At 56.9% G+C, this 57,671-nt stretch carries 50 protein-coding genes and 1 other annotated feature (2 of these 51 only partly in view); of the genes, 4 read left to right on the top strand and 46 right to left on the bottom strand.

Annotated elements, in window-relative coordinates; genetic code table 11:
- The 11 genes from tgt to R2940_12000 all read right to left on the bottom strand — a co-directional run.
- Positions 1 to 561 carry the 5' portion of a tRNA guanosine(34) transglycosylase Tgt gene (gene tgt / locus R2940_12050; GenBank protein MEZ4600511.1) on the bottom strand. Its footprint begins 567 nt before the window's first position, so only the first 561 of its 1,128 coding nucleotides appear in the window; its start codon is at positions 559 to 561; its stop codon lies beyond the left edge, outside the window.
- A gap of 100 nt (positions 562 to 661) precedes the next feature.
- Positions 662 to 1,693: a tRNA preQ1(34) S-adenosylmethionine ribosyltransferase-isomerase QueA gene (gene queA / locus R2940_12045; GenBank protein ID MEZ4600510.1), complete on the bottom strand. Its 1,032-nt coding sequence runs from the start codon at positions 1,691 to 1,693 to the stop codon at positions 662 to 664.
- A gap of 76 nt (positions 1,694 to 1,769) precedes the next feature.
- Positions 1,770 to 1,958, bottom strand: a complete 189-nt coding sequence (locus tag R2940_12040) for a DUF2065 domain-containing protein (GenBank protein ID MEZ4600509.1) — start codon at positions 1,956 to 1,958, stop codon at positions 1,770 to 1,772.
- Positions 1,959 to 2,070: 112 nt separating this feature from the next.
- Positions 2,071 to 3,888 carry a YgiQ family radical SAM protein gene (locus R2940_12035; protein MEZ4600508.1) on the bottom strand — a complete coding sequence of 606 codons (1,818 nt, stop codon included), beginning with the start codon at positions 3,886 to 3,888 and terminating at the stop codon, positions 2,071 to 2,073.
- Between the two features lie 70 nt (positions 3,889 to 3,958).
- The gene (argC, locus tag R2940_12030) at positions 3,959 to 4,996 is read right to left on the bottom strand and encodes an N-acetyl-gamma-glutamyl-phosphate reductase (protein MEZ4600507.1); all 1,038 of its coding nucleotides are present in this window, start codon (positions 4,994 to 4,996) and stop codon (positions 3,959 to 3,961) included.
- A gap of 280 nt (positions 4,997 to 5,276) precedes the next feature.
- Positions 5,277 to 5,669, bottom strand: coding sequence for a 30S ribosomal protein S9 (rpsI, locus tag R2940_12025; GenBank protein MEZ4600506.1), 393 nt, complete (start codon positions 5,667 to 5,669; stop codon positions 5,277 to 5,279).
- A 38-nt stretch (positions 5,670 to 5,707) separates the two neighbouring features.
- Complete coding sequence (gene rplM, locus R2940_12020) at positions 5,708 to 6,136, bottom strand: 50S ribosomal protein L13 (protein ID MEZ4600505.1); 429 nt, start codon at positions 6,134 to 6,136, stop codon at positions 5,708 to 5,710.
- Positions 6,137 to 6,263: 127 nt separating this feature from the next.
- Positions 6,264 to 7,574 carry an HlyD family type I secretion periplasmic adaptor subunit gene (locus R2940_12015; protein ID MEZ4600504.1) on the bottom strand — a complete coding sequence of 437 codons (1,311 nt, stop codon included), beginning with the start codon at positions 7,572 to 7,574 and terminating at the stop codon, positions 6,264 to 6,266.
- Between the two features lie 5 nt (positions 7,575 to 7,579).
- Entirely contained in the window at positions 7,580 to 9,673 is a 2,094-nt protein-coding gene (locus R2940_12010) for a type I secretion system permease/ATPase (protein MEZ4600503.1), read from the bottom strand.
- A complete protein-coding gene (locus R2940_12005) occupies positions 9,670 to 10,887 on the bottom strand; it encodes a TolC family protein (protein MEZ4600502.1) in 1,218 nt (405 codons plus the stop codon). Before R2940_12005 ends, R2940_12010 begins: the two co-directional genes overlap by 4 nt.
- 194 nt (positions 10,888 to 11,081) lie before the next feature.
- A complete protein-coding gene (locus R2940_12000) occupies positions 11,082 to 14,144 on the bottom strand; it encodes a cadherin-like domain-containing protein (GenBank protein ID MEZ4600501.1) in 3,063 nt (1,020 codons plus the stop codon).
- Between the two features lie 35 nt (positions 14,145 to 14,179).
- Between R2940_12000 and R2940_11995 the strand changes: the two genes are divergently transcribed.
- A protein-coding gene (locus tag R2940_11995; GenBank protein MEZ4600500.1) for an IS3 family transposase occupies positions 14,180 to 15,345 on the top strand; the annotation gives its coding sequence in 2 pieces (ribosomal slippage) (positions 14,180 to 14,444 and positions 14,444 to 15,345; 1,167 coding nt in all).
- Between the two features lie 14 nt (positions 15,346 to 15,359).
- On the opposite strand, the gene R2940_11990 is transcribed toward R2940_11995, so the two are convergent.
- The 6 genes from R2940_11990 to R2940_11965 all read right to left on the bottom strand — a co-directional run bounded on the left by R2940_11990 (position 15,360) and on the right by R2940_11965 (position 24,396).
- On the bottom strand, positions 15,360 to 20,864 hold the full coding sequence (locus R2940_11990; GenBank protein MEZ4600499.1) for a cadherin-like domain-containing protein: 5,505 nt from the start codon (positions 20,862 to 20,864) through the stop codon (positions 15,360 to 15,362).
- Between the two features lie 3 nt (positions 20,865 to 20,867).
- On the bottom strand, positions 20,868 to 21,749 hold the full coding sequence (locus R2940_11985) for a hypothetical protein (GenBank protein MEZ4600498.1): 882 nt from the start codon (positions 21,747 to 21,749) through the stop codon (positions 20,868 to 20,870).
- Positions 21,750 to 21,864: 115 nt separating this feature from the next.
- Positions 21,865 to 22,353 carry a hypothetical protein gene (locus tag R2940_11980; GenBank protein MEZ4600497.1) on the bottom strand — a complete coding sequence of 163 codons (489 nt, stop codon included), beginning with the start codon at positions 22,351 to 22,353 and terminating at the stop codon, positions 21,865 to 21,867.
- A 3-nt stretch (positions 22,354 to 22,356) separates the two neighbouring features.
- On the bottom strand, positions 22,357 to 22,626 hold the full coding sequence (locus tag R2940_11975; GenBank protein MEZ4600496.1) for a hypothetical protein: 270 nt from the start codon (positions 22,624 to 22,626) through the stop codon (positions 22,357 to 22,359).
- Entirely contained in the window at positions 22,605 to 23,234 is a 630-nt protein-coding gene (locus tag R2940_11970) for a hypothetical protein (GenBank protein MEZ4600495.1), read from the bottom strand. Before R2940_11970 ends, R2940_11975 begins: the two co-directional genes overlap by 22 nt.
- Before the next feature lie 664 nt (positions 23,235 to 23,898).
- Positions 23,899 to 24,396 carry a hypothetical protein gene (locus R2940_11965; GenBank protein ID MEZ4600494.1) on the bottom strand — a complete coding sequence of 166 codons (498 nt, stop codon included), beginning with the start codon at positions 24,394 to 24,396 and terminating at the stop codon, positions 23,899 to 23,901.
- A gap of 117 nt (positions 24,397 to 24,513) precedes the next feature.
- On the opposite strand from R2940_11965, the gene R2940_11960 reads away from it, so the two are divergent.
- The gene (locus R2940_11960; protein ID MEZ4600493.1) at positions 24,514 to 24,846 is read left to right on the top strand and encodes a hypothetical protein; all 333 of its coding nucleotides are present in this window, start codon (positions 24,514 to 24,516) and stop codon (positions 24,844 to 24,846) included.
- Positions 24,847 to 25,275: 429 nt separating this feature from the next.
- On the opposite strand, the gene R2940_11955 is transcribed toward R2940_11960, so the two are convergent.
- The 24 genes from R2940_11955 to rpsB all read right to left on the bottom strand — a co-directional run bounded on the left by R2940_11955 (position 25,276) and on the right by rpsB (position 49,764).
- Positions 25,276 to 25,680, bottom strand: coding sequence for a PilZ domain-containing protein (locus tag R2940_11955; GenBank protein ID MEZ4600492.1), 405 nt, complete (start codon positions 25,678 to 25,680; stop codon positions 25,276 to 25,278).
- A 390-nt stretch (positions 25,681 to 26,070) separates the two neighbouring features.
- A complete protein-coding gene (locus R2940_11950; GenBank protein ID MEZ4600491.1) occupies positions 26,071 to 26,406 on the bottom strand; it encodes a hypothetical protein in 336 nt (111 codons plus the stop codon).
- Positions 26,407 to 26,517: 111 nt separating this feature from the next.
- Positions 26,518 to 27,483 carry an omptin family outer membrane protease gene (locus tag R2940_11945; protein MEZ4600490.1) on the bottom strand — a complete coding sequence of 322 codons (966 nt, stop codon included), beginning with the start codon at positions 27,481 to 27,483 and terminating at the stop codon, positions 26,518 to 26,520.
- A 57-nt stretch (positions 27,484 to 27,540) separates the two neighbouring features.
- Positions 27,541 to 28,275, bottom strand: coding sequence for a tRNA pseudouridine(38-40) synthase TruA (gene truA / locus R2940_11940; GenBank protein MEZ4600489.1), 735 nt, complete (start codon positions 28,273 to 28,275; stop codon positions 27,541 to 27,543).
- A 232-nt stretch (positions 28,276 to 28,507) separates the two neighbouring features.
- Positions 28,508 to 29,527 carry an aspartate-semialdehyde dehydrogenase gene (locus R2940_11935; GenBank protein ID MEZ4600488.1) on the bottom strand — a complete coding sequence of 340 codons (1,020 nt, stop codon included), beginning with the start codon at positions 29,525 to 29,527 and terminating at the stop codon, positions 28,508 to 28,510.
- A 146-nt stretch (positions 29,528 to 29,673) separates the two neighbouring features.
- Entirely contained in the window at positions 29,674 to 30,738 is a 1,065-nt protein-coding gene (locus R2940_11930) for a 3-isopropylmalate dehydrogenase (protein ID MEZ4600487.1), read from the bottom strand.
- Positions 30,739 to 30,916: 178 nt separating this feature from the next.
- Positions 30,917 to 31,447, bottom strand: a complete 531-nt coding sequence (locus R2940_11925) for a 3-isopropylmalate dehydratase small subunit (GenBank protein MEZ4600486.1) — start codon at positions 31,445 to 31,447, stop codon at positions 30,917 to 30,919.
- Between the two features lie 34 nt (positions 31,448 to 31,481).
- Positions 31,482 to 32,762, bottom strand: a complete 1,281-nt coding sequence (locus tag R2940_11920) for a 3-isopropylmalate dehydratase large subunit (protein MEZ4600485.1) — start codon at positions 32,760 to 32,762, stop codon at positions 31,482 to 31,484.
- A 142-nt stretch (positions 32,763 to 32,904) separates the two neighbouring features.
- The gene (locus R2940_11915; GenBank protein MEZ4600484.1) at positions 32,905 to 34,443 is read right to left on the bottom strand and encodes a 2-isopropylmalate synthase; all 1,539 of its coding nucleotides are present in this window, start codon (positions 34,441 to 34,443) and stop codon (positions 32,905 to 32,907) included.
- 205 nt (positions 34,444 to 34,648) lie between these two features.
- Positions 34,649 to 34,879: a binding site (T-box leader), on the bottom strand.
- A gap of 121 nt (positions 34,880 to 35,000) precedes the next feature.
- The gene (locus R2940_11910; protein MEZ4600483.1) at positions 35,001 to 35,654 is read right to left on the bottom strand and encodes a phosphatidylserine decarboxylase family protein; all 654 of its coding nucleotides are present in this window, start codon (positions 35,652 to 35,654) and stop codon (positions 35,001 to 35,003) included.
- A 169-nt stretch (positions 35,655 to 35,823) separates the two neighbouring features.
- The gene (ilvC, locus tag R2940_11905; GenBank protein ID MEZ4600482.1) at positions 35,824 to 36,840 is read right to left on the bottom strand and encodes a ketol-acid reductoisomerase; all 1,017 of its coding nucleotides are present in this window, start codon (positions 36,838 to 36,840) and stop codon (positions 35,824 to 35,826) included.
- Positions 36,841 to 36,925: 85 nt separating this feature from the next.
- A complete protein-coding gene (gene ilvN, locus R2940_11900) occupies positions 36,926 to 37,417 on the bottom strand; it encodes an acetolactate synthase small subunit (protein ID MEZ4600481.1) in 492 nt (163 codons plus the stop codon).
- 190 nt (positions 37,418 to 37,607) lie between these two features.
- Positions 37,608 to 39,305, bottom strand: coding sequence for a biosynthetic-type acetolactate synthase large subunit (gene ilvB / locus R2940_11895; GenBank protein MEZ4600480.1), 1,698 nt, complete (start codon positions 39,303 to 39,305; stop codon positions 37,608 to 37,610).
- A gap of 70 nt (positions 39,306 to 39,375) precedes the next feature.
- The gene (gene ilvD, locus R2940_11890) at positions 39,376 to 41,049 is read right to left on the bottom strand and encodes a dihydroxy-acid dehydratase (protein MEZ4600479.1); all 1,674 of its coding nucleotides are present in this window, start codon (positions 41,047 to 41,049) and stop codon (positions 39,376 to 39,378) included.
- Positions 41,050 to 41,287: 238 nt separating this feature from the next.
- On the bottom strand, positions 41,288 to 41,509 hold the full coding sequence (locus tag R2940_11885; protein ID MEZ4600478.1) for a YdcH family protein: 222 nt from the start codon (positions 41,507 to 41,509) through the stop codon (positions 41,288 to 41,290).
- Between the two features lie 84 nt (positions 41,510 to 41,593).
- A complete protein-coding gene (gene tsaB / locus R2940_11880) occupies positions 41,594 to 42,286 on the bottom strand; it encodes a tRNA (adenosine(37)-N6)-threonylcarbamoyltransferase complex dimerization subunit type 1 TsaB (protein MEZ4600477.1) in 693 nt (230 codons plus the stop codon).
- Positions 42,286 to 43,632 (bottom strand): RIP metalloprotease RseP, encoded by a 1,347-nt coding sequence (rseP, locus tag R2940_11875; GenBank protein ID MEZ4600476.1) that lies wholly within the window; start codon positions 43,630 to 43,632, stop codon positions 42,286 to 42,288. The genes tsaB and rseP overlap by 1 nt, the downstream gene beginning before the upstream one ends.
- Positions 43,622 to 44,797, bottom strand: a complete 1,176-nt coding sequence (locus R2940_11870; protein MEZ4600475.1) for a 1-deoxy-D-xylulose-5-phosphate reductoisomerase — start codon at positions 44,795 to 44,797, stop codon at positions 43,622 to 43,624. Before R2940_11870 ends, rseP begins: the two co-directional genes overlap by 11 nt.
- A 36-nt stretch (positions 44,798 to 44,833) precedes the next feature.
- Positions 44,834 to 45,649: a phosphatidate cytidylyltransferase gene (locus tag R2940_11865; protein MEZ4600474.1), complete on the bottom strand. Its 816-nt coding sequence runs from the start codon at positions 45,647 to 45,649 to the stop codon at positions 44,834 to 44,836.
- Positions 45,624 to 46,370: an isoprenyl transferase gene (locus R2940_11860; GenBank protein ID MEZ4600473.1), complete on the bottom strand. Its 747-nt coding sequence runs from the start codon at positions 46,368 to 46,370 to the stop codon at positions 45,624 to 45,626. The genes R2940_11865 and R2940_11860 overlap by 26 nt, the downstream gene beginning before the upstream one ends.
- A gap of 201 nt (positions 46,371 to 46,571) precedes the next feature.
- Positions 46,572 to 47,129 carry a ribosome recycling factor gene (gene frr, locus R2940_11855; GenBank protein MEZ4600472.1) on the bottom strand — a complete coding sequence of 186 codons (558 nt, stop codon included), beginning with the start codon at positions 47,127 to 47,129 and terminating at the stop codon, positions 46,572 to 46,574.
- A gap of 5 nt (positions 47,130 to 47,134) precedes the next feature.
- Complete coding sequence (gene pyrH / locus R2940_11850) at positions 47,135 to 47,860, bottom strand: UMP kinase (GenBank protein MEZ4600471.1); 726 nt, start codon at positions 47,858 to 47,860, stop codon at positions 47,135 to 47,137.
- Between the two features lie 14 nt (positions 47,861 to 47,874).
- Entirely contained in the window at positions 47,875 to 48,786 is a 912-nt protein-coding gene (gene tsf / locus R2940_11845; protein MEZ4600470.1) for a translation elongation factor Ts, read from the bottom strand.
- 189 nt (positions 48,787 to 48,975) lie between these two features.
- Positions 48,976 to 49,764: a 30S ribosomal protein S2 gene (gene rpsB / locus R2940_11840; protein MEZ4600469.1), complete on the bottom strand. Its 789-nt coding sequence runs from the start codon at positions 49,762 to 49,764 to the stop codon at positions 48,976 to 48,978.
- A 221-nt stretch (positions 49,765 to 49,985) separates the two neighbouring features.
- On the opposite strand from rpsB, the gene lptF reads away from it, so the two are divergent.
- Together lptF and lptG are read left to right on the top strand one after the other, a co-directional pair.
- Entirely contained in the window at positions 49,986 to 51,170 is a 1,185-nt protein-coding gene (lptF, locus tag R2940_11835) for an LPS export ABC transporter permease LptF (protein ID MEZ4600468.1), read from the top strand.
- On the top strand, positions 51,167 to 52,252 hold the full coding sequence (lptG, locus tag R2940_11830; protein MEZ4600467.1) for an LPS export ABC transporter permease LptG: 1,086 nt from the start codon (positions 51,167 to 51,169) through the stop codon (positions 52,250 to 52,252). Before lptF ends, lptG begins: the two co-directional genes overlap by 4 nt.
- 85 nt (positions 52,253 to 52,337) lie before the next feature.
- Here lptG and ahcY read toward each other — a convergent pair whose 3' ends face one another.
- From ahcY to metK, 5 genes are all read right to left on the bottom strand, one after another.
- Positions 52,338 to 53,768, bottom strand: coding sequence for an adenosylhomocysteinase (ahcY, locus tag R2940_11825; protein MEZ4600466.1), 1,431 nt, complete (start codon positions 53,766 to 53,768; stop codon positions 52,338 to 52,340).
- 92 nt (positions 53,769 to 53,860) lie between these two features.
- Positions 53,861 to 54,778 carry a metalloregulator ArsR/SmtB family transcription factor gene (locus tag R2940_11820; protein MEZ4600465.1) on the bottom strand — a complete coding sequence of 306 codons (918 nt, stop codon included), beginning with the start codon at positions 54,776 to 54,778 and terminating at the stop codon, positions 53,861 to 53,863.
- 120 nt (positions 54,779 to 54,898) lie between these two features.
- Positions 54,899 to 55,624, bottom strand: coding sequence for a hypothetical protein (locus R2940_11815; protein ID MEZ4600464.1), 726 nt, complete (start codon positions 55,622 to 55,624; stop codon positions 54,899 to 54,901).
- Positions 55,625 to 55,667: 43 nt separating this feature from the next.
- Positions 55,668 to 56,756 carry a TIGR04283 family arsenosugar biosynthesis glycosyltransferase gene (locus R2940_11810; protein MEZ4600463.1) on the bottom strand — a complete coding sequence of 363 codons (1,089 nt, stop codon included), beginning with the start codon at positions 56,754 to 56,756 and terminating at the stop codon, positions 55,668 to 55,670.
- Between the two features lie 68 nt (positions 56,757 to 56,824).
- Positions 56,825 to 57,671, bottom strand: partial view of a methionine adenosyltransferase gene (metK, locus tag R2940_11805; protein MEZ4600462.1) — the 3' portion only. 317 nt of this gene lie beyond the right edge of the window; only the last 847 of its 1,164 coding nucleotides appear in the window; its start codon lies off the right edge, out of view; the stop codon is at positions 56,825 to 56,827.

The raw sequence follows: 57,671 nt of genomic DNA, 5'->3' as shown, positions 1-57,671 counted from the left end.
GAACAGGGCCGCACCGTTTTCCCGGCGCAGGGCCTGTTTGCATCTGAGGGCCCAGCGACCGGAAAGGGCGGTGGATTCAGCCACGTATCCACGGGGAGAGGGATAAGGGATGCATTCATCGAAGGCCATGACGATGTCGGCCCCCAGCGCTTCCTGCACGGCGATGGACAGTTCGGGGGTCAGCAGATGCGTGGAACCGTCGAGATGGGATTGAAAACGAACCCCCTCTTCACTGATTTTCCTCAGCTTGCCGAGACTGAAGACCTGGAAACCGCCGCTGTCGGTCAGAATCGGGCGATTCCAGTTCATGAACCGGTGCAGACCGCCCAGATCCCGAATCCGCTCATGGCCGGGCCGCAGATAGAGATGGTAGGTATTGGCGAGAAGGATGTCCGCCCCTTCTTCCTGCAGGGTTTCGGGCAGGATGGCTTTGACCGTGCCTTGAGTTCCCACAGGCATGAATACCGGCGTCTCGATGACCCCTCGGCGGGTTCCAACCCGCCCTCTTCGCGCCCCCGTAGTCTTATCCTGCTGTAAAAGATCGAAACTGAAAGCTGTCAATGGAAAGACCTGGAGAATGAGGGCGTCGAAAAATTCACCAACTGAAATAGTTGATGCTTTTTCCTTGGCCATGGGCTCTTTTTGCTTTCTTGCGAAAGCATCAAATTATCAACATGCAATCGCCATAGCTGAAAAAACGAAATCCTTCAGCGACCGCCTGGCGATAGGCCTTCAGCACGAAGTCCCGGCCGGCAAAAGCCGAGACCAGCATCAGCAGGGTGGAACGGGGCAGATGAAAATTGGTGACCAGGGCATCGACGATCCGAAAACGGTATCCGGGGGTGATGAACAGGTCGCAAACCCCCTCCCCCGCCACCAGCCGCCCCTTGTCATCCGCAGCATATTCCAGTGTTCGGGTGCTGGTCGTTCCCAGGGCGAAGATCCGGTCACCGCGGGCCCGGGCTTCGTTCACCAGCGCGGCTGTAGCCTCGGGTACGAAGTAATTTTCCTCATGCATGCGGTGCGAAAGGATATCCTCCGACCGGACCGGCAGAAAGGTGCCGAGGCCGACATGCAGGGTCACCGGACAGATAGTCACACCCCTTTCCCGCAGGGTATCCAGCAGGTCTTCGGTGAAATGCAGCCCGGCGGTCGGTGCCGCAACCGATCCGGCCGTCCGGGCGTAGACCGTCTGATAGCGCTCCCGGTCGAGACGATCGTCATCCCGGTGAATATAGGGCGGCAAAGGGATGTGACCGACCTTTTCGATCGCCTGAAGAAAATCCCCCTCGACAGCGAACCGGATCTGACGATAGGGCTCTTCCCCGCCGGCCAGAACCGTTCCCGTTATCCCTTCCCCCATCAAAAGCCGGCTGCCCGGCCTTGGGCTCTTCGAGGATTTGGTCAGGCAGGCCCAGACTTCCTCGTCTCCGGACAACCGTCTCACCAGCAGGACCTCGATTTTTCCTCCCGACTCCTTGCGGCCCAGCAGACGGGCGGGAATGACCCGCGTGTCATTGAGAACCAGCACGTCACCCGGCCGGAAATAGTCGAGAATGCCCTGAAAGTGGCCGGTTTTCACCACCCCAAGAGCGCGATCGAGCACCATCAGCCGAGACCCGTCGCGGCGAAGCGCGGGAGTCTGGGCGATCTGCTCCGGAGGCAGTTCGAAATCGAAATCACTCAGACGCATGCAGTCTGTCTCCGGAGAGATAAAGTATGACCGATAACGCGTAAATCAAACACAAAAAAGAGGTGAAGTCAATGGTTTATGGTTTTCCGGCCAGGTAGACCAGGAGCAGGCCTCCCATCATCAGGGTCAGGCCGAACAGGCGGAGGGAAGCATCGGAAGACTCGGACATGCGCCGGATCAGCCTCCTGATGGAGACGGGGGACAGGAACCAGGGAACTCCCTCGAGAATCAGGACCAGCCCCAAAAGCGTCAACAGAGTTTCCATACGCATCCAATGATGTTTGCCGACCCAACCAAAGAAATGTCATTTGCCGACCCGGGAGGGGCGGAATGGAGCGGGTGGCATCTTAATCCCTGTGTTCCCGGCTGTCAAGGCGTCACTTCCGGGACCCGTCCCTGGCTGGCCTATTTTTCCCGCCGGGCCGCCAGTTGCGTTTTCCGGCCAACAGTTCCGCTGCCAGTTCGCCCCGTCCGCAAAGTTCAAGGGCCTCCATGACGTCCCGGCGGTGTTCCGGAAGATGCCACAGCAGCAGGGCTTTCTGCAGCCGGCGCTCTTTTACCGACTTGGGGACATAGACGGATTCCCCGGTGAAGGGATCCCGGCCGGTGAAATACATGCATGTGGCCAGAGTCCCGGGGGTGGGAGTGAATTCCTGAACCTGTTCCACCCGCAGGCGATGCCGTTCAAGGTAAAGAGCAACGTCGACCATATCGTTCAGGGTGGTTCCGGGATGCCCGGCAATGAGGTAGGGCACCAATCCATAGCGACGATCCGATTTTGACGTCTTTTGACGAAAAAGGGCGAGAAAGGCCTCGAATACCGCCGGACCCGGCTTGCGCATGATGCGGGCGACACCACCGCAGAAGGTTTCGGGTGCGACCTTCAGCAGGCCGCCCACATGATGCCGCAGCACCTCTGCGAAATAGGCCTGCTGCCTTTCCAGCAGATCGTAACGGATGCCGGACGCCACGAAAACGTTCCTCACCGATTCAAGGCTGCGTATTTTTTGCAGCAACCGCACGGCCCGGCGGTCATCGACTTCCAGGTTCCGGCAGAGGTCGGGGAACAGGCAGCTCTCACGCCGACAACGGGCCCGAGCCTTCTCGTCGCGGCAGGCCAAACCATACATATTCGCGGTCGGACCGCCGACGTCGGTGACGGTGCCTCGGAACCCGCTATCCCGGGCCATGGCTTCGATTTCTTCGATAATCGACTTTTCTGATCGAGACTGAATCCACTTCCCCTGATGGGTGGCGATGGCACAGAAGGCGCAGCCGCCACAGCAACCGCGGTGCGTGGTGATGGAATGCCGGATCTGCTCGAAGGCCGGTATCGGTTCCGGATAGGACGGGTGCGGACGTTTGACGAAGGGAAGCCGGTAGATCCTGTCCAGTTCCTCTTCGGACAGGGGCAGCGCCGGCGGATTCACCATCACCCAGCGCTGCCCGTGCTGCTGCAGAAGGACGCGACCGGCCCAGGGGTTGAATTCCCCGGCAGCCAGCCGGAATGCTTCATTATAGGCGGCCGGTTCGGAAGCGACATCCTCGAAGGATGGAAGAACCAGGCCCTGCTCGGGCCGGGAAGAACCGAGACAGGCGGTGCCGGGCAGATCCCGGATCGTTTCAAGGGTTTCCCCTGCCCTGCAGCGCCGGGCCAATTGCAGCAGGGCGGTTTCGGCCATGCCGAAGACCAGGAGGCTGGCCTTGCTGTCGACCAGGACGGAACGTCGAACGCTGTCCGACCAGTAATCATAATGGGCCAGCCGACGCAGACTCGCTTCGATGCCGCCGATGACAACGGGGAGATTCCTGAAAGCCCCCTTGAGGGCAGCCGTGTAGGCGATCACGGCCCGATTGGGACGCAATCCGCTTTGGCCTCCCGGGGAATAGGCATCATTGTGGCGGATCTTTTTCGCGGCCGTATAGTGGTTGACCATGGAATCCATGGCCCCGGCGGAAATGGCTCCGAACAGGCGGGGACGTCCCATCTCGAGAAAAGCGGCAGGATCCCGCCAATCAGGCTGAGCGAGGATTCCGACCCGAAAACCTTCCGCCTCGAGCAAGCGGGCCAGCAGGGGTACGCCGAAGGCGGGATGATCGATGTAGGCGTCACCGGAAACGAACAGTATATCCAGTTCGTCCCAGCCCCGCTCGGTCATATCTTTGCGGCAGACGGGAAGGAACCGATTTTTCAAGGATGACTTCAGTGACCTTGCTCCCCAGCAGGGCGAACCGGCCGGTTCGCCCCGGCAAAGAGTAAAAATATCAGGGATACAGGGGCAGATCCTCCAGCCCCAGTGCTTCTTCCCAGCCCAGCATCAGGTTCATGTTCTGCACGGCCTGGCTGGCAGCCCCCTTGAGCAGGTTGTCGATCGCCGAGACCACGATCACCCGGCCGGTTCGTGGATCGGCAACCACACCGAGGTTGCAGTAGTTGCTTCCCCTGACATAGGCGACGTTGGGCAGATCACCTTCCGGATGCACCCGGACGAACTTTTCCCCCCGATAGCGGTCCTGGAAAATCGCCAGCAGAGCAGCCGTCGAGCTGGCCTCCGCAAGGGTCGCATAACAGGTCGAAAGAATACCCCGGTTGACCGGAAGCAGGTGCGGGGTGAAGCTGACCACCACCGGCTCTCCGGCCAGATGACTGAGAGTCTGCTCAATTTCGGGAGTATGCCGGTGAGAGGCAACCCCATAGGCCTTGAAACCTTCATTGACCTCACAGTAGAGGCTGCCAATCTTGGCCGACCGCCCCGCCCCGCTGGTTCCCGATTTGCTGTCGATGATCAGGCTGGCCGGATCGATCAGCCGCTTCTCGAGCAGGGGAGCCAGGGCCAGGGCGATGCTGGTGGGATAGCATCCCGGATTGGCAACCAGCCTGGCATGGCGAATCGCCGGACGGAACAGTTCCGGCAGTCCGTAGGCGGCCTCGGCCACCAGTTCCGGGCTTGAATGGGTTTGATACCATTTTTCGTAGACGGCGACATCCCGCAGCCTGTAATCCGCCGAAAGGTCGACCACCTTTTTCCCGGTCTTGAGAAAATCGGGAACGACTTCCATGGCCGCCTTGTGAGGCAGAGCGGTGAAGATAAAATCGGCCCGGGAGTTGATCAGCTCAACATCCACCGGATCGAAGTCCAGATCGATACGGCCGAGCAGCGAAGGGAAAACGGAACTGACGGGCGTTCCGGCGTTCTGCCGGGAGGTAATACAGGTGATGTCCACCTCGGGATGACGCAGCAGCAACCGGATCAGCTCAACGCCGGTATAACCGCTGGCGCCGACAATGGCGACTTTGATCATGTTTTCCTCGGAAGTGAAAGCGGGATTGTTGGAAGTACTTTCTCGTTGTCAGTGAAGCGGTAGCGAAACGGTTGTCGTTGTCGCCATCGCAATCGGAATTACCCACAGGGATCGATTACGATTACGATTACGATGACGATGACGACAACGACAAACTGCCCGATACAGATAGCAGTAGCGACCCCTAAATGGAAAACCAATAAAAGAAAAGGGAAACCCCGCGGGTTTCCCTTTTTCCTGCCTTTCGAACTGGCCGGCAAGAGCGACCAAACGATATGGATTAACGTTTGGAGAACTGGAAGCTTGCGCGAGCTGCTTTGCGGCCGTACTTCTTGCGTTCCTTGATACGGCTGTCGCGGGTGATGAAGCCGGCCTTTTTCAGCACGTCCCGCAGGGCGGGGTCGGCAATCAGCAGGGCCTTGGTGATGCCGTGCTTGATGGCGCCGGCCTGTCCGGACGGTCCGCCGCCACAGACGTTGACTTGAATATCGAACTTGCCGAGGTTGTCGGTCAGTTCGAGGGGCTGGCGAATAACCATCTTGGAAGTGGCCCGCCCGAAGAACTCGTCCATGGGGCGGCGATTGATGACGATATTGCCTTCGCCCGGCTTCAGCCAGACCCGGGCTACGGAAGTTTTTCTTTTACCGGTCGCGTAGAACTTTTGTTCTGCCATCTCTATCTCCTGATACGAATCTTATTCACTCGAAACTGTTAAAAAGCCAGATCTTTCGGCTGCTGGGCGGCATGGGGATGCTCGCCGCCGGCGTAGACCTTGAGCTTCTTCAGCATGTCGCGGCCCAGCCTGTTCTTGGGCAGCATGCCTTTCACAGCCTTGATGACCAGTTCTTCCGGTTTCTTTTCGATCAGTTTGGCGGCGGTGATGGAGCGGATCCCGCCGGGATAACCGGTATGATGGTAGTATTGCTTGTCGGCCATTTTGTTGCCGGTCAGCTTGAGCTTCTCCGCGTTGACCACAATCACGAAATCGCCGGTGTCGACGCTCGGTGTGTAGACGGGCTTGTGCTTGCCGCGCAGAACGCGCGCGATTTCGGTCGCTGCCCGACCGAGGACCTTGCCGTCCAGATCGACGACGAACCAGCTTCTTTTCACTGCGGATTTCTTGGCTGCCTGGGTGCTCATCGAGTTCCTCTCAATATTTATATTCCAACTGTGATTTGGGTAACGGGGCTCACAGAAGTGCAAAACGTATCTCAAAGCACCGGGCATGTCAAGCGATTTTCACCGGCAAAGAAAGGAAAAATACAACCTATCTGACGCTGACACCCTCGTCCAGGTATTTGATCAGAGGATAGATGAAAAACTCGATGATACGACGCTTGCCCACCTTGATTTCCGCCGTCACGCTCATCCCTGCCGAAATAGCCGTTTCCCGGCCCTCCACCAGCAGGGTCGTCTGCTCCGGCCGCACATAGGCCTCGTACACCAGGCCGAGGTTCCGGTCCTCGATGCTGTCGCTCGATACATGCCGCAACTCTCCGTCGATGATACCGTATTTCTGAAAATCGAAGGCATCGATCTTCAGCGAGACCGGCATGTCGGCCTGGAGGAATCCAACGTCCTTGTTCTGCACCAAAGCCTTGATCATCAACGGCGAATCCAGCGGCACAACGGTGGCCAGCTTCTCGGCGGGTTGTACCACCCCGCCGATGGTGTGAAAGAGAAGCTGCGAGACATATCCCTTGACCGGTGAGGTGATCAGCTGCCGGCTGCTCAGGAACTCGGACCGTTCGATCTTTCCCTGCAGGTAGGCTTCCCGCTGCCGTTTTTCCGCCAGTTCGGTCAATAGGCGGTGGCGATCTTCCTTGCGCAGCAGGTCGATCTCCTGGGTGACCCGGCCGATTTCCGCCCGCAGCTCTTCCACGCCGCAGGTTTCGATTTTTGTATGGGTTTTCGCGCTTTGAAACTCGCTCTCTGCCTTTTCCAATTCATCGCGGCTGAGAAGATCCCGAACCGGTGCCAGCCTAGCCAGGCGCTGTTCGGCCACTTGCTGCAGATAGGCGGCCTGCTGCCGAGCTTTTTCCTTGGCCCCAAACCGCTGGTGAAGCTGCTGGAGTTCCTCCTGCTTGACTCGGACCTGCTTTTCCAGCCGCTCGCGGACGGATCGGTAAAAATTCTGCTGCATCAGCAGCAATCGAGGATCAAATTCCCCATCCTGGGGACGAAAGGGTTTGTCGTTCAACAGTGCATCCAACCTCAGCATCTCCAGCTTGACCTGAGCCAGATCCTTGCGCATCGATTCCAGTTCCGGATCGATATCCGAAGGGTCGATTTCCATCAGAACCTGATCTTTTTCGACGAAATCTCCGGGCTGGACCAGAATCTTCCGCACCACTCCGGCGGTCAGCGGCTGAATGACCTTGGTTTCGCCGACGGGGATGACCTTGCCGCGGGCGGTCACTACCACATCCGTCTTGCCCAGCACCAGCCAGAGGGTGAAAAAGAGAATTGTCGCCAGGATTCCCCAGAAGATGATCCGGCCCAGGGGATTGAGGGGCTCTTCCTCAATCTCCACCAACAAGGGCTTGAATTCGTGCTGATCCTGTTTTTTCGAGAACATGAGTTTTAAACCTGCTGAGTAAAGAAATGGTGATAAAGACCCTGTTGCGCGATCAGTTCTTCGTGACTGCCCACTTCGACAATGCCGCCCTTGTCCAGAACCAGAATCCGGTCGCAGTCCTGCACCGTGGCCAGCCGGTGGGCGATGATGAAGGTGGTCCGGCCCTTTTTGATGGTCGCCATGTTGGCGCGGATGAGCCTTTCCGATTCGTAGTCGAGGGCCGAGGTGGCTTCATCTAAAATCAGCAGACGCGGATGGGTGATCAGGGCCCGGGCGATGGCGATACGCTGGCGTTGGCCGCCGGAGAGGGAACTGCCCCGCTCGCTGACCTCGGTGTCGTAACCTTCCGGCAGTTGGGCGATGAATTCATGGGCGCCGGCCATTTTCGCCACCTCGAGAATCAGTTCCATCGGCGCATCCGGCCTCGGCAGGGCAATGTTTTCGCGGATGGTACCGCTAAACAGGTAGTTCTCCTGCAGCACCACGCCGATATTGAACCGCAGCCAATAGGGGTTCATGTGGCGGACATCTATTTCATCGACATAGATGGCCCCCTCGGTCGGCAAATAGAGCCGCTGCAGCAGTTTGGCCAGGGTACTCTTGCCGCTGCCGCTGCGCCCGACGATGCCGATGCTGGTGCCCGGTTCGACGGTAAAACTGATGCCGTTGAGCACCTTAAGGCCGTTGGGGGAATATTGAAAAGAAACATTGTCGAAACGGAGCTTGCCCTGCAGTTGCGGAAGGGTGATGGCCTTGGCGGAAACGACCTCCAGAGGATGGTTGAGGATATCCCCCAGGCGATCCACCGACAGCAGGGCCTGCTGAAACTCGTTCCAGAGGTTGACCAGCCGCAGCACCGGCCCGGAGAACTGGCCGGAAAACATCTGAAAGGCGATCAGCTGCCCGATGGTCAAATCCCCCTGCAGCACCGCGCGCACCCCGAAATAGAGGATGGTGATGGTCATCATCCGCTGCACCGTCCCGGAAACGGCCCCGGAGATTTTCCCCATGTTGGCCAACCGGAAACTGGAGCGGACGTAGCGCCCGAGGTGATCCTCCCAGCGCTTCTGCATCGATCCTTCGATGGACAGCGATTTCACTGTCTGAATGCCGGTAACCGATTCCACCAGGTAGGAATTGGACGAGGCCGCCATCTGGAACTTCTGCTCCAGCCGCCGGCGCAGTTCCGGGGTGATAACCAGATAAATCATGGCGATGACTGAAACGAACCCGAGCACGATCAGGGTCAGCTTGACGCTGTAGAGCAGCATGACCGCAACAAACACCAGCGAGAAGAACAGGTCGATGATGACGGTAACCGCCTTGCTGGTGATGAACTCGCGAATGGTGTCGAGTTCCCGCACCCGGGCGGCGATATTGCCCACCTTGCGCGCTTCGAAATACATGAAGGGCAGGCTGATCAGATGCCGGAACAGCTTGGCTCCGAGCTTGGCGTCCAGTTTGCTGGCGGTATGGATGAAGATATAGTTGCGGGCGATGTTGAGCAGCAGTTCGAATCCCGCCACCGCCACAAAGGCCACGGCCAGCACATCCAGGGTGGTCAATGTGCGATGGACGATGACCTTGTCCAGGATGACCTGGGTGAACAAGGGGGTGACCAGGCCGAACAGTTGCACAACGAAGGATCCAAGCAGCACCTCACCGATGATCCGACGGAACTTGCCGATCTCCTGTAGAAACCAGCGGAACCCGAAGGCCGTCTGGGAGTTCAGCATCTTGTGCCACAGCACCAGAAAACGGTCGACCCGGGCTTCGAAATCTCCGATCGAATGTTCGACAGTCTTTTTTTCCGCCGGGTCAAACGCCAATAGCTTGCCGGACTCCGCATCGGCTTTGAGCACCACGGTATAGGTGCCGTCCTCGTGCGCCGCGATCGCCGGCAGAGGGTAGTCCTGGATCAGCTTTTCCAGAGAAATGGCTTTCAGCTTGGCTTTGAAGCCGAAATGACGAGCGATGCGCAACAGCTCCTCAGGCGTCGCTTCCCGGTCGAGGCCGAACTCGCGGGAGGCCGCACGGATATCCACATCCACCTTGTTGATGCGGGCCACCACATCCAGGGCGAGCAGACCGGCGCTCATGGCGTCCCTCCTTCCGCCCAGAGGCTCAGTTGCCATCCGGCCAGTTGGCGCTGAAGTTGGGTCACTTCCATGTCCCGCTCCTGTTCCATCAATTCAATTTGCTGTTCAAGCAGAGCGACCCGGTCGATGACCTGTTGTTCGGAAAGTCGCTCGAGAGCCTGCCCGCTCTGTTTCAGGACCTCTTCCCGCTGGTCGCGACGGCCATTTGCGCTGTCAGCCAACTGCCAGATCCCGTAGGCCGTCCGAACCCGCTGCTGCAATTGATCCATTCGGCGTCCCTTTTCCAGACCCAACTGCTCGACCTGGAGTTGCAACTGTTTCAGACGGGCCACATCCCGAAACCCGCTGAAAAACTCCCAGCGCGCCACCAGGGACACCGTAGCGTCCCGAGCGTTCAGATTGTCCAGAGAATTACCGAAGCTATTTTCATCGGCGCCGAACATGCGGTAGGCGGCCGTAAATCCGATGACCGGCAGCATCTCCCGCAAAACTGCGGCCCGTTCCGCCCGAATCCGGGCAATCTCGGCCTCAACAGCCCTGACCTGAGGGAGGGACTCCAGGTCGGGCAGGCGTTCCGTTTCCGGAACCGGTGGCAGATCGACAAACAGGGTCTCATCCAGGGAATAGTTTTCCCCGGTAAGATAGCTGAGGTTCTCCAGTGCCTGAACCATGTGGTCGGTCAAAACATCCAACAGACTGATCGCCTCGGCCAGTTCAACCGCCGCCGAATTGAGAAGCACCTGTCCAACGGTTCCTGCTTCCCGAAGGGATTGAAGATCCTTGTAGACCTCCTTGCGCAACCGGACTATCTCGCCGGTGATTTGGCGCTGTCGAAACAATTGCAGGCATAGACCATAGGCATCGAGAACCTCTAATCTGGTTTCCAGCAGAGCCTCGTCCTTCCCGAATTGCGCCCGCGCGATCTCGCGTCGGGCCTTTTCCATCCGCTGTCCACGGGCGCCGAAATCGTACAAAACCCAGGAAAGGCCGAGGGTGAAGGAATGCTGAAAGGTAGAGGCGTCGTTGGCGCTGACCTGATCGCCGACGGATACGACGCTGTCGCCGTCGCCGAGAAAATCCACGTACTCGTTGGTGAACCCAAGATTCAGTGTGGGATAATAGGCCGCGCGGGCCTCCATCAGCCCATATTCCCGGATACCGATATCCTTCTTGGCAATCCGGATATCCCAGGCATGTATGAGGGCCCGGTCCAAGGCCAAATCCAGGGTAAGTATTTCGCTCCGGGCGGGGGAAATACTGATAAACAAACAGAGCGGGACCCAGGTCAAAAAGACCGGGCCACGCAACCAACTGCGATACAACAATTATCCCTCCAAAACCTATTTCAAAAATACAAAATAAATCGCAATAAAGGCGGCGACCCATTCGGGCCGCCGCCGATCCCAAATCAAGCCGAATGCCAGGCGTTGGCCACCAGGGTCATCAGTTCCTGGTTGTTGCGCACATCGTCAAGGGAATTCATGGCGATGCCTTCGTCCACGGCGAAGGCCGCCATCTGCTGGATGAGCTGGTTGACGTCGCCGTCAGTCAGATAGCTTCCATCGCCCAGTTGTAGCTCGTCGACCTTGTAGCTGTCATCGCTAAAATAATTACTGATGGTGATCTGGTCATCTGCTCCATAGCCGACTTGGAGGTTGTTACCACTGCGGAAAAGAGCGATGCTCGCGGAATCGACTCCGGCCTTGAACCAAATCCGGTCATAACTAGTGGTGGTGTCGTAGTTATTGAGAGTGTCGGCACCGTCCCCAAGATTGAACCGATACGTATCGTCACCATCACCACCTTGTAGCGTGTCGATGCCAAGACCGCCCTCCAGGGTGTCATTGCCGCCATAACCATATAGGCTGTCGTTGCCCAAACCACCAATGTAATAGTTGTCGCTGGCATCGCCGGTAAAACTGTCAGTACCGTCAGTGCCATAGATTGGCAGCTGCAAGAGCAATTCATCTCTTGTCAGAGTGGTGCCATCGCCAAAAGCAAAACTGTCCATGCGGTGATTCACGTAACTTGAGTGGAACCAGTAGGAGAGCTTGATCTGATCGCCAGTTTCACCCACCTTGACAATCAGGTCGTTGCTCACCTTCTGCAACTGCAGATCGGAAAGGGCGATCCCTTCGCCGAATGCCAACGTATCGACACCGACAGCGTCATCAGCCTGAACAGTATCCTGCCCATCCCCGAGGTTGAAACGAAACACATCATCACCGCTGCCGCCGTACAGACTATCGTTACCGGTACCGCCGATCAGTTCGTCGTTGTCATCACCTCCCTGCAGGGTGTCTATTCCTTCGCCCCCATCAAGAATGTCATTGCCGCCGTAGCCATACAGGCTATCATTACCGGCGTAACCGATTATTTGATCCGGATCCGATGTCCCAGAAAGGGAATTGTTTGCCTCAGTACCAGTAATTACATTCAGCCCCGCGTTAACAATCAAGCTTGCCGTTGCCGGCGCTGAAAGTTCAGCATCAGACACCAAATAGCTGAAATTGACCGTGCCGTTAAAATCGCTGTCCGAGAGAAAAGTCCAGGTTCCGTCACCATGATTTGTCAAGCTACCATTATCTGCGACAAGATTGACAATCTGCAGGGCATCGCCATCAACGTCACTCGCCTGTGCCAACAGTGCTTCCTCAGTAATTGCCAAGGATTCTCCGGCCACCATCCCACCAAGTGGAACCTGTCCGCTAATGATGGGCGCATCATTGACCGGGTCAATATTCAGAGTGGCGGTAGTTGCGACAGAAGCAAGCCCGTCCGATACCTGATAGCTGAAAGTAACCTCGCCAGTATCGTTTGCAAGTGGCGTGTAGGTCCAAACGCCATCCCCCGCGATAGCCAACGAACCGCGGTTCGCGGTCAGAGACAGAACCTGTAAACTGTCACCATCGGGATCGCCAGCTTGAGCTAGCAATTGTTCAGCAGTAATGGTTGAACTGGCGTCTTCCTGCAGATGTCCCAGTTCGACTTGTCCGAAAACCTGAGGTGTCATATTGGCCATGCTTCTCGGCATCAAGTCGGCAGCCACAGCGTTCTGGCCATCATCAAACACAAAGCGATCAATACGCTTGAGGTTCTGGCCGGACGCAAACCAATTCTGCAATGTCAGCTGATCACCGGCAGCAACGCTGATGACCAGATTGTTGCCATCCTGAACAAATGTCAGATCGGCAGAGGAAATACCGGGACCAAAGACCAATGTGTCGTTGCCCTCGGCATCATCAGCATAAATAATGTCCTGTCCATCGCCCAGGTTGAAACGGAACGTATCGTCGCCACTACCACCATAAAGACTGTCTTTGCCAGGTCCGCCAATCAGTTCGTCATTCCACGCATCACCCTTCAGAGTGTCATCGCCATCCCCACCATCAAGACTGTCGTTGCCAGCGTAGCCGTAAAGAATATCGTTGCCCGCGTTGCCGTGTAATACGTCCTCGCCCTCATAACCTAAAAGATAATCGTTCCCATCGCTTCCAATATTTATTACCTGACACTGGGCCAACAGCTCATCGCAGGTTATTGTAGATCCGTCACTGAAGCTGATTCGCTCCAAGCTCTTGATGCCATAAGCTGGATGGAACCAATTCGGCAATGTAACCTGATCACCTGACTCTCCAATTTTAATCACCAGATCATAGTCAGCCTTCTCCAACTGAAAATCGGACAAAGCGATACCTTCACCAAAGGTCAAGGTATCGATGCCGTCGTTTTCATAACCGCTTATACTGTCTTGACCATCGCCCAGGTTAAAAATGAAGGTATCGTTTCCATATCCACCATTAAGTGCATCGTTCCCAGTACCTCCCAAGAGCAAATCATCGCCATCATTCCCGTTCAACCAGTCATCACCGGCTCCTCCAATGATGATATCCTCCCCGCCATGGCCACTAAGGCCATTCGCCGTATCATCTCCCAAAATATGCACAGGACTTTGCTCAATTAAATCTTCGTAGCTAAGCTCGGTCCCATCAGCGAAGACAAAAGAGTCTAGCCTTAGGTCCAAACTTAACGGATGGTACCAATCGGGCAGGATGACCTTATCATCGCTTTCTTTGATTCTAATTTCCAAAGAGGTAGCGTTTTTGACCAGCAACAAATCGGCAACGGTAATCTCCTCGCCAAATACCAAGCGATTGGTTCCATCTGCGTCATCCAGAAAAATAACATCGTAGCTGTCACCTCGACTAAACAGAAAATCATCGTTTCCGGCGTCTCCATACAAGTAGTCATATCCTGCACCACCGATGAGAATGTCATCTCCGTCCCCAGCATGGAGTTGATCGTTTCCGGCACCACCATCCAAGCAATCGTTTCCGGCATTGCCGCGCAGATAATCATACCCTCCGTAACCAGTAATGATATCCTCTCCATCATGGCCAGTGATATTGTTATCATGTCCGTCTGTACCTAGGACTTGAACAGGATGATGTATCCTGGTGACAGTGGACACTCTCGCTTGGTAAACTGCCAGGCAGGAGAGTGACAATGAAAAGACAGCAACGGTATACGCCTGAGTTTCGCACTGAGGCGGTGAAAATGGTAACGGAACAGGGTCTATCGCAGCCGGAAGCAGCCAAACGGCTTTCGATACCCAAGGGCACACTGGCGAACTGGGTAGCGGAATCCAGGGCAGCCAACCTTTCAATAGCGCCTGGGGCGCTTTCTGCCGATGAACTGGCGAAAGAAAATTCCCGGTTGCGCAAGGAGCTTGCCGAGGCCCGCATGGAGCGTGACATCTTAAAAAAGGCGACGGCGTACTTTGCCAGGGAGTCGCTGCCCGGTACGCGTTCATGAAGCAATGGCGACTCCACTTTCCCGTTACGATCATGTGTCGGGTTTTCGATGTGTCCCGCAGCGGCTTTTACGCCTGGCTGACACGAGAACCGTCCCAACGTGCGCAAGAAGATGAACGCCTCAAGGTTGCTATCAAGGCCGCCCACAAGCGTACTCGCGAGAGTTACAGCTCGCGGCGATTACAGCCGGAGCTGGCGGCTGAAGGTTTTATCGCCGGACGGGATCGCATTGCCCGGTTACGCCGGGAATTGGGCATAAGGTGTCGACAGAGGCGCAAATTCAAGGCGACAACGAATTCAAAACACAACCTGCCGGTGGCGGAAAACCTGCTGGAACAAACCTTTACCCCCAGCGCGCCGAATGAGGTCTGGGTTTCAGACATTACCTACATCCCTACTGGCGAGGGCTGGCTCTACCTGGCAGGGATTAAGGACGTATTCACCTGCGAAATCGTCGGCTACGCCATGGCGGAGCGCATGACGCAGGAGCTGACCAGTCGGGCGCTATTCCGGGCGGCGCAACAGAAACGGCCCACGGCCGGGCTGATCCACCATTCGGACCGTGGCAGCCAGTATTGCTCCCACGACTACCAAAATCTCCTTGTGCAGTTTGGTATGAGGCCGTCGATGTCACGCAAGGGCAATTGCTATGACAATGCACCGATGGAGAGCTTCTGGGGAACCCTCAAGAATGAACTGGTGCATCATTGCCGCTACGCGACCAGGGCCGAGGCTGAAGCCTCTATCCGGGAGTACATCGAGATATTCTACAACCGCCAACGGCGTCATTCGCGCCTTGGCTATTTGGCGCCGGCCGTGTTCTTGCAAAACTTCAACCTTCAGACAGCGGCCGCTTGAGATGCGAGTGTCCACTATTGACAGGACACGTCAGGACTATTTGCTACCAGTGCGGTGCTGCTCAGCTCCGACCCATCAGAAAAACGGAAATTGTCAATACGCTTGTCAGCATATTGGGGCATCATCCAGGAGACCATACGGACCTGGTCCCCAGCCGTTCCAACATTGATCAGTAGATCATAATTGTCCGCCACCAGGGTCAGATCATTCGCGGTTATGCCTTCACCGAAAAGCAGTGTGTCAAAGCCGTTGGCGTCTTCCGGAATGATGGTGTCCTGGCCATCGCCGAGATTGAAACAAAAGAGATCGTCTCCTGCTCCACCATTTAATGTATCGTTTCCAGAGCCACCATGGATGACATCCTGCCCGTCTCCGCCCTCCAAGACATCCTGTCCATCTCCCCCACTCAGTGAGTCATCACCACTCCCGCCTCTCAAGGTATCATCTCCAGAGTGGCCAGACAGAATATCATCACCATCGAGCCCCTGCAGAAAGTCTGCTCCGCCAGCCCCGTCCACCATATCGGCAAAGCGAGTGCCGTAGAAACTGTCAGCGTTGTCACTGCCGCTAAAGAAGACTGTTTTCTGGGCCTCAAACTCCTCACGGCTTAGCACTGTTCCATCGGCAAAAACAAAACGATCGAGATTGAAACTCGACGCCGCATAGAACCAATCCTTAATTCGGATCTGGTCTCCATCACCACCGATGTCGATCAGAAGATCATAAACATCTTTACTTAGGGTCAGATCTTCAAGGGTGATGCCAGGACCAAATTCAAGACTGTCATAACCGTTGATATCATCAAGCTTGACGGTATCTTGACCATCCCCCAAGCCAAACCGGATCACATCGTTTCCCGCTCCGCCATATAGTGTATCGTTCCCGGTACCGCCGATTAGGACATCGTTTCCGGCATAGCCCCTGAGAGTATCGTTGCCGGCTTGGCCCATCAGATAATCGTCAGCCTCGCCTCCGTTTAGAACGTTCAGGGACTGGGTGCCGATCAGGTCGTTTCGATCCTCACCGATTTCAAGGCTGGCGGACTGTGCAACAGAAAAGGATCCGTCGGTCGCCTGATAGGCGAAGAAGACCTTGCCGCTGAATTCGGACTCCGGGGTGTAGGTCCAGCTTCCATCCCCATTGTCGATCAAAGTTCCCCGGTCGACCGTAAGCCCTGTGATTGACAGGCTGTCGCCTTCAACATCCGTCATGGTTGTCAGCAGCTCGGCCTGGCTGATGACCCGACCGGTATCGCCAGCCGAAGTTCCCAGGGCAACGTCACCGGAGGCAACAGGAGCATCGTTGACTGGTGTCACGGTTAAATCAGCAGTGGCGTTCATATTCAGCAAGCCATCGGTCACCTGGTAGGTCAAAAGCGCATTGCCGTTATAATTTGCATCAGGTATATAGTTCCAGCTCCCATCGCCATTGTCGACAAGCGTTCCTTGATCGACACACACATTGATGACATTTAAATTATCGCCATCGGCATCTGCCGCGTTGGCCAACAATGCATCTTCTGTAATCAGCAGACCGGTGTCTTCGGCAATGGCTCCCAAAGCTACTGCACCACCTATCGTTGGCGCAATGTCGCTACGCGGGGTTGCCGTCAAAGACTCCAAGGCGGCGGAGTCCCAGATCGTGCCGTCAGCAAACAGGAACTGATCGACTCTTTTCGTGGCATAACTTGGGTGATACCAGTTTCTAATTTTGACATGATCACCGCCCTCGCCGACCCGGACAATCAAATCGTAAGAGCCGCTTTTGTAAAACTGGATATCATTTGTGGAAATCCCATCGCCAAAGCTCAGAATGTCGAATCCATCCGCGTCGTCAAGGTTGATCGAATCCTGGCCATCGCCAAAATTGAAAATGAACTGGTCGTTGCCGCTGCCGCCGTTGAACGTATCAGCGCCGGCTCCTCCACTGATGACATCATCGCCTGCTGACCCGTTGAGAAATTCACTTTCCGCATCACCCAGAAGCAGATCGTTACCATCGTGCCCGATTAAATTGCCGCTGACCTGAGTGCCATCTGTCAGCACCGGCAGTTGTGCCAGCAGGTCTTCTCGGCTCAAAACCGTGCCATCAGAAAAGGAGAATTGATCGATCCGCTTTTCCAGATAGTTCGCATCAAACCAGTTGACCAGTTTCAACTGATCACCGCCGTCTCCAACATGGATGAGAAGATTATTGTAATCTTTCTGTAAACAAAGATCAGCTGTGGTGATGCCTTCGCCGAAGACAACCGTATCGATCCCTTCAATATCATCCAGTATCAGGAAATCGACACTATCGCCGAGATTGAAAATAAACCGGTCATTGCCTAAACCGCCATACAGCGTATCATTGCCTGTCTCGCCAATCAGCGTGTCATCACCATCGAACCCCCGCAGGTTATCATCTCCCGATCCACCATAAAGGACATCATTTCCTGCCATTCCCTGAAGCGTATCATTACCTGCTTCGGCGAAAATTTCATTTGCTCCGTCATCGCCACGCAACAGGGTGTAGCTGTCATCACCGTCAGTCCCTAGGACGGCAATCGGCTTGCTGGCCAACAGCTCATCCATTGTTATAACAGTACCATCGGCAAAAGAGATCCTGTCTAGCTGCTTGTCGGCAAAGGTGCTGCCGAACCAGCCAGCCAACCTGACCTGATCACCTTCGCTGCCGACCTTGATCAGCAAATCACTGTAATATTTCTCCAATCTGAGATTGTCGGCAGTGATCGTTTCGCCCAGCACCAGGGTATCAATCCCTTCGGCACTGTTCACGAGTTCGATAACATCCTGCCCGTCCCCAAGTGTGAAATAGTAGCTGTCGTCTCCGCCTCCACCCCGCAGGCTGTCATTTCCCTCGCCTCCAATGAGCACGTCATTGCCGTCATTGCCATAAATCTTGTCATCCCCGCCATCACCGCCAAGGACTTCGTTGAGGTCGCTGTTCGCCCCGTAAATGGTATCGTCCCCATCTCCGCTGAAAAGAATCCCGCTGTGAATCTCTTCCATTTGACTGGCATTAAGTGATTCCCCGCCAGCATCGGTGCCAAGGTAGAATTTGCTGATCGTCGTTGCGATCTGGCGGATGGAATCATTTTGCCAATAGCTGCGAATAATGGTTTCAAACGTGCTGCGCACGGCATCGCTATTTTCTAAAATATACGGATTCATCCCCCGAACCGACCGAAGAAAATCGGTGACAATCTCGTTGTCCCAGCTTTCATTAACGATCGCTTGGGTGGCTATGGTTGCTGCAGCCAGGGAATAGTCGCCGCGCCAGGTTTGCGTGTCCTCGTCGAAACTGAAATTGATCAACTCGTAGTAATTTCTTAAATGGGTCTGGGACATCAACTGATAGAAAACTATGTCGCAGAGCTGTTCGTAGCGCGCGTAGAGTTGCCGGGCCGCTCCCTCGTTATTGAAGAATTTCTCAGTGCCGAGAAAAGCTTCAAGCACGGTATACTGTTCCTGGGTTATGCCAGTGAAGAAATAGGCGCCTCGCGGGTTGGCCCATGCATCAGTGAAATAACCGTCATCCATGTGGGCGTTTTTGCCGCCGACCCATTGGTACATCAATTGCGGTAGCAGTTCGCGCCGGGCGACAGGATCGATTTCGGCGACAAATTGTTCGACCAGTGATTGCAGCCGTCCGCTTTCATCCAACACCATGCTTTCATGCAGGGAACGCACGGTGCCGAATCCAAGGGCATTGGGCAGAGACTGAATCCCGTCCGGGATAATAACCGAGTCCACCGGGGTGGTACGAGTGGGATCGAAGCTGAACCAGACGTCGGTCATGTCGTGGGTATTGCCACCGCTGTCCACATAAGTGCCGAGCTGGCGGTGTTCGTTGCCTTGTTCATCGACCGCATTGCTGTAGCTGTTGGCCAGATTGAGAGACGCGACTCCGGCTTCGTTTAAACCTTGCAACTCATTGGTTTCGCTGACACCGTTACCGTTGAGATCGCGCCAGATCCTCAGGTTGGAAAAGATGTTATCACTTGAATTAATAACGCCGTCGCCGTTCTCGTCATAATCTGCCAAAGCGATAAAGCCGTTGGAGGCAGTGTCGCCATTTGCCCGGGTGGTATGGTTGCCGAACAGTTCGTTGCCGTTGTCGACGCGGCCGTTGTTGTTTTTATCAAAGGCCAGCAGCCCGTCATCAGCGGAAGCCCACCCCACGGTTTCGGCAAAGCCGTTGTTGTCCAGATCGAATTGAACCCCTGCTGCTTCGCTGACGGTTTCAACCCCGTCGCCGTCCAGGTCCAGAATCAGCGGACTGCCGTAACCGGGATTGATAATGTTGCCCAGCACATCGTCCGCGCCTTGTGGCGCGACAGGGGGTGGGAAAAGAGTGTTCGATATCCAAAGGGCTACCTCCTCCCCCAACAATGCCCCGGCAAAACCCGCGCCTAAAGTAAGTACTCCGGCAATAAGCAAACCCACTGGACCAGTGAGGGCAAGCCCTGATGTCGCCATTGCTGCAAGTTTGGCTGCAGCAAGCCCTCCGGCAAGACCTCCGGCAAATCCCGCCGCCCAATCAATCATAATATCAGCGGCCGCGGCAGAATCTCCGGCTTCATTGGCCGCAATGGCATTGCTTGCGGCTAATGCCAAACCCAAAATATCTCCGGCAGTTCCCAGTTTATTAAGCAAACCCGACTTGCCGACCTTTTCCGCCAATCGCCCGGCTTTTGTTAATGCTTCAACAGCTGAACCAGGTAGTCTTTCGTGCAACCCGACCAAGGACTTAACATTCAGGGTGCCGGGCGGCAAACCCGATCCTGAGATATGCGGCGTGTCACTGAAAAAGTGCTTCGAGTCCACATGGATATTGCCGTGGACATCGGCTCCATATCGCAAATGGGTTGCATTAATGGTGGACTTCCCTTTAACAGCGTCAAAAACAGACTCGATGGCTTGGGCCTCACTCTTGCCACTGCTGAGTTCGGCATTGAAAAGCCGGGCAAAGTCCTCTTTGGGCACCCCGTCGATCGATGTTACCTTGGGATTGTCCAAAGCTGCTTTCACTTCAGTCTGGGCAAAAACACGGGAAGGGTCTGCATCAGGAGAAACAATGGTGCGGACATCACCCTCTGCGGACTCTACAAGTCGCCTTGAAACATCGTCCCAAACGCCGGGCTGACGGTGGCCGTTCGTATCGGTTACACCATCAAAGAACGCACTTCGCGCCGCTACTGCTTCGTCAGGCGGCAGGCTTGATGTTGCACGGTCGACTGCATCTCCAAGTTCTTTCGACTGCAGAATCTTATAGGCGTCGGTATCGGCAATGGTGACCACCTGCTTGAGGCCGTCGCCGTTGACGCTGGCGCTACTCATCGCTTCGGCCAGAGTGCCGGTGTGCGTCCCGTCCGGCATTTTGCCGCTGTAAAGGATGGTCGTCGCCCCTTCGGCGGCATTGTTCGCCGTGACCGGGGCATTGGCCACAACGTCACGCAGTTGGTCGAGGGAGTATTGGCTATTGGCAATGTCGTTGAGAATATCCTGATAACCCATGGCCTACACCTCCTGCGCTTTGGAAAAGTCGACCTCAACGCAATCGATGTTAAGGTAGGCCCCTGACAGACCGGTGCGTCCGAAGCAGGCCAGGGCTTCGGTCAGCACCTGTTTCAGGTCATCCTTGGCCACCGGGCAGTCCTTCGGCCAGTGAATGCGGATGATCTCCCAGCGGATATTTCTTAGCCTCGGTTTGTCTGTCGCTGCCTCCCGCTCCCAGGCGTCAACGCGGACGCGCACGCCTTGATGACTCAAAAGAAAATAGTCGGGGACGCAATAGTCCTCCCGGCAGCCCCCCCCGCCAATATGCATAAGAAAAGCATCACCCTCCGGATTGACGGTCCATGTGCGAGTCCAGATTGGCTGGTTCACTTGTGGATTGCGGAGGGCGTCATACCCGATCCGCTGCTTGTCGGCGTCGGTCAGCTCGGTGTTGTAAAAGGCGCCGGGGCAGCGTAGCTGCCCGCCGATGGATTGCAGGGCGGACAGGTCGACGCTCACCTGATCGAGGGCTTGCCGGGCCTCCTGGGTGCCATCCTTGCCGTAGCATTGCAGGGCTTCGGTCAGCAATTGGGCCAGCTCGTCAGGCGTGATCGACAGCTTCTGTGGCCAATGCACCTGGAGCACCTCCCAATGAATGGATTCCCGGCCGGAGACCTCGGAAACCATGACATGACGCAGAGCGTCCACAGCGATATATATCCCTGGGTAGCTGAGGCAAAGGGAGTGAGGCCGACAAACATCGCCGTGGCAGACGCCGCCCCCCTGGAACTGCAATGCCACCTTGCGCTCCCGGTCGACGGCACAGGGGCGGTTAACGATCACCCTGATCTCTTGTGCTTCTTCCTGTTCCGCTTCTGTAAAGGTCTTGTTGACAAAAGCCATGGATTCCCCTCCTGATTAAAAGGTTAAGTCGGTTTGCGATTTTGTTTGCATGCCAAGAAATGCTCTCGTTCTGACTCGGGCTTGAAACCTTGAATTTTCTGCCGGCTTCAAGGGTTCAAGTCCGCGCCAGAACAAAAACACGCGAAGAATCTGCATCAGGAGAAATAATCGTGCGGACATCACCCTCTGCGGACTCTACAAGCCGCCTTGAAACATCGTCCCACACTCCGGGCTGACGGTGGCCGTCCGCATCGGTCACACCCCAAAACGCATCGCGGGCAGCCTTGGCTTCAGCATCCGGAAGGCCTTTTGTCGCCTCTTCAACAGCCTTTTCCAGTTCCTCCGACTGCAAAACCTTATAGGCGTCGGTGTCGGCAATGGTGACCACCTGTTTAAGGCCGTCACCTTTCACACTGGCGTCGCTTATCGATTCCGCCAAGACGCCGGTATGCGTCCCGTCCGGCATTTCGCCGCTGTAGAGTATGGTTGTAGCCCCTTCGGCGGCATCGTTGGGCGAAACCGAAACTTCTGAAATGATGTCACGCAGCTGGTCGAGGGAATAGTTACTGCTGGCAATGTCATCCAGAATAGCCTGATAACCCATGATCTACACCTCCTGCGCGACGGAGAAATCGACCTCGACACGATCGACGTTAAGATAGGCCCCTTGCATGCCGTATTTTCCGAAGCAGGTCAGGGCTTCGATCAACAGCTCTTTAAAGGCCGCCTTGGCCTCCACGCTGTCCGCCGTCCAATGAATGCGGATGATCTCCCAGCGGATATTGTTTAACCCCGGTATCTCCGTCTCCTCCTCCCGCCGCCAGGCATCCACACGTGCGCGTGCGCCCTTGTGACTCAAAAGAAAATAATGAGGCACGCAATAATCCTCGCGGCAGCCCCCCCGATTTTCATAAAAAAGGCATCGCGTTCAGGATTGACGGTCCAGGTGCGGGTTCCGATCGGCTTGTTCCCTTGCGGGTTGCGCATGGCGTCGTAACCAATCCGCTGTTTGTCGTCGGCGGTGAGTTCGGTATTGTAAAAGGTATCGGGTCGGCGAAGTTGCCCGCCGATTGATTGCAGGGCGGACAGATCGACACTCACCTGCTCAAGGCTCTGCCGTGTCTCCTGGATACCGTCCTTGCCGTAGCACTGCAGGGCTTCGCTCAGCAATTGCGACAGCTCGTCCGGCGTGATCGTCAACTTCTGTGACCAGTGCACCTGCAGTACCTGCCAATGGATCGATTCCCGGCCGGTATCCTCGGAAACCGTGACATGCCGCAGGGCATCGATATCGACCAGCACGCGGTCCAAGCTGAGATAAAGGGCATGGGGCCGGCACCCCCCCGCGTGGCAGACGCCACCCCCTTGCTGCTGCAATAATGCCTTGCGCTCCCGATCAAAGGCGCACGGACGGGTAATAAACACTCTGAACTCTCGTGCCTCTTCCTCTTCCGCTTTTGTAAAGGTCTTGTTGACAAACGACATGAATTCCCTCCTGTTTTATCAGGTTAAGTCGATATTGCTTCAAGAAATCTCTCGTTCTGACTCTGGCTTGAAACCTTGAACTTGCTGTCGGAAGGCGCAGGTCGGCAAACCGTGCATCGTCAGCGACCGGGAATCCCTAAGGAATCCCTAAGGGGACGCTGCTAGCCAGTCAATTAGCCAGTTCTTCTTTCCAGACCCGCTATCGATCTCCCTCCAGCCCACAGATAACGCCACCAGAAACCATAATGACCTTTTTTTAATCTTGGATCCTAGAAAATTTTGATTGCATTGTCAAATCTTCTTTAATTGGTTTTTGTTTTGGGACGTTGTTAGCCCTTGATCATTGCGCCCATTTCTGTTACCCATACCCCATGCCTCGATCCGCGCGCCTCGATACTCCCGGCCTGCTCCAGCATGTCATCGTTCGCGGCAACGAACGCCGCCCGATCTTTCTGGATGATCAGGACTGTTCCTTTTTCCTGGAACGCTTCTCGTTTCTACTACAGAAGACGAATACCGACTGCCTGGCATGGGCCCTGCTGACCAATCACTTTCATCTGCTGCTGCGCCCTCGCTCGGGTTACCACCCAGCTTATAGGGGGTCGGCCCTTGAAAGTGGAAAATTGGGCAATCAGCGTCTTAACAGCTTTGCGAAGAGCGGCACCTACTGCATCATGTCATCGTCAGAGGGATTGAGAAACGTTCGATTTTTCTCGATGACCAGGATCGCGAAGAGTTCCTCTCCCGCTTTGCCCGGCTGCTTGGCGAAACCGGGACGGAGTGTTTCGCCTGGGCTCTGCTGGATACCCATTTCCATCTGTTGATACAGCCCCATGTCGCCAAGCTTTCGCATTTCATGCGCCGTCTGCTTACCGGTTACGCCGTAGTTTTCAACCTGCGCCACAATCGTGTCGGCCACTTGTTCCAAAATCGTTACAAATCCATTGTCTGCGACGGCGATACCTACTTGCTGGAACTGGTGAGGTATATCCACCTGAATCCGTTGCGTGCCGGAATCGTTGAAAACCTGGATTCCCTCGAGAATTATCCCTGGTGCGGCCATCGGGAACTGCTGGGACGAACTTCCCGTTCGATCATTCCCGAGAGCAAGATACTGCCGCTTTTCGCCAAACGACGCAGGGCTGCCAGGCAGCTGTACCATCGCTTTATCGTTGATGGCGCGGCCAAAACCTCAGCCAATTTCTCATCCGGCGGAAAACGGACCAGCATGGATCTCGACCCCGATCTTGCTGAGGACGCCCTTTTCGATGACCGGGTTTTGGGTGGAGGGGATTTTGTCGAGCGGACTTTGGGGCTTGCTGACCAGATTTCTGCAAATAAGAAATTTTCCCTGGCGGATCTCATCGACTTGGTGGCCAGCCATTTTGCCATCGAAAAGTCGACGTTAAAACAACCGAGCAAAAAACGGGCTTTGCCCCAGGCAAAAGCGGTCATTTGTTATGTGGCAATCAGACTGCTGAAATTAAGGGGAGTCGACATTGCACCTTCACTTGCCTACACCCCCGCCGCTGTTTCTCACGCCGCAAACAGGGGGGAGCAGATCGTTCTGAAAGAGGCGGAATTGAAGGCAAAGGTGGAAAAGATTTTATAATTTTCAAGAACGTCCCCTCAGAGTTCCTTGAAAGTTGAAAATTGGGCAATCAGCGTCTTAACAGCTTTGCGAAGAGCGGCATCCTCTTCCAAGTCACGTTCAAATGCCCGGCATATTTTTGTTGCCGCCGAAGCGCTCTCACACCCCACTAATTCGCATATTGTCAACGGGAATCGAAAATTGCTCTGCCAGCGAACCCGCCTGACTGGAATCGCCGAGGCGCGGGCGGCATTCTGCTATCTGGCCGTTGGTGTGAAGGGTTGCAATGGTGCGGATGTTGCTTCGAATGCTTGGACTGTCGCGGGCGGGGGTGAGTATTGCGGTCGGCCGGGGAAAGATCCTTCTCCAGGCACGGCCGATGTTGCGGGACGAGCTTAATTGACTCGCTAGCAACCTCCCCCCACCCGCCTTACCGTCAGGAACTGCTCATCAAGGACGGGGCTTTGGCACCTGCCTGCCGACATATTGCGAGTCGATAAAATCAGACAATCTATCCTGGCCCGCTTTCGATACATAGATGAACTCGCATCCGCAGCCGATATGGTCAAGGGTCTCATGATCCAGGATCCATTGAACCTCAAGCTCGATGTTGAGTTCGATGTCCAAGGCCGCTTCCCCTTCTAATTTGACAAGTCTTAGCTTGTCCCCGATCTTGGGGAAAATACGCATTTCTTTATTCAATGAAAAATGCAACCCGCCTCTGCTGACGTTGAGTATAGAGGCGCTGAAAAAGATTTCCGTCTCACGAACAAAAATGAAAAGGCCTTTGATGTTATCTTCGATGGAAAAATAAGCCCTGCCGTGCTTTCTCCTGTCAACACTCTCAGTTGCCATGATATCTCCCTTTAGGATTAATCCATTCCCCTCTGAATTATTCAGACAATCATTGCGAAAAAAACATTTTTTTCGCTTGTGCCCAAAACCCTGCACGAATAACCTGCCTCAATCAATACCAACACTTGCACAAACTCATTAATCGGGTCAATCAAAAACTCTGCCTGCCTTACTACCAGACTTCCTTTCATCAGGCAAAGCCCTTGCGGCGAAGTGATGGCATCGGTAGGCGGTATTCGTGGGACTTTCTTCGGGGCCGGGGGCCGTATCCACTGTTGGTGTGATGGCTTGCAATAGTGCGGATGTTGCTCGAATGCCGGAATGTCGCGGGCGGGGGTGAGGCCTTTCTTGCCGGGCGCAATGAATTATTACTCTTGGAATCGGCGCCGATCAGTGGAGGGTTACATTCACGGGAAAGGGACGAAGACCTGGGGAATAGCCGTCCAGATGCAGGGCAACTCCTGAATTTTCAGCCTTGCGGAATCGGGCCAGGTCGGCCATTTGGCCGGAATAATCTGCAGCGGTCGTTTCCATGGGCGGCTTTTCCAGACTTCTAGGTGTCAGGCCGAATTCGACCAGATAGGTGACGGCAAAGAGGAGGGCTTCATCAGGCCCTTTGGCTTGAACCCAGACCTTTGCAAGCCCATAATCGAAAAGACCCAGATGCGGCCGGGGCCTCAGGGGAATGGCTTCGCAGGTCAAAAGGTAGATTTTGATTTCGGCCATTATGGACTCCAGGGAGAAGAAAAAAACCCTGGGAAACAATAGCAGGCCCGAGGAATGGTGCAATTCGATGATTGAAAAAAGTGGACGAAAAGAATTTCTATGGCGGGATGATCAGAAATCGCAGCCGATCGACAGGTAGGCGCTGTACTGCTCGCTTTCGACTCTGTTGTCGATCGTATGACTCCATGTGCCTGCGAGGTAGGCATGGGACCGTCCTTCCGACTCGATACGCATCGCTTCGGCATCTACAACGATGAACCAGCGCGGATGGAAATCATATCGCCCTTTCAGGCGGACAAACCAGGCGTCGCCCTCCCAGTCATGATCCGAATAGTAGGACAGGCCCCGCAGAAGATGGTGGTCTTCATCCTTGAAATCGACAAAAGGCGCATAGGCTCCGCCGAGGTGCAAAAGAAACTTCTGCGCCACATTCATTTCCAGGGACAGGTCCAGATAGGGGATCTGATATTCGGCCTCGTAGGTCAGAACCACTCCGGGAACAATATCATGCGGGATTGCAGGGGCAGAAGGGTACCATTGGTCGAGGTTTGAAATATCAAAATCGAATTTCTGGTATTTGTAGCCAAGCCCGACAAACCAGGAAAAAAAGATGTCCGACCTGTTTTTCCGATCGATACTGAACTGGCCAACCTTACAGGAAATCTTCCCTTCGAGGAGCAGCGCCTCCATGTCCGTATCAGATTCAGAGTAGACGTCCAGGGTATCAGCTGTGCTCCCGTTAAAAATGCCCCAGTCCGAATCCTCCATATTCCCGGTATCATCGGTGATGTTGGTCGCGGCACTGGCCATCAACGACCAGCGCTTGGCAAAATCGACATTGACGGTGCCCTTGACCATAAATGCGTCAAGGGGAAATTTCAGTTCACTCAGGGGGAAGTGGATCTCGTAGACTCCCGTCGCATCAACTACCGTGCCGCCGACCTGATATTGGGTGTCGCCGGCCAGATAGCCGCCTCCCACTGAGGCGGAGATTTCTCCTTCAGCCGGGTTGTTCAAAATAAAAAAGAAACAGCAGATCGATGTCAGGATTCTGGCCGGGGAAATCAAGTTCGACATAAGTCCACCTTCCAAAACAAATTCATTCGCCAGGATTTTCGCAATCCATAACCGCACTCAATACCAGACCTCCATCAGGCAAAGACCCTGAGGGGGGGCGGTGGCTCCAGGAGAAATGCCTGAACCTGCTGCAAGCAGTGCACCAACATCGGAAGCGGGGCGCTTGCCGAAGCCGATTTCGACCAGGGTGCCGACCATCACCCGGACCATGTTGCGCAGAAAGCCGCTTCCCTTGACATCCAGATGCACCAGATCACCTTCGCGAAGGATCTCGAAGGAGTAGATTTCCTTTTCGGTGCTGCGTGCCTCGCAGCCTGCCGTCCGGAATGCCGAGAAATCATGGAGCCCGACAAAACCCCTGGCGGCATCGGCCATTGCCTGCAGATCGAGGGAACCACGGATGTGCCAGGAATATCGCCACTGCAGGGGGGAAGGCACTTGATTCAGATAAAGGGTGTAGCGATACCATTTGCCCCGGGCATCGAACCGGGAATGAAAATTCTCTGCGGCCTCTTCGGCGGCCCTGATGGCAATGTCCCGCGGCAAATAGCGATTGACCCCTTCCCGGAAGGCCGATAGGGGCAGGTTCCTGTCGGTGCGGAAATGAGCGATCATACCGCGGGCATGCACCCCAGCATCGGTGCGGCCGGAACTGTGCAGACGGACCGATGCCTGCAGTACCTGCCCCAGGGCCTCTTCAACGATCTGCTGAATGGAGAGCCCGTTGGGTTGCCGCTGCCAGCCGACATATTCGGTGCCGTCGTATTCCAGAGTCAGCTTGATGGTTCTCATTGACGATTCTCAAGTATTTCCAAATCGAAATCGAAATCGGGATCGAAATCGGGTTTCTAGCCTTGGAAGTGCCGTCCGTTTCAGGTCCAATGCAGTGACAGACCGAGGCCAAAATCCGATCCCGATTTCGATTTCGATCCCGATGAATCCCAGGGCGAAAATTGCAAAAAGGGGGGGCCGCAAAGCCCCCCCTTCCTTTTTCCACAGTTGCCGAGCATTGGAGACCGGAAAATCAGAGATATTTTTCTGCCAGAATCTCCGCAATCTGCACGGCATTGGTGGCTGCGCCTTTGCGCAGGTTGTCAGCCACCACCCAGAGGTTGAGGGCGTTGGCGACCGATGCATCCTCCCGGATGCGGCCGACGAAGGTCAGGTCCTGTCCGGCGGCGTCGATGGCCATGGGGTATTCCAGGTGGGCGACATCGTCGACCAGTTTTACGCCGGGGGCTTTTGCCAGAAGCTCACGTGCCTTTTCGACCGTGATCTTGACAGCGGTCTCGACATTGACCGACTCGCTGTGGCTGTAGAAGACCGGCACCCGGACGGTGGTGGCCGTGACCCCGATCTTGGAGTCCCCGAGAATCTTGCGGGTCTCGTTGACCATCTTCATCTCTTCCTTGGTATAGCCGTTATCCAGGAAGACGTCGATCTGCGGCAGACAGTTGAAGGCGATCTGATGGGGATAGACTTTGCACTCGACGGGACGCCCGTTGAGCAGTTCGCCGCACTGGATGCGCAGTTCGTCGATGGCATTGCGCCCCGTGCCGGAAACAGCCTGATAGGTGGAGACCACGATCCGCTTGATGGTGCCGAAATCGTGCAGAGGCTTGAGAGCCACCACCATCTGGATGGTGGAGCAGTTGGGGTTGGCAATGATCCCCTTGTTCTTGTACAGGGCGATGTCCTGGGGATTGACCTCGGGCACCACCAGGGGCACGTCGGGATCCATACGCCAGGCGCTGGAGTTGTCGACGCAGACCGCTCCGGCGGCGGCGGCGATGGGGCAGAACTCCTCGCTGCGGGAGCCGCCGGCGCTGAACAGGGCGATATCGATGCCGGCGAAGGAATTCTTGTCCAGCTTCTGTACCATCAACTGCTCGCCTTTGAACTCCAGAAACTTGCCTTCGGAACGCTCCGAGGCGAGCAAACGCAGTTCTTTTATGGGAAATTTGCGTTCCGCGAGGACTTCGAGCATCTGTTGTCCAACGGCGCCGGTGGCGCCGGCAACAGCGACATTGAATTGTTTGGCCATAACAGTAAAAATCCTTACAGAAAGGGGTTAAACATTGGTCCTGGGTTCGCAAAACGGTCATCGGGATGCCCGATAAAATCAATCGGGCATCCCGTCGAGTTTGCGAAACACCGGTACTGGCTTTGGATCTCCAAGCCGCCCCTTTGTTATTTCACCAGCGAGGCGACGTAATCCCCGATCTCGGTAGTGCCCATGCCCATCTTGCCGGCGGAAAGGCTCTTGATCCTGCCGGAAGCCAGGGCGTCGTTCACCGCCTTGTCGATGGCCTTGGCGGCGGCGTCTTCGCCGAGTGTTTCAAGCATCATACCGGCCGAGCAGATGGCGGCCAGGGGATTGATGACATTCTTGCCGGTATACTTCGGCGCGCTGCCGCCGATCGGTTCGAACATGGAGACCCCTTGCGGATTGATGTTGCCGCCGGCGGCGATGCCCATACCGCCCTGGATCATGGCGCCGAGGTCGGTGATGATGTCACCGAAGAGGTTGGCGGTGACGATCACATCGTAGAATTCGGGGCTTTTCACCATCCACATGGTGCAGGCGTCGACATGGTTGTAATCCTGCTTGATGTCGGGGAAGTCGGCGTCACCCACTTCCTTGTGGGTGCGAACCCAGAGGTCGCCGACGTGGGTCAGGACGTTGCACTTGTGGACCAGGGTCAGGGTCTTTTTCCTGTTCCGCTTGCGGGCGTATTCATAGGCATAGCGGATGCAGCGCTCGACGACCGGGCGGCTGTAGACCATCAGCTGGGTGGCGATCTCCTGTGAGGTGCCGACCATGGTCGCACCGCCCATGCCGGTATAGATGCCGCCGGTATTTTCGCGGACGACGACGAAATCGATATGCTCGGGGCCTTTGTCCTTGAGCGGGGTTTCGACGTTGGGATAGAGCTTGACCGGCCGCAGGTTGATGTACTGGTCCAGCGCGAAACGGAGCTTGAGCAGGATGCCCAGTTCCAGGATCCCCGGTTTGACGTCGGGATGGCCGATGGCGCCCAGGTAGATCGAATCATGTTTCTTCAACTCGCCGATGGCGCTGTCGGGAAGGCATTCACCGGTGCGCATGTAGCGTTCGCCGCCGAAGTCGTACTCCTGGTAGTTGAACTTGATACCGTAAATGGAGGAAACGGCGTCCAGCACCTTTACGCCTTCGCGCAGAACTTCGGGGCCGGTGCCGTCACCGGGCATCAGAGCGATATTGTAGGATTTCATTTCTGACAGTTCCTTTCTTCTCGTCAAAATCGGGTTTCGCATCAGCGCCTTGGCAGGGTCAGAACCGCCCCGCAGCCGGACCGGAACGGCCCCGCGGTAGCGGCGCCACTATAGTGGGCGGCGATGCGTTTGTCAAATGCATTCCGTGAACCGGGGTCGACAAAAGCCGGGAAAAATCTCAGTAACGCGCGTCGGCGAACTCCACCCAGCCTCCGGCTTCAACCAGGGCCTTGTCGAAGGAGGAGACGGCGAAGCTGAACCGCTCCTCCCGGCCGCCTGCGGTCGCTGTCAGCTGCTGACCGGCCAGGTCGACGGCGATTTTCACCGTACCCAGCTTCGACAGGGCGAAGAGCCGATCGATGTCTGCGGATGGAAGTTCGATGGCCAGCATGCCGCAGTTGAACATGTTCTGGCGGAAGATGCGCGCGTAGCCCTCGGCGATCACCGTGTAGATGCCGTTGACCTCCAGGGACCAGGGAGCGTGCTCGCGGGACGAACCGCAGCCGAAATTCTTGCGGGTGACGATGACAGTCGCCTGTCGCAGAGCTTCCCCCTGGGGATCGAAACCGGGCAGGCTCAGGTCCTCGAGCAGGTAGGGCTTGAGTGCATCCTTGGTGACCTCGGTCAGGTAACGGGCGGGGATGATTTCGTCGGTATTGATATCGGACCGGTCCAGAAAAATGGCCTGTCCGCCGAATGTTCTGTTCATGGTGATGGGTGCTCCTATCTGAGATGAAAACCGATTACAGGTCCCTCGGGTCGGTAATGACCCCCTTGACGCCGGTGGCCGCGGCCGTAGCCGGGCTCATGAGATGAACCATCCCCCCCTGCCCCATGCGTCCCTGGAAATTCCGGTTGCTGGTGGCGGCGCAGGCTTCTCCGGGGGCCAGCACCCCGTTGCTCATGCCGAGGCAGGCGCCGCAGGTCGGATTGGTAATGCAGAAACCGGCCTCCATGAAGATCGCGAGAATCCCCTGATCCATGGCCTGGCGGAATATTTTGGGCGACGCCGGCGACAGGATGCCGCGGACGCCGGGAGCCAGCTTGCGCCCCTTGAGTACGGCGGCGGCCTGCTCCAGATCCTCGAGTCGACCGTTGGTGCAGGTGCCGATATAGACCTGGTTCACCGGGGTGCCCTGCATGTCCCTGGCGGACTTGACGCAATCGGGCTTGTAGTCATAGGTGACTTGAGGCTCGAGATTCGAGACGTCGAGGTCGATCACCCGTTCGTAGTCGGCATCGGCGTCGGAATGCCATTTGCGGAAATCCGCCAGAGCCGCTTCCTTGCTTGCATACTCGCTGCTGATGAAAGGCCACAGGTAGTCGACGGTCACCTGGTCGGGCAGGCAGATGCCGCAGGTGCCGCCGGCCTCGATGGCCATGTTGGTCAGAGTCATGCGGGCGTCCATGCTCATGGCGTCGACGACGGGACCGCGGAATTCGATCACCCGGTCGGTGGCGCCGTTGACGCCCAGCAGGCCGATGACATGGAGGATGACGTCCTTGGACACCACCTGTTCAGGCAGCTTGCCGGTGATGTTGACCAGGATGCTGGCCGGCTTGCGGAAGGCGCAGACCCCCTTGAGAATGCCCACTTCCAGGTCGGTGGTGCCGACCCCGGCGGCAAAAGCCCCGAAAGCGCCATGAGTACAGGTGTGGCTATCGCCCATGATCACCGTGAATCCCGGGCGGATGAACCCCTTTTCTGGAAACAGAACATGACAGACGCCGTTCTGTCCGATATCGAAGAAGTCGGCAATCTCGTGCCGCTTGGCCCAATCCCGCAGGATCTTCCCCTGAATGGCGGTCTTGCTGTCCTTGGCGGGCGTGACATGATCGATCACGGCCTTGATCTTATGTCGATCGAACACCCGGTCCTTGCCCCGCCATTCGAGGTCGGCGATGGCAACGGGGGTGGTTATCTCGTGGCAGAGCACTCGGTCCAGATCGAGCACGTAGGTTCCCGGAAACGGCTCATCCCGCAGATGAGCCTCGAAGATCTTTTGAGCGATTGTCTTTCCCATCGACTTCTCCTTGATATATCGCCTGCAAGCTTCTCAGGCTTGATCGCTCCGGGCAGAGCCCGGAGCGCTGTCATTGTTTCTGATAGATCCTGCTTGGGAGTGCAAAAAACCCTCAGTGGCAGGTGCCCCGCGTAACGGCCGGTTAAAGACCTTCCGTGATCCGAGTCAGCACCGTCGCCAGTTTGTTCAGGGCATTGATGTAGGCCTTGGCGCTGGCCACGATAATATCCGGATGGGCGCCCTGCCCCAGCACCTCGCGGCCATCCAGCCCAAGACGCACGGTGCATTCGCCCTGCGCATCGGTGCCGCCGGTGATGGCGCCGACGGTGAAGCTGAGCAGCCGGGCCTTGCTTTTGGTCAATTTCTTGATCGCCTTGAAGGTCGCGTCCACCGGACCTCCCCCCATAACGGCCATTTTTTTGATTTTGCCGTCGATCTCCAGGGCCACGGTGGCGGTGGGCGCAGCAAAGGACCCGGAGGCAACGCTCATCTCCACCAGCTTGTACCTCTCCGGAATACGCACGATTTCATCGGCGACGATCGCGTCCAGGTCCTCGTCGTAGATATCCTTCTTCTTGTCGGCCAGGGCCTTGAAGCGAACGAAAGCCTTGTCGAGATCCTCTTTGGACAGATCGTAGCCGAGCTCGACCAGACGTTGCCCGAAAGCGTGCCTTCCGGAATGTTTGCCGAGAACCAGCTTATTCTGGGTCAGTCCAATCGATTCGGGGGTCATGATTTCGTAGGTCGATTTTTCCATCAGCACGCCGTGCTGATGAATGCCGGCCTCATGGGCAAAGGCGTTGGCGCCGACAATGGCCTTGTTGGGCTGCACCACGATCCCGGTGATGGTCGACAGCAGTTTGCTGGCCGCGTAGATGTGTTCGGTCACCACATCTGTCCTGAAAGCCAGGATGTCGTGACGGGTACGCAGCGCCATGACGACTTCTTCGAGAGAACAGTTCCCGGCCCGCTCGCCGATGCCGTTGATGGTGCACTCCACCTGCCCGGCGCCGGCTTGCACGGCTGCGAGGCTGTTGGCAACAGCAAGGCCGAGATCGTTGTGGCAGTGCACGGATATGGTCGCCTGCTCGATGTTGGGCACGTTTTCCTTCAGATACCGGATGATGTTGAAATATTCCGACGGAATGGTGTAGCCCACCGTATCGGGGATGTTCACCACCTTGGCCCCGGCGGCAATGACCTCCCGGACAACCTGGGCCAGAAAGGGCAGACGGGTACGCACCGCATCCTCGGCGGAAAACTCGACGTTGGGGGTATAACCGGCCGCCCGCTTGACCGCGGCCACGGCGGTGTCGATCACCTGCTGCTCGCTCATCTTCAGCTTGTGCTTCATGTGAATGTCGCTGGTGGCGATGAACGTATGAATCCGTCCCCTTTCACCGGCGTATTTCAGCGCGTTCCAGGCGCAGTCGATATCCTTGTCGTTGGCCCGGGACAATCCGGCAATCTGGGTGCCCTTGATCGTTTTGGCCACTTTCCTGACGGCTTCGAAATCCCCTTCGGAAGCGATGGGAAAGCCCGCTTCGATGACATCGACATTGAGTTTTTCCAGTTGGGAGGCGATGCGCAGCTTCTCCTCGATATTCATACTGGCGCCGGGTGACTGCTCGCCATCCCGCAAAGTGGTATCAAAAATCTTTATGGTCTTGGTCTCTTCCATTGGTCCTCCAGAAAGGTTGTCGCCGTGCCGCCGACCGGGGCGGTCAAGTGCAGGTCAAAAAACTTGATTTCGGATATTCTCTCCATAAAGCCGACTCGATTTAGGTCTCCAAGATCGGATTCCACAAGACCACCCCCTTTCGTGCCTGTATGATGTGTTGTGCCATTGAAGTCGTGGTTACAGGCGCGAAAAAGCTCCCGACCCCAACAGGGGCGAGAGCTTGAGCTTCGCGGTACCACCCTGATTCGGTCGCCGGTGGGCGACCCTCGATGACCCTTTTACGCAGGGATACGACGACAGCTGAGACCGTCAGGATGACCGGTGTTCACCGTCGCGGCTCCGAGGCGAGTTCGACCTTTCCCTGTACCGGCTCGCAGCGACCGCCGGCTCTCTCCAACAGGGGCAAAGACCTACTACTCCTCTTCACAGCCTTTCTTTGATGTCGCTCTATAAAACAGTCAAGCACGGAGAATGTCAAGGTTTTTTGCCGGAAGGACCCGTTTGCCCCGACGATTTTCGGCTAAACGATACCTCGTTTCAAACGCCGAAATAAAACGTCATGCCTGTTCCTTGAAATAGCCCAGCAGGGTTTCGCCCGCCTTGACGCGGTCTCCGACCTTCGCCAGCACATCGGATTCGAGGGGGAAATAGACATCCACCCTGGAGCCGAAACGGATCAGGCCGAATCGCGCTCCTCGTTCCAGCACCTGACCGACGACCGGGTAGGTGACAATCCGCCGGGCGATCAAACCGGCGATCTGCACGCAGAGCAGACGATGGCCGGAGGGATGTTCCAGCAGCATTCCGGCCTGTTCGTTCTGCAAGGACGCCTTATCCAGAGATGCATTGAAAAATTCGCCCTTGTTGTAGAACATTTCGACGACTTTGCCGCTGCAGGGAGCCCGGTTGACATGCACGTCGAACACCGACATGAAAATGCTGACCTTGATGGTCTCGGCCTGAAAATAACGCTCTTCGAAAACGTTGCCGACGAAAACCACTTTGCCGTCGGCGGGAGAGACGACAGCGGTATCATCGGCCGAAATGAAGCGTTCCGGATTGCGGAAGAAAAAAACCGTAAACAGAGTCAGAGCCAGCAATACAATGGTCAGAAACCCCCAGCCAAGCAGGGCAAAGACCAGCGTGACGAAAGCGAACAAACCGATGAACGGATACCCTTCGCTGGCCACAGGTTGTTGCTGATTTTTCATGTCGCAAACCTCTTGAGGATCTGAAAAACGTCCTTCCGGATACGCAAAGCCGGGCATTCGCATCTGCAAATGCCCGGATTACGAAAACGAAGATAAGGGACAGGGCGACAGCCGAACCCCAGGACTCGGCAGCCTTCCGGGAAATCCCTGTCCCTGACAACGTTCTATATCAGTTTCGTTCCTTGTTCACAACCTTATTCTTGCCGATCCAGCTCATCATGCCGCGCAGCTTGGCGCCGACTTCCTCGATCTGGTGGGCCTGCCCCTTGCGGCGAAGAGCTTTGAGCACCGGCTGGTTGGCCTTGTTCTCGAGAAGAAACTCCCGGGCGAATTCACCGCTTTGAATCTCTCCCAGAATTTTCTTCATTTCCTTTTTCGTCTCCTCGGTCACGACGCGGGGACCGCGGGTCAGATCGCCGTACTCGGCGGTATTGGAGATGGAATAGCGCATGTCAGCGATACCGCCTTCGTACATCAGGTCGACGATAAGCTTCAGTTCATGCAGGCATTCGAAGTAGGCCATCTCCGGTGCATAGCCTGCTTCAACCAGTGTTTCAAAACCGGCCTGCACCAGGGCGCTGGCTCCGCCGCAAAGAACGGCCTGTTCACCGAACAGGTCGGTCTCGGTCTCTTCCTTGAAAGTGGTTTCGATAATGCCGGCGCGCCCGCCGCCGTTGGCGCTGGCATAGGCCAGGGCGATCTCCTTGGTGTCTCCGGCGGGGTCCTGGTAGATGGCAATCAGGGAAGGTACGCCGCCACCCTTGGTGTATTCGTGCCGAACCATGTGGCCGGGGCCCTTGGGAGCCACCATGAAGACATTGACGTCGGGTTTGGGCACAACCTGTCCGAAATGAATGTTGAACCCGTGACTGAATGCCAGATAGGCGCCCTTTTTCATGTTGGGCTCGATGGTCTCGCGATAGAGGTCGCCCTGCAGCTCGTCCGGGACGAGAACCATGATGACATCGGCCACTTTGACCGCCTCAGCGGTTTCCATCACGGTCAGACCTGCTTTTTCGGCCTTGGCCCGGGTGGCACTGCCGCCCCGAAGCCCGACCACAACGTCGATCCCGCTCTCCTTGAGATTATTGGCATGGGCGTGGCCTTGGCTGCCATAACCGATTATGGCGACTTTTTTCCCCTTCAGAACGCCCAGATTGGCATCTTTGTCGTAATATACCTTCATTTCCTTGTTCCTCCTCGATGCGATATATTGTATTGCGAAATGTTTCCTGCTTATAGCACAACCGGTCGGCCGCGCCAATCTCTTTTCAGCCGCTCCAGCCCTTGGGTCCCCTTCCCAGCACCACTGGACCTGATCGCACCAGTTCCTTGATGCCCATGGGCCGCAGCAGGTCGACCACCGCATTGATCTTGGACGGTGCTCCGGTGATTTCAATAGTGTAGGATCGGGGTGTGACGTCCACGACCTTGGCCCGGAAAATATCCACGATGCGCAAAACCTCGGCCCGGCTGTTCTCCTCGGCCGCTACCTTGACCAGGGCCAGTTCCCGTTCCACATATTCCGTGCCGGTAAAATCGATGACCTTGATCGTATCGATCAGCTTGTTGAGCTGCTTGTTGATCTGCTCCAGAATCCGGTCGTCACCGCGGGTCACCAGAGTCATCCGGGAGACGCTGGGATCGAGGGTGGGCGCTACTGAAAGGCTCTCGATATTGAAGCCGCGCCCTGAAAAAAGGCCGGCTATGCGGCTCAGTACGCCAAACTCGTTCTCCACCAGAACCGAAATGGTATGTTTCATTGCAATCACTCCATAGGGGTCATGTTTGGCGTCGCAAAAACTCGCCAACGGCAGCATTGCGGAAGTGGCTCTCGTCACTGCGGCGTATCCGAGTACGCCTCATTCCTCGATTCATGCGCGCCTTGCATTTGCACTTTTTGCTTAGCCATTCAAACTTTTGCTTTGCGAAAGCATTCTGTCTGGAGAGCGGTCAGCTGGCTAGAACCATCTCGTTGATCGCCGCACCTGCCGGAACCATCGGCAGGACGTTCTCTTCGGGATCCACCTTGAACTCCATGATCACCGGGCCCGGAGTGCCCAATGCCTTGCGGATGACCCCTTCGACCTCGTGCGGTTTGGTGGCCCTGAGGCCGGTGGCCCCGTAGGCCTCGGCCAGCTTGACGAAATCGATGGGCAGCTCCAGGTTGGTCTGGCTGTACCGTCGATTGAAGAACAGCTCCTGCCACTGCCGCACCATGCCGAGGAAGTTGTTGTTGAGAATGGCGATTTTCACCGGCAGACCGAACTGCACCAGCGTGGCCAGCTCCTGGGAATTCATCTGGAAGGATCCGTCCCCGGAGATGTCGATCACCTGGCGATCGGGACATCCGACCTGCGCACCCAGTGCCGCCGGCAGGCCGAAGCCCATGGTGCCGAGCCCACCGGAGGTGAGAAACGTACGGGGGCGGGCAAAATCGAAGAACTGTGCCGTCCACATCTGATGCTGGCCGACCTCTGTGGTGATGATGGCGTCTTCGGCGGTCAACTCGCGGATCTTTTCAATCACGAACTGAGGCTTGATGACAGTGGAGCTCGGGCTGTAGGTGAGCGGGAAATTTTTCTTCCAGTCGGCTATCTGCTCACGCCAGGGATTGCAGGCATCGATCATGACACGCAGTTTTTCCTTGTTCTCCCAGAGCTTTGCCACCAGTTTTGCCAGGACGTCCTTCAAATCGCCGACGATCGGCAGGTCGACGCGGACGTTTTTCTTTATCGAGGTCGGATCGATGTCGATGTGAATAATTTCGGCATGAGGGGCAAAAGAAGCGATCCGTCCCGTGACCCGGTCGTCGAAACGCGCGCCGATGGCGATCAGCAGGTCCGAGTTGGTCACCGCCATGTTGGCGTAATAGGTGCCGTGCATCCCGAGCATGCCGAGCGAAAGAGGGTTCCGCTTGGGAAAAGCGGACATCCCCATGAGAGTCGTGGTAACCGGGGTGCGGATAGTTTCTGCAAAACCGAGAAGATCGGCAGCGGCATTGCTGCCGGCAGCGCCCCCGCCGACATAGAGCACCGGTTTGCGAGCGGCCAGAATCATGTTCGCCGCCTTCTCCACCTGACGGATGTTGCCGCTGTAGGTCGGCTTGTAGCCGCGCATTTCCACCGAATCCGGATAGACGAAATCGGTGGTGGCCACCTGTACATCCTTGGGCAGATCGACCAGGACCGGACCGGGCCGTCCGGTACGGGCGATATAGAAAGCCTGTTTGATGATCCGAGCCAGATCCCTGATATCCTGAACCAGATAGTTGTGCTTGGTGACGGGCCGGGTGATGCCCACGATATCGGCCTCCTGGAAGGCGTCGTTACCGATCAGCGGAGTAGGCACCTGGCCGGTGAAGACCACCAGAGGAATCGAGTCCATGTAGGCCGTGGCGATGCCGGTAACCGTGTTGGTTGCCCCGGGCCCACTGGTGGCGATGGCGACTCCGACCTTGCCGGTAGCCCGCGCGTAACCGTCGGCCGCATGGACCGCAGCCTGTTCATGACGGGTCAGGATATGCTGAATCGGATAGTTCATCAGCTCATCGTAGATATTGATAACCGTCCCGCCGGGATACCCGAAGATGGTCTCCACACCTTCCAGTTGCAGGCACTCCAAAAGAATCTGAGCTCCGGTTTTTTTCACACAGCCTCCTGGTTTCCATCAGGAAAGGGGTTTTTTGAGATGATAATCGGCCGATTCGATCCCGGCCAATTTATTCGGCCCGACAAACTGCCCCGGTATTTGCCGAGGTCACCACGGCGGCGTAACGGGCCAGCCAACCCTTCTTGATTTTGGGCTCCGGCCTGCACCAATTCTCGCGGCGCTTCTCCAATACCGAATCCTCGACCAGCAGTTCCAGCCTCCGCCTGGGGATGTCCAGACGAATGCGGTCGCCGTCCTCAACCAGGGCGATGGGACCGCCCACGGCAGCTTCCGGCGAGACATGGCCGATGCACGGACCGCGCGTCCCCCCGGAAAACCGTCCGTCCGTGATCAAGGCCACGCTGTCGCCAAGGCCGAGCCCCATCAGGGTGGCGGTGGGAGCCAGCATTTCCCGCATGCCCGGCCCGCCCTTAGGCCCTTCGTAACGGATGACCACCACGTCCCCGGCAACGACCTGGCCACCCATGAGGGCCTCCATGGCCTGTTCCTCCGAATCGAAACAACGGGCCCGGCCTTCGAAGACCATCATGGCTTCCGACACCCCGGACTGCTTGACCACCGCTCCATCAGGCGCCAGATTTCCAGCCAGGATTGCGATGCCGCCCTCGGGCCTGACGGGATCGGAGATCGGATGAATGACTTCCTCATCGATCCGGGAGACGCTGGCGATGATCTCTTTGACTGAAGCTCCGCTCAGAGTCGGGTTGTCGAGTATGGAATCACGCAGCTGATACAGTACGCCCGGAACACCTCCGGCGGCGTCGAGGTCCTCCATGAAATACTTGCCCCCCGGATTCATGGACGAGAGCTGCGGGGTTTCCCGGCTCAAAAGATCGAAGGTCTCCAGAGGCAGGTCGACTTCAGCCTCGCGTGCTATGGACAGCAGGTGCAGCACGGTGTTGCTGGATCCACCCAGGGCCAGATCGACCCGGATGGCGTTTTCGAACGCCTCCCGAGTCAGAATCTGCCGGGGGGTTATATTGTCCCGGACCAGACCAACGATTCTTTCTCCTGAGGCGAAGGCGATGCGCCGCTTGAGGGAACTAACCGCCAGGGCCGTACCGCAGCCGACCAGACTCATGCCGAGCGTCTCGGTGAGAATGGCCATGGTGTTGGCGGTGAAAAGCCCCTGGCAGGAGCCGACCCCGGGGCAGGCCTTGTCTTCACAGGCCTGCAGTTCGCGCTCATCGATGGCGCCGGCCTTGTAGCGCGCCATGGCCTCGAAAGTGTCGGTAACAAAGGAGTAGCGCCGCCCCTTTTGTCCGGTTCCGGTCAGCATCGGCCCGGCCGTAACCACAATGCTTGGAATATCCAGCCGGGCAGCGGCCATCAGCATCCCCGGGGTGATCTTGTCGCAGTTCGTCAGCAGCACCAACCCGTCGAGGCGATGCGCTTCGGCGATCGATTCCACCATGTCGGCGATCAGTTCCCGGGTCGCCAGTGAATAGTGCATCCCCTTGTGCCCCATGGCGATGCCGTCGCACACCCCGGGGATGCCGAACAGAAAGGAATAGCCGCCTCCGGTATGCACCCCCTTCTCGATGAAACGTTCCAGATCCCTCATGCCGATGTGGCCCGGGATCAGATCGGTGAAGGAGGTGGCGATCCCGATCAGGGGTTTTCGCATTTCCGAGCGGGGAATACCCGTGCCCATCAGGAGGGCCCGGTGAGGAGCGCGCTCAAAGCCCAGGGTAATTGCGTCACTTCTTTTCTTGGTGGTCATAGGAAACGAACCTTTATCGTGCCGGAGTGAATGGAAAAAATCCCGTACGCCGTCCGGGAGCCGAACCCGGGCTGAACCCCTTTCGGGACATCCTCGATAATGTGATTAAGTTTTGGTCAGGAGATAAGCCTGGCCGGTGGGAAGTCAAACAGAATTTTAGGCATACAAAACAGGCCGTTCAACGCAGAAAGGGTTCGGGCATTGCCCAAACCCTTTCCGAACCGGTGCCTGATAAGGGCTATTCCCTGATTGATCTGCAGATCCGCTGCATTTCGTCCTTGCCGGCCAATTTCAGTTTTTGCATCTTTTTCCGTTCAAACTCTTCTTCCGGGGTCAGATAAGGTCTTTGATCCAGTGCGTGCAGCTGCTTCTCCAGAATCAAATGTTCCTCGAAGAGCCTGCGGAAATGCGCATTTTGGTCGCAAAGCCGCTGAATCTGAACCAGATCATGTTCTTCCATCGAGCACCTCCCTGGCAAGGGTTGACAAAGAGCAAAAATCCAGCTCTACGATAGCGAAATGCTTTAATCTTGTCAACAACTCCGTTAGGCGCGGGTTAGCGTCAGTTCCGCTTCCGAAGGACGTATGTAGGTTGGCAGGAGTTCCAGTGCCGAAAGGGTCCGGCCGTTGCGATATGCGCTCAGGGCGAGTGTGGACAGGGTGGATGCCCGGGGCAGATCCAGGCACCAGGGAGCGAAATGGGCACGCTGCCCGAGGCGTCTGACGATCATCGTGCGATAAACGGCGGACCCATTCCCGACGAAAAGAACCTCACCGTCCAGTTGTTCGAGCATCTTCTCCGGAGGCAGAACCACTTCCCTTCCCTGGAGGGCAGGAAGCCCCCCTTCCCAGCGGTAAAGGCCCCCATACACTTCCTTTTTCCGGGCATCCATCATGGCACAAACGGGGTAGCGGCAAAAGGGGATCTGAGCGGCGAGAGACTGCAGGGAAGAAACGCCGATCACAGGTTTCCCCGTGGCCAGCGCCAACCCCTTTGCTGTTGCCACGCCAACCCGCAGGCCGGTAAAGGAACCCGGACCCACGGCGACGGCAAAAGCATCAATCTCCCCCAGATCGATGGCAACATCCTGCAGCAGGCGCTCCATGCTCAACAACAGACGGTCGGTATGGGTTGCCGGGGAATTGACCAGCAGCTCTCCGAGCAGCTGATCACCCCGACTGACCGCGATGCTGCCTGCCGGAGTCGAGGTGTCGATGCTCAACAGACATTCGCTCATCATTGGCCCCAGTTGAAAACCCGCAGGATATCGTTGTAAAAAGCGAGGGCCATCAGCAGAAGAATCAGCACCAGACCCACCTGCTGGGCAATCTCCCGCACCCGGGGAGAGAGGGGGCGTCGAAAAACGAGTTCGAAAAGATTGAACAGCAGGTGCCCGCCATCAAGGATGGGGATGGGGAACAGATTGAGAATGCCCAGCTGGATGCTGAGGAAAGCCAACATGGAGAGGAGGCTGGAAAAGTCATTCTGGGCAGCCTGCCCAGCCCATTGCACCACGGTAATCGGACCGCCGATATTCTTTGCGGAGACGTGACCGAAGATCAGCTTCTTGATGAACACCATGGTCAGCTCGACCCATTCAACGGCCTGGTCCGCTCCGATTTTCACCGCATCCCACAAAGCGAAACTCTTGAAAACCGTTTCAACCTGATGTTGAATGCCGATCAGATATCCGTTGTCGCCGCCCGGCAGCGGACTGATAACCTTCTTCAGGACACGTCCGTCCCTTTCCACCTGAAAAACCTGCGGCTCCTCCCCGCCTCTCTGGATCGCCCCTTTGAGATCGTACCAGGACCCGATGGGCTCCTCGCCCACGGCAACAATCCGGTCGCCGGCCTGGAGACCGGCTTTTTGCGCCGGCATGCCATCAACGACCATGCCGATGACTGCTGCCTGCCTGGGCAGCAGACCGAGGGACTCCAGGCCCTCGGCAGCGGTTTCTGCAGCCGGGACCACGGTCTGCAGCTGCTCTTCTCGGCGTCGCACCGTCATGCTGGGTGCTTTTCCGGCCTGCTCCAGCAGCGCCTTGTTGGCCTCGCCCCAGGATTCCACCGGCCGCTGCCCGATAGCGGCAATACAGTCTCCCGTGCTGAGGCCTGCCTCAGCAGCAGGAGAGGCAGGCACAACAAAACCGACACAGGCGGGCTGATCAAAGTAGGCCGGCATGCTGACGCCGATCATGTAGGCCAGCGGCAGCACCAGAAACGGCAGAAGCAGATTCATGAAAGGGCCGGCCGCAATGATGGCCAGACGCCGGGAAGGCGGCTTCTCGGAGAATGAGCGCCCCCTGTCCTCCTCACTGACCGGTTCGTCATCTTCCTCCCGGGAGGATTCACCGAACATCTGCACATATCCGCCGAGAGGCACGGCGCAGATCATGTATTCCGTCTCCCCCCACTTGCGGGAAATCAGGCGGGGTCCGAAACCGAGCGAAAACTTCAGCACCTTCACACCGGCCAGTTTTGCCACCACGAAATGACCCAGCTCATGCACGAAAACCAGAACACCGAGCATCAGAATGCCCGCGACCACCATCAGGGTTCCCGAAACCAAACTACTCAGCATGCATTCCTCCGTTCATTTCCCTGATGACCCGTCGGGCCTCCTCCCGTCCCCATAAATCGGCGCGCAAGGCGTCATCGATATGTTCCAGTTTCCGCGGGTTGTGCCGTTCAAGAACCTTGAGGAGAACTTGCGCAATATCGAGAAAGCCGATCTGATCTTCCAAAAATGCCTCGACTGCGATTTCGTTGGCGGCATTCAGGACTGCCGGAGCGGTTCCGCCGAGGTTCAGGGCCCGATATGCCAGCGTCAGGCATGGAAACTTCTCCCGGTCGGGCTCTTCAAAGGTCAAGGTTTTCAGGGCACAGAGATCGAGCGGGGGCAAACCGAGAGGCAGCCGCTCCGGATAGGACAGGGCATAGGCGATGGGCGTCCGCATATCCGGAATTCCGAGTTGGGCGATGACCGCCCCGTCGATGTATTCTACCATGGAATGCACAATGCTCTGCGGATGGATGTGGACCGCGATACGTTCCGGCGGCAGATCGAACAGCCAATGGGCTTCGATAACTTCGAGCCCCTTGTTCATCATGGTGGCCGAATCGATGGTGATTTTCCGGCCCATGGCCCAGTTGGGGTGCGCCAGGGCATCCGCCGGAGTGACGTGTTTCAGATCATCCAGAGAGCGGTTGCGGAAAGGGCCGCCGGAAGCGGTCAGGATAAGCCGCCGGACAGCGGCCCGACTATGCCCTTCGAGAGACTGGAAGATGGCCGAGTGTTCGCTGTCGACAGGAAAAAGCTTGACGCCCCGGCGGGCGACCGCCTCCATCACCAGAGCTCCGGCCACCACCAGGGTTTCCTTGTTGGCCAGGGCGATATCCTTGCCGGCCTCGATGGCGGCCATGGTCGGAATCAGACCCGCGGCTCCAACCACGGCCGAAACCAAAACGTCCACCTGCTCGTGGGAGGCGCAGGCGATAAGACCCTCGGTCCCGCAGTAAACGTCCGGACCGTCCGGACCGAGAGCGTCCCGCAACTTTGCGGCCGATTCCGGTTGCAGGACCGAAACCACCAGGGGCCTGAAACGTCGGATCTGCTCCTCCAGCCGGGTCAGATTGTTGCCGGCCGACAAGGCGATGATCCGATATCGATCAGGATGGGCCGCCACGATGTCCAGCGTACTGACCCCGATCGAGCCTGTTGAACCCAAGACTGCCAGATTCTTCATCTAAGCCCCCATCCCTTTTTGCATCGCAGAATACGCTCAGAACCTGAGCAGGCCATAGTAGTAGGCCAGAGGAAAAGTGAACAGCAGACTGTCCAGTCTGTCCAGGATTCCCCCATGGCCGGGTACGATGGTGCCGGAATCTTTGACCTGAAAGGCTCGTTTGATCATCGACTCGAACAGATCGCCGGTCTGGCCCACGCAACCCAGGATCAAACCGAGCAGCAGACAGTCCAGCAGACCGAGGGAGGAAAAAAACCACCAGCGGGCCACAAAGGCACCCACGAGCCCTCCCAGCAGACCGCCGATCGCTCCTTCAATACTTTTATTGGGACTGATGGCAGGGTAGAGCTTGTGGCGCCCCAGGGCGATACCGGAAAAATAGGCGGCCGAATCACTGGCCATGACGATGAGCAGAACCAGAAACACCCACTCCCGCCCGAAGGGCAGTCCATGCAGCATCACCAGATGGGCCAGCAGCAGGGAAATGTAGCAGAAGCCGAAAAAAACCAGGGCCAGCTGGCACAGCACCTCGGTCAAAGCGAGAAAACGCCACAAAAAGATCAGGCCGAAAAAGAGTACCCCAAAAGCCAGCATCCCCTGCAGGGCTGGCGCAGGCCCAAAGGATGCGGCGGGAACGAGAAGGGCGCCGAACAGTACGGCGAGGCTTTTTTCGACCTTGCGTTCACCGGCCAGACTCATCCCGTAGAATTCGTACAGTGCGGTGGCGGCGACCAGGGTCACGAATCCGCAGAACCATGCTGGGCCGGCGTAATAGATAAAAAGCAACAGCAGAGGCAGCAGTACAAGGGCTGTGATGATGCGCTGTTTAATGGGGAGCCTCCTTTGAATCACCGTTTTCCGGCAGAATCTGCTGTGCGGTCAGGCCGAAGCGGCGCTGGCGGGAGGAAAAATCCTTGAGTGCCTTGCGCAGTTCCCCGACGTCGAAGTCCGGCCAAAGAACGTCGGTGAAATAAAGTTCCGCGTAGGCCAGTTGCCAGAGCAGAAAGTTGCTGATGCGCATTTCGCCGCTGGTCCGGACGAGAAAGTCTGGATCGGGGAGATCGCCCGTGTAAAGCAGCCGCGAAAATTTCTCTTCGTCGATCTGACCGGCGGACAGATCTCCTGCTGCAACCTGTTCGGCCAGAAGCCGTGCGGTGCGCACTATCTCATTACGGGAACCGTAGGAGAGAGCAAGGGTAAGGACCATTTGCCGGTTTCCGGCGGTCCTGGCCACCGTCCGTTCCAGAACCTGCCGTACTTGACAGGGGAGTTGGGACAGATCACCGATGACGTTGAGCCGGATATCCTGCTGCAGCAGGTTATCCAGCTCCTGTTCGAGGAATTGGCCCAGCAGTTCCATCAGGGCATGGACTTCCTCTGCGGGCCGCCCCCAGTTTTCGGAACTGAAGGCGAAGAGCGTCAGATAGGGAATGTCCAGGGAGCGGCACTCCTCGACCACGACCTTGACCGTATCCACCCCCTGGCGGTGCCCGAAGATCCTCGGCAGGCTCCTCTGTTCCGCCCAGCGGCCGTTGCCGTCCATGATGATTGCCAGATGTTGGGGTAGATGCATAAACTAATCCAATGAACAATAAGCGGCTACATTACCACAACCCGAACTTTGCGGCAAGCCATGCCTGCTGGAATGAAAACAGGGGCGTCGCATGCGACACCCCTGCAAAAAAATAAGCCCGATCCGGCTGGAAGCCGGGGGTCATCCCTGCCCTTTTCCGGCGGTCATTGGTCGACTGCCCTTGGCAAGGAGGCAGGGCCGTCAGATTTCCATGATTTCCTTTTCTTTTACGGCGACCACTTCATCCGCCTTCTTGACGTACTGATCGGTGAGTTCCTGGATCTCCTTTTCCCCCCTTTTCAGCTCGTCTTCACTGATTTCCTTGTCTTTTTCAAGCTTTTTCAAAGACTCATTGGCATCCCGGCGAAGATTGCGAATGGAGATTCGGGTATCCTCGCACATCCTCCGCACCATCTTTACCATCTCCTTCCGCCGCTCTTCGGTCAGAGGGGGAATGACGAGACGAATCAGGCTGCCGTCGGATGCCGGGTTGAGACCCAGATCGGATTTGAGGATAGCCTTTTCGATTTCCGGAATCAGATTTTTTTCCCAGGGCTGGATGGTAATCAGCCTCGCTTCCGGAACGGCCAGCGTACCGACCTGGTTGAGTGGAGTGGGGGTGCCATAGTAATTGACCCGGATTTCATCGAGAAGGTTGGTGCTGGCCCGTCCGGTTCGGACCCGGGCCAGATCTTTCTTCTGTGCCTCGATAGCTTTTTCCATGGCGCTACGGGCACTCTTGATAACATCAGCGTACATGGCAGTCAGTCTCCTTTGACAATGGTCCCGATCTCTTCACCGAGGATGACCTTCCTGATGTTTCCCCGCCGGGCCAGTTCAAAAACCACGATGGGCAGATCATTATCCATGCAGAGGGAAGTGGCCGTGGCATCCATCACCTTGAGACCTTTTTTCAGTACGTCGAGATAGGTCAGGCGAGGGAATTTTACGGCGTCCTTCACCTTGCAGGGATCGGCACTGTAGACGCCGTCCACCTTGGTGGCCTTGAGAATGACCTCGGCACCGATCTCCATGGCTCGCAGGCTGGCAGCCGTGTCGGTGGTGAAGTAAGGATTTCCGGTCCCACCACCCAGGATAACCACCCGACCCTTTTCCAGGTGCCGGATGGCCCTGCGGCGAATGTAGGGCTCGGCCACTTCGCGCATTTCGATCGCGGTCTGCACCCGGGTCACAATGCCGATCTGCTCGAGGGCATCCTGCAGAGCCAGGCTGTTCATCACCGTGGCCAGCATGCCCATATAGTCGGCCCCGGCCCGATCCATACCCTTGGACGCGGCTGCCATCCCACGGAAAATGTTGCCCCCTCCGATAACGACGGCGACCTGGACGCCCATGTCCAGCACTTCCTGGATTTCCCCGGCAAGAAAGGCCAGGACTTCAGGGTCGATTCCATACCCCTTGTCACCGGCCAGCGCCTCGCCGCTGAGCTTGAGCAGGATCCTGCGGTATCTCGGCTTGTCTGCTGTCATTTCTCCCTACCGGATTACTTGGTCATGGATGCGACTTCGGAAGCGAAATCATCTTCCCGCTTCTCGATACCTTCGCCAAGAGCGAACCGGGCAAAACGGTTCAGGACGATGCTGCTGCCGATTTCCTTGGCGACGCCGGCCACCACCTTTTCGACCTTCTGGTCGGGATCGATGACATAGGCCTGCTCCAGAAGGCAAACCTCACCGAAGAACTTGTTGACCTGACCTTCGATGATCTTCTCGATGATATTGTCGGGCTTGCCGCTGTCCTTGGCCTTTGCCCTCATGATGTCCTTCTCTTTTGCTACAACTTCGGCAGGAACCTCGGCACGATTCAGGTATTGGGGATTGGCTGCAGCGACGTGCATGGCCAGATTGCGGCCCAAGGACATCACCTTCTCCTCCTGAGCCTTTTCGGTTGCCAGCTCGACGAGTACTCCGATCTTGCCCACACCGTGAACATAGGAGACTACGGCACCGGCCGGCACTTCGAACCGGCAGAAACGGCGCACATTGATATTTTCACCAATGGTGGCAACCTGATGGGTCTGCTCCTCGGCAACGGTTCTGCCGGTACCGGGGAATTGTGCCGCCATCAGACCTTCAAGATCGGCGGGGGCGCTGTTCAGCACACTCTGCGCCACACCGGCACAAAAATTCTGGAAGGCCTCGTTCTTGGCGACGAAGTCGGTCTCGGAGTTCACTTCCACCAGAACACCGACATTGCCTGCGCCGGCAGCCACGACAAGCCCTTCCGCAGCGATCCGGCCAGCCTTTTTTGCGGCGGCGGAAAGACCTTTTTTGCGCAGAATGTCCACGGCCTCGTCCATGTTGCCGGCCGCTTCGGTCAGGGCTTTTTTGCAGTCCATCATGCCGGCACCGGTTTTGGCGCGCAGTTCGGAAACCATTGAAGCAGAAATGTTCACCTCGAAATCCTCCTTTTCTATTCCTGTGCGGCTCCCGGCAGAGAAAGCACAACCCTGCCGGCACCGTTTTTGATTGTTGGCGACCCCGAAACCGCCTGACGGATCCCTCCCGCTTACGGATCAGGCCAAATCGGGTTTAAAAAAGGCGGCCGGTGTCCCGACCGCCCTTGGCGTATTGCTGGTATGAAATCAGGCTTCGCCGGAGGCTGCTTCGTCTTCCTCGACGACAGCTTCGACGGCAGCGGCAGTTTCAACCGCGGCACCTTCCTCTTCATCGGTGCGCAGTTCGGCCTGACGGGCTTCGCCGCCCTCGATGCAGGCATCCGCCATGCGGGCTGCAAACAGCCGGATGGCACGGATGGCATCGTCATTGCCGGGAATGATATAGTCGATATCATCGGGATCACAGTTGGTATCCACCACGGCGACCACGGGGATACCCAGCTTGCGGGCTTCCTTGACGGCGATGGTTTCCTTTTTCGGATCGATCACGAAAATGGCTCCGGGAAGCTTTGACATCCCCTTGATACCGCCAAGGGTCTTCTCCAGCTTTTCCCTTTCCCGTTCGAGTCCCAGCACTTCCTTTTTGGTCAGGAGCTGGTAGGTTCCGTCCTGCGACATCATTTCAATCTTCTTGAGCCGTTCGATGCTACGCTTGATGGTGGAAAAATTGGTCAGCATACCGCCGAGCCAGCGATTGTCCACAAAGAATTGACCGGCGCGCTCGGTCTCCTCGCGAATGGCATCCTGGGCCTGCTTCTTGGTGCCGACGAAAAGAACTTTTTCCCCGTTCTGAACGGTTTCGCGGATGAAATTGTAGGCATTCTTGAAGTAACGGACGGTTTTCTGCAGGTCGATGATGTAGATTCCGTTGCGGGCGCCGAAGATGTAAGGCTTCATCTTGGGGTTCCAGCGCTTGGTCTGGTGACCGAAATGGACACCGGCCTCGAGCAGTTGCTTCATGGTGATCTGGGCCATGCTGGTTTTTTCTCCTTTACTGTTTGGTTTGGTCTTCCGCCCCCTTCGCTCCCCTTCAGAACTTCGAAGTTCGAAGCACCTCTGAAAGGGTCCAGGGGCGTGCTGTTTTGGACAACACGTGTATTTAGCATGTATGTATGACCATGGCAAGGATAAAAATGGCGGTCATCGGCCTTTACCCGGTTGCTCCAACCGCAGGTTCTATATTAACATGCCTCACCATGTCCAGGACCCTCATTCACCGTTATATCTTCAGGGAAATCGCCGTCCCTACCGTCATGTCTGTGGCGATTTTCACTTTCGTCCTCCTCCTGGGGAAAATCCTGAAACTTGTTGAGCTGGTCATCAACAAGGGGGTTCCTCCCTTGGATATTGCCCGTCTGTTTCTCTTTCTGCTGCCTTCCTTCCTGGTCGTCACCCTGCCTCTTTCCTTTCTGCTCGGCGTCATGCTCGCCTTCGGCAGGCTCTCCGCCGATCGTGAAATCACGGCCTGCAAATCGAACGGAATCAGCCTTTATCAACTGGCTGCCCCGGTCGTAGCACTGGGTCTGGTCGTCAGCCTGATGACCGGCCTTACGACCCTGGTCCTGCGCCCGGCCAGTGAAAATGCTTTCCGGCAACAGCTTTTCAAGATCAGCGCCAGTCGCGCCAGCGTCGCCCTGCAGCCCAATGTCTTCAACGACACCTTCGACGGTCTGATCCTGTATGCCAATGAAATCGATGATCAGACCGGAGTCATGCAGGGGGTTTTCATTTCCGACGAACGCAATGAAAACCTGCCTTCTATTATCACCGCCGCCCGTGGGCGGCTCGCGCCGAACCGCGATACCATGAGCATGGTGCTGAGTCTGGAAAACGGCGTCATCCATCGCCGGGTCACGAACAGTCCACGAAACGCTTATCAGATCCTGCAGTTTGTCGACTACGACATCAATCTCGAACTCGGCCGTACTGGCCTGGAAGAGGATGCCCGCAAAGGCAAAAAACCGAAAGAGATGGGTCTTGGGGAACTTAAGGCAGCCATTGAAGAAAAGAGCGACAGACGGGGGAAGCTTCTGACCGAGCTGCACTCGCGCTACGCACTGCCCCTGGCACCGCTGCTGTTCGCCATGATCGGCATCCCGCTCGGTATCCAGCCGCATCGGTCAGGCCGTGGAGGCGCCTTCGCTCTCGGTCTCTTCACATTTCTCTGCTATTACCTGCTATCCTCCTTCACGGAGACCCTGGTTGTCGACGGCAATGCACCGGTTTCGATCATCTGGCTGCCCAACCTGCTCTTTCTGGCATGCGGGCTGTTTATCTTTCGCCGCACTGCGGAGGAAAGATCTCTGAAGTTTTTCTCCTGGTTGGAAGGGAACCTCCTCCCGGCCCTGACCCGGCTTCTCCCCGGGAGGAAAAAATCATGACAATTCTCACCCGCTATCTGACGGCCTCGTTCGGGCGCGTTTTCATCCTGGCACTTGCGGCCTTCACCGGTCTCTACCTGTTGGTGGACTTTTTCGAGCGGGTCGATAATTTTATCGAACACAGTGCCGCCTTCAGCCTGTACCTGGTTTATTTTCTCAACAAAATACCTTTTATCGCCACCCAGGTGGCGCCGCTGGCCTGCCTGCTGGCGGTTTTCACCACTCTGGGCAACCTGTCCCGATACAACGAACTGACTGCTCTGCACAGCGCCGGAATCAGCCTTTTGCGGATTACGGCGCCTCTGCTGACGGCCTGTCTGCTTCTGTCCATGGCCAGTCTGGCAACGGGAGAATACCTGGTCCCCTCCACCATCCGCAAAGCCAACTTTATTTTGGAGAGTGCCGTGGAGGGAAAACCCGTCGTAATATACAGGCGGCACAACCTCTGGCTGAGGGACGGCAAAAACATCGTTAACATCCGCTTCGCCTCCCCCGAAACCGCCACCCTGCAAGGGGTTTCCGTGCTGCGGTTCGACGAACGCTTCACACTCCGGGAGCGAATCGATGCCGCTCAAGCCACCCATTCGGATAAAGGTTGGCTGGCGACCGAGGTTGTCCGCCGCCGGTTCGAGGAATCAACAGGCGCTATCATCGCTGTCGAGCAAGCAGAGCAGGACACCCTTCCCATAAGCATCACCCCTGCCGACTTCCGCGTGCCGGGAAGCAAGCGAAACGAAGACCTGAACTACCGGGCCTTGAAGCAGCTGGCCCATAAACTGCGTCAGGACGGTTTCGACCCCACCCGCTTCCTGGTGGACATGCATGCCCGTATCGCCTACCCCTTCTCCTGTCTGATCATGGGTTTCCTCGGTATCCCTTTCGCTCTAAGCAAGGGCCGAAAAAGCAGTCCGGCCCTGGGCATCGGCATCAGCGTGGCCATCGGAATCCTGTTCTTCATCCTCCAGGCGATTCTGCTCGCCTTCGGCTACTCCCAGATCCTGCCACCCCTGGTCGCCGCCTGGTCCGCCAACCTTCTGTTTCTGCTTCTGGGAGGCTGGCTTTTCCTGTCTCGAGAAAATTAATCTCTCAAAAAAAATCAGGGCGCTGCAACTGCGGCGCCCTGAATTAACCCGGGTTAGAGATCTGTATCGGGGTCAATCGTTACCTTTAATACCGATAGTGTTCCGATTTGTAGGGTCCGGCCACCGGGACACCGAGGTAATCGGCCTGCTTTTCAGTCATCTCGGTGAGTTGTGCGCCCAGTTTGCCGAGATGCAGGCGGGCGACTTTTTCGTCCAGCTGTTTCGGCAGGACGTAAACCTGGTTGCCGTACTTGCCTTGCTGTGTCCAGAGTTCGATCTGGGCCAGCACTTGGTTGGTGAAGGACGCGGACATGACGAAAGAGGGATGACCGGTCGCGCAGCCGAGGTTGACCAGCCTGCCTCGCGCCAGAACAGTTATACGCTTGCCGTCGGGCCACTCGATCTGGTCGACCTGAGGCTTGACCTCGTGCACTTTCAGAGCCGGATCGTCGTACAATGCATCGACCTGGATTTCAGAGTCGAAGTGCCCTATGTTGCAGACGATCGCCTCGTCCTTCATGCAGTTCATGTGTTGACGGGTGATCACATCGACGTTGCCGGTGGTGGTGACGAAAATGTCCCCCCAGGAACAGGCTTCCTCCATACGCACCACGGGAAAGCCTTCCATGGCGGCCTGCAGAGCGCAGATCGGATCGATTTCCGTGACATGAACCATGGCGCCCATGCCGCGGAAGGCCTGGGCGCACCCCTTGCCGACATCCCCGTAGCCGAGCACGACGCACTTCTTGCCCGCCACCATGACATCGGTGGCGCGCTTGAGGCCATCGATCAGGGACTCCCGGCAGCCGTACAGATTGTCGAACTTGCTCTTGGTGACGGAATCGTTGACGTTGAACGCAGGAAACAGCAGCCGCCCTTCCCGGGCCATGTGATAAAGCCTGTGAACCCCGGTGGTGGTCTCTTCGCTGACTCCGACCAGCCCCTTGGCCATCCGCCGCCAGCAGTGGGGATCCTCCCGCAGTGTATCGTTAAGCAAGCGGTCGACGATCGCCAGCTCCTTGTTTTCAGCGGAAACAGGCGGGATCTGGCCGGTTCTCTCGAACTCCGCTTCCCTGGCCGCTCCCCGGTGCACCAGCAGGGTGGCATCCCCGCCGTCATCCACGATCAGGTTGGGCCCCTTTTCGTGAGCAAGGGCAGCTTTGGTGAACTGCCAGTACTCCTCCAGTGTTTCCCCCTTGAAGGCGAAAACCGGTATGCCGGCTGCGGCGATGGCGGCGGCGGCATGATCCTGGGTGGAGAAAATGTTGCAGCTCGCCCAGCGAACTTCGGCGCCGAGGGCGACCAGCGTCTCGATCAGAACAGCCGTCTGAATGGTCATATGAAGGGAGCCCGTGATGCGCGCTCCCGCCAGGGGGCGGGATTCTCCGAACTCTTCCCGCAGGGCCATCAGACCGGGCATTTCCGCTTCGGCCATGCGGATTTCCTTCCGTCCCCAATCGGCCAGGGCCATATCCTTGACCAGGTAATCGGGCGCGATTTTCGCCTGCCGTTTCATGTAAAAACTCCTTTAGGTTGGCTTTAGTTACAGTAAAAAAACGGGGTCGGGATCGCTATCGGTATGCGATACCGACACCGATACGTGGCAATTCATTTTTTCCACGCAACACACAGCAGAACATCGAGCTCTTCCGGCCCTCCGGCAACCCTTTCCGACCGGATGTCGGTGAACCCGGCGGCCATCATCCATTCTTCAATCTCCCGGGCCTCGAAGCCGAGCCACTGATCTGCCATCTTCTCCCGGGTCCATTCCTGATCGTGCCGCTGCAGATCTGCAATCAGCAGGCCCCCGCCGGCCGAGATCGTCCGGACCAGTTCCTGCAGAACAGCCGAAGGATTGGCGGCATGGTGAAGCACCATATTGAGGACCGCCCACTCTGTTTCTCCATCCATAAGGGGCAGATGATGCATATCCCCGAGCCGAAAATCGATGGCGCAGAGCCGCTCCTCCTCGGAGCGAGCAATGGCTCTGTCCAGCATGGCCCGGGAATGATCGACTACCAGCAGACGGTCGGCTTTGTTGCAAAGGGCAGGCAGAAGCCCGCCGGTGCCGGCCCCAACCTCCAGCAATATCCTGCAACAAGGAATCATCCCCAACAGCTGAGCTTGATAATCGGCCGTGGGCAGAACCTGCCGCGACAGCTGATCCCACTGCTCGGCAAAGGCATCGAAAAAAAACTGGCTGCGACGCCGGCGGCTTTCCAGAACTTCCAGCAAGCGGCGGCGATCCCCGGCTTCTTCCGGCAGCAGGTGCAGACGTTTTTCCAGGGCGGGCCAAATTTCCCCGAACAGGGGGTTGTCTTTCTGCAAACGATAGTAGGCCCAGGTTCCCTGGCGGTTGAAGGTTACCAGTTTTTCCCTCGCCAAAACCTTCAGATGATGGGAAATTCTCGATTGACCCATTTTTAGAATGGCCGTCAATTCCTGCACGGTGAATTCGCCGCCGGCCAGAACGGCCAGCAGGCGCAGGCGAGAGGAATCCGCCAGAGCCTTCAAGGTCAGCAACATATTTCATCCAAGTTTATTACTTTAATAGATCAACGAATTTTGATTTAACATGCCAAAATCTTTCCGTCAAGGCAAAAAAAAGCGAGCCTTTCGGCTCGCTTTGAAAAATCAGGGGTTCCGTTACTTCAGAGGCAGCAGAACCTTGTGCACCCGCCCGGTCTGTTCCTCCTTGAGCTGCATCCGCAACTGGGAGGCGGAAGCGGCCTCACCGGGAAAAAAGAGGAAACCGGTGGCCAGATCTCCGGGCTGCACCGCCTGGTTGACCAGCTCCTTGCTTGCGAGATCACGGGCGATCTGGCGGCTGGCGTCGGTGGAGGTTCCGGCCTGTGTCCCGCCGACCACCGCACCTCCGGCACCTCCCAAGGCGCCGCCGGCCAACGCTGCCGAGCCGATGTTTTCACCGGTCAGGATGCCGATGGCCGCACCGAGGACGGCACCCCCCGCACTACCCAGCAGGGCGCCACGCCCGCCCCCCTTTGCGATCCGGGCATATTCGGAACTGCTTTCCACCCGCTGATAGGCGGTGCGGCTGTCGAGCAGATTCCAGAGGTTGCCCTCGGCGTCGATGAGAAAAGTCTGCTCCGGCACGACCATCAGGGCGGCACCAGGGCCGTTATCGATAACGACCTGGACCGGCAGCAGACCAGCGGAACGGATGTCGAAACCAAAGGCCTGCTTGGCCGCTGCATTGTCGGAAAAAGCCTGGGCGGCGACCTCGGCTCCGGCGACCGCCTGCATGTTGCCGTAAGCCGAAGGGGCACGGAAGGGCACTTCCTGGGCCTTGTAGGATGTACAGGCAGACGCAAGCAGAGAGAGGCAACAAACGGCAAATAAGATGGAACGCATCGGAACCTCCTTTTAAGATAGCGGGTCTACGTTTCTAATACTATCACACTTCCCGTCGACTGGATAACATTGGAAATCCTGCCTGCAAGTGCAGCCAGAGCCAGGTGGCAAGAATGCAGAGTTTAATCCCAAAACTGCTTTTAAACGTTTTCTCCAGATGCTTTTCATACCAGGAAAGAGCATCGATCGATACCGTTTCCTGAGGAATGTCTTTCCGGTAGCCGCGCCAGGCGTCGGCCAGCAGAAAAATCTGCCAGATGTTGGCAGCCAGTAGACGCCCCGAGGAGTCCCAAAAACAGCGGCGCTCCTCTGCCGACAGGTCACAAAGAGCCCTGCGGACCCTCGCGAAGAAGGGCTTCACCCGGAGTCGCCCGGCAGCCTGCTGGTGGCGATAGAGATTGGGGAGTTCTTGCAGCAGATCATTTCGACCGGCCTCTTCCAGGGAGATAATAAGGGCGTTCAGGACCTGACGGCGGAAGAACCCCTCCCTTTCAAACCGGCGTGCAGAGGTCTGCAAACGGGCGGGCAACAGACTCCAGCATCCCTTCTGAAAAACTCTCACGGCAAGGCGATCATCTTCCATGTAGCCGAGAGACTCGTCAAACGGGCCTATGAGGCGAAAAAATTTTTGGGGCAACAAAAAACCCTGATCACCATGAATCGTTCCCGGCCGGCCAAGACAGGCCTTTACCTCATAGAAATAGTAGGCCAGGGATGGGGAAGAACCCTCCCGTTGAAACCTGAGGGCGAAATGCCCGGCGACCCTGTCGCTCCCGCGGCGCTCCATTTCTCCTGCCATTGCCTGCAGACCTTTGGCTAATGCCCCGGAATCGGGAAAGGAGCTGTCGACATGCAGAAACAGCAGAAAACGGCCTCCGCTGGCAACGGCACCGGCATTCATCTGCCGGCCTCGACCTGGCGGACTGATCAGGATGCGGCAGGGGAAAGAGGCCTTTTCGCCCAATCGGCGAGCCGCTTCGAGGGTTTCATCGGTGGATCCCCCATCACAGATAAGCACCTCGAAAGCAACCGCCTGCTGCCGCTCCAATTCAGCGAAAAGGTCAGCCAATCGATCGGCCTCGTTAAACACCGGAACGATTATGGAAAGAGGAAAACCGATCTGATGAGACATGACTTGAACCAAAAGAATAGAAAAGGCGCACCCACAGGCGCGCCTTTTCCAACTATCCGCGGGATTTCTCAGATTCCCGCCCGCTGCCGCAAGGAGTCGATGCGGTCGGTGCGCTCCCAGGTAAACTCGGGGAGTTCCCGGCCGAAGTGTCCGTAGGCTGCGGTTTTTTTGTAGATGGGCCGCAGCAAATCGAGGGTTTTGATGATCGCCGCCGGCCGCATGTCGAATTCTTCCCGTACCACCCGGGCAATCTGGTTGGAAGGGATGACACCGGTGCCGAAGGTATTGATCATGATCGATACAGGTTCGGCTACACCGATGGCATAGGCGATCTGAACCTCGCATTTCTTCGCCAGACCGGCTGCCACCACGTTCTTGGCTACATAGCGGGCCATGTAGGAGGCACTGCGGTCAACTTTGGAGGGGTCCTTGCCGGAGAAGGCTCCACCGCCGTGGGACCCATGCCCGCCGTAGGTGTCGACAATGATTTTTCGGCCGGTCAGTCCGCAGTCCCCCTGGGGCCCGCCGACCACGAAGCGACCGGTCGGGTTGACGAAATATTTGGTATTCTCATCGAGCATATCCATGGGAATGACCTTTTTCACCACTTCTTCGATGAGACCTTCGCGGAGGGTTTCGTAAGCCACCTCAGGAACGTGTTGCGAGGAAACAACAACGGTATCGACCCGGATCGGCTTGTCGTTGATGTACTGAATGGAAACCTGGGATTTGCTGTCCGGGCGCAGGAAGTTGAGCAACCCTGTCTTGCGCACTTCGGCCATCCGCTGGGTCAGACGATGGGCGAATACGATAGGCATGGGCATCAGCTGCGAAGTTTCGTCGCAGGCATAGCCGAACATCAACCCCTGATCTCCCGCGCCCTGCTCCTTGAAAAGCCCCTCCCCTTCGGTAACG

This window comes from Syntrophotaleaceae bacterium, from assembly GCA_041390365.1.
GTDB lineage: Bacteria > Desulfobacterota > Desulfuromonadia > Desulfuromonadales > Syntrophotaleaceae > JAWKQB01.
Note: the sequence above shows the minus strand (reverse complement) of the source record. Positions and strands in the feature narration are given on the sequence as shown.

Excerpts from the sequence above, each read along its gene's own strand:
- R2940_12015 (MEZ4600504.1), bottom strand. The coding sequence starts at position 7,574 with ATGTTCTCGAAAAAACAGGATCAGCACGAATTCAAGCCCTTGTTGGTG.
- R2940_11930 (MEZ4600487.1), bottom strand. The coding sequence starts at position 30,738 with ATGAAATCCTACAATATCGCTCTGATGCCCGGTGACGGCACCGGCCCC.
- R2940_11910 (MEZ4600483.1), bottom strand. The coding sequence starts at position 35,654 with ATGAAAAATCAGCAACAACCTGTGGCCAGCGAAGGGTATCCGTTCATC.
- rpsB (MEZ4600469.1), bottom strand. The coding sequence starts at position 49,764 with ATGGCCCAGATCACCATGAAGCAACTGCTCGAGGCCGGTGTCCATTTC.
- R2940_11985 (MEZ4600498.1), bottom strand. The coding sequence starts at position 21,749 with ATGGCTTTTGTCAACAAGACCTTTACAGAAGCGGAACAGGAAGAAGCA.
- R2940_11950 (MEZ4600491.1), bottom strand. The coding sequence starts at position 26,406 with ATGGCCGAAATCAAAATCTACCTTTTGACCTGCGAAGCCATTCCCCTG.
- truA (MEZ4600489.1), bottom strand. The coding sequence starts at position 28,275 with ATGAGAACCATCAAGCTGACTCTGGAATACGACGGCACCGAATATGTC.
- R2940_11860 (MEZ4600473.1), bottom strand. The coding sequence starts at position 46,370 with ATGCATCTACCCCAACATCTGGCAATCATCATGGACGGCAACGGCCGC.
- lptG (MEZ4600467.1), top strand. The coding sequence starts at position 51,167 with ATGACAATTCTCACCCGCTATCTGACGGCCTCGTTCGGGCGCGTTTTC.
- ahcY (MEZ4600466.1), bottom strand. The coding sequence starts at position 53,768 with ATGAAACGGCAGGCGAAAATCGCGCCCGATTACCTGGTCAAGGATATG.
- R2940_11820 (MEZ4600465.1), bottom strand. The coding sequence starts at position 54,778 with ATGTTGCTGACCTTGAAGGCTCTGGCGGATTCCTCTCGCCTGCGCCTG.
- pyrH (MEZ4600471.1), bottom strand. The coding sequence starts at position 47,860 with ATGACAGCAGACAAGCCGAGATACCGCAGGATCCTGCTCAAGCTCAGC.
- R2940_11965 (MEZ4600494.1), bottom strand. The coding sequence starts at position 24,396 with ATGGTACAGCTGCCTGGCAGCCCTGCGTCGTTTGGCGAAAAGCGGCAG.
- ilvD (MEZ4600479.1), bottom strand. The coding sequence starts at position 41,049 with ATGACCACCAAGAAAAGAAGTGACGCAATTACCCTGGGCTTTGAGCGC.
- R2940_11980 (MEZ4600497.1), bottom strand. The coding sequence starts at position 22,353 with ATGGGTTATCAGGCTATTCTGGATGACATTGCCAGCAGTAACTATTCC.
- R2940_11925 (MEZ4600486.1), bottom strand. The coding sequence starts at position 31,447 with ATGAACAGAACATTCGGCGGACAGGCCATTTTTCTGGACCGGTCCGAT.
- R2940_11920 (MEZ4600485.1), bottom strand. The coding sequence starts at position 32,762 with ATGGGAAAGACAATCGCTCAAAAGATCTTCGAGGCTCATCTGCGGGAT.
- tsaB (MEZ4600477.1), bottom strand. The coding sequence starts at position 42,286 with ATGAGCGAATGTCTGTTGAGCATCGACACCTCGACTCCGGCAGGCAGC.
- rseP (MEZ4600476.1), bottom strand. The coding sequence starts at position 43,632 with ATGCTGAGTAGTTTGGTTTCGGGAACCCTGATGGTGGTCGCGGGCATT.
- ilvC (MEZ4600482.1), bottom strand. The coding sequence starts at position 36,840 with ATGAAGGTATATTACGACAAAGATGCCAATCTGGGCGTTCTGAAGGGG.
- frr (MEZ4600472.1), bottom strand. The coding sequence starts at position 47,129 with ATGTACGCTGATGTTATCAAGAGTGCCCGTAGCGCCATGGAAAAAGCT.
- R2940_11915 (MEZ4600484.1), bottom strand. The coding sequence starts at position 34,443 with ATGGAAGAGACCAAGACCATAAAGATTTTTGATACCACTTTGCGGGAT.
- rplM (MEZ4600505.1), bottom strand. The coding sequence starts at position 6,136 with ATGAGCACCCAGGCAGCCAAGAAATCCGCAGTGAAAAGAAGCTGGTTC.
- R2940_11815 (MEZ4600464.1), bottom strand. The coding sequence starts at position 55,624 with ATGCGTTCCATCTTATTTGCCGTTTGTTGCCTCTCTCTGCTTGCGTCT.
- R2940_11970 (MEZ4600495.1), bottom strand. The coding sequence starts at position 23,234 with ATGTCGTTTGTCAACAAGACCTTTACAAAAGCGGAAGAGGAAGAGGCA.
- R2940_12010 (MEZ4600503.1), bottom strand. The coding sequence starts at position 9,673 with ATGAGCGCCGGTCTGCTCGCCCTGGATGTGGTGGCCCGCATCAACAAG.
- R2940_12040 (MEZ4600509.1), bottom strand. The coding sequence starts at position 1,958 with ATGGAAACTCTGTTGACGCTTTTGGGGCTGGTCCTGATTCTCGAGGGA.
- R2940_11955 (MEZ4600492.1), bottom strand. The coding sequence starts at position 25,680 with ATGGCAACTGAGAGTGTTGACAGGAGAAAGCACGGCAGGGCTTATTTT.
- R2940_11810 (MEZ4600463.1), bottom strand. The coding sequence starts at position 56,756 with ATGTCTCATCAGATCGGTTTTCCTCTTTCCATAATCGTTCCGGTGTTT.
- R2940_11935 (MEZ4600488.1), bottom strand. The coding sequence starts at position 29,527 with ATGGCCAAACAATTCAATGTCGCTGTTGCCGGCGCCACCGGCGCCGTT.
- lptF (MEZ4600468.1), top strand. The coding sequence starts at position 49,986 with ATGTCCAGGACCCTCATTCACCGTTATATCTTCAGGGAAATCGCCGTC.
- argC (MEZ4600507.1), bottom strand. The coding sequence starts at position 4,996 with ATGATCAAAGTCGCCATTGTCGGCGCCAGCGGTTATACCGGCGTTGAG.
- R2940_11990 (MEZ4600499.1), bottom strand. The coding sequence starts at position 20,864 with ATGGGTTATCAGGATATTCTCAACGACATTGCCAATAGCCAATACTCC.
- R2940_11870 (MEZ4600475.1), bottom strand. The coding sequence starts at position 44,797 with ATGAAGAATCTGGCAGTCTTGGGTTCAACAGGCTCGATCGGGGTCAGT.
- R2940_11885 (MEZ4600478.1), bottom strand. The coding sequence starts at position 41,509 with ATGGAAGAACATGATCTGGTTCAGATTCAGCGGCTTTGCGACCAAAAT.
- R2940_11945 (MEZ4600490.1), bottom strand. The coding sequence starts at position 27,483 with ATGTCGAACTTGATTTCCCCGGCCAGAATCCTGACATCGATCTGCTGT.
- queA (MEZ4600510.1), bottom strand. The coding sequence starts at position 1,693 with ATGCGTCTGAGTGATTTCGATTTCGAACTGCCTCCGGAGCAGATCGCC.
- rpsI (MEZ4600506.1), bottom strand. The coding sequence starts at position 5,669 with ATGGCAGAACAAAAGTTCTACGCGACCGGTAAAAGAAAAACTTCCGTA.
- ilvN (MEZ4600481.1), bottom strand. The coding sequence starts at position 37,417 with ATGAAACATACCATTTCGGTTCTGGTGGAGAACGAGTTTGGCGTACTG.